Annotated in this window: 47 protein-coding genes; 30 read left to right on the forward strand and 17 right to left on the reverse strand. The window is 70.6% G+C overall.

What is annotated here, in order from left to right:
- Positions 1-200 precede the first annotated feature (200 nt).
- Positions 201-1,169, forward strand: a complete 969-nt coding sequence (speB, locus tag ACFWSK_RS20445; protein ID WP_383787995.1) for an agmatinase — start codon at positions 201-203, stop codon at positions 1,167-1,169.
- A complete protein-coding gene (locus ACFWSK_RS20450) occupies positions 1,166-2,848 on the forward strand; it encodes a thiamine pyrophosphate-binding protein (protein WP_383787998.1) in 1,683 nt (560 codons plus the stop codon). The genes speB and ACFWSK_RS20450 overlap by 4 nt, the downstream gene beginning before the upstream one ends.
- Before the next feature lie 4 nt (positions 2,849-2,852).
- On the opposite strand, the gene ACFWSK_RS20455 is transcribed toward ACFWSK_RS20450, so the two are convergent.
- Positions 2,853-3,215 carry a hypothetical protein gene (locus tag ACFWSK_RS20455; protein ID WP_383788001.1) on the reverse strand — a complete coding sequence of 121 codons (363 nt, stop codon included), beginning with the start codon at positions 3,213-3,215 and terminating at the stop codon, positions 2,853-2,855.
- Between the two features lie 170 nt (positions 3,216-3,385).
- Here ACFWSK_RS20455 and ACFWSK_RS20460 point away from each other — a divergent pair, with 170 nt between their 5' ends.
- The 3 genes from ACFWSK_RS20460 to ACFWSK_RS20470 all read left to right on the forward strand — a co-directional run bounded on the left by ACFWSK_RS20460 (position 3,386) and on the right by ACFWSK_RS20470 (position 9,368).
- On the forward strand, positions 3,386-7,150 hold the full coding sequence (locus ACFWSK_RS20460) for an ABC transporter ATP-binding protein (RefSeq protein WP_383788004.1): 3,765 nt from the start codon (positions 3,386-3,388) through the stop codon (positions 7,148-7,150).
- 247 nt (positions 7,151-7,397) lie between these two features.
- The gene (locus ACFWSK_RS20465; protein WP_383788222.1) at positions 7,398-7,796 is read left to right on the forward strand and encodes a hypothetical protein; all 399 of its coding nucleotides are present in this window, start codon (positions 7,398-7,400) and stop codon (positions 7,794-7,796) included.
- A gap of 93 nt (positions 7,797-7,889) precedes the next feature.
- Positions 7,890-9,368, forward strand: a complete 1,479-nt coding sequence (locus ACFWSK_RS20470; protein WP_383788007.1) for a S28 family serine protease — start codon at positions 7,890-7,892, stop codon at positions 9,366-9,368.
- A gap of 90 nt (positions 9,369-9,458) precedes the next feature.
- Here the strand turns inward: ACFWSK_RS20470 and ACFWSK_RS20475 are convergent, their stop codons facing one another.
- Both ACFWSK_RS20475 and ACFWSK_RS20480 read right to left on the reverse strand, forming a co-directional pair.
- Entirely contained in the window at positions 9,459-11,288 is a 1,830-nt protein-coding gene (locus ACFWSK_RS20475; protein WP_383788010.1) for a glycoside hydrolase family 3 protein, read from the reverse strand.
- Between the two features lie 159 nt (positions 11,289-11,447).
- Entirely contained in the window at positions 11,448-12,356 is a 909-nt protein-coding gene (locus tag ACFWSK_RS20480) for a LysR family transcriptional regulator (RefSeq protein WP_383788013.1), read from the reverse strand.
- A 121-nt stretch (positions 12,357-12,477) separates the two neighbouring features.
- Between ACFWSK_RS20480 and ACFWSK_RS20485 the strand changes: the two genes are divergently transcribed.
- Positions 12,478-13,383 carry an EamA family transporter gene (locus ACFWSK_RS20485; RefSeq protein ID WP_383788015.1) on the forward strand — a complete coding sequence of 302 codons (906 nt, stop codon included), beginning with the start codon at positions 12,478-12,480 and terminating at the stop codon, positions 13,381-13,383.
- 21 nt (positions 13,384-13,404) lie between these two features.
- Here the strand turns inward: ACFWSK_RS20485 and ACFWSK_RS20490 are convergent, their stop codons facing one another.
- Both ACFWSK_RS20490 and ACFWSK_RS20495 read right to left on the reverse strand, forming a co-directional pair.
- Positions 13,405-14,193 carry a sugar phosphate isomerase/epimerase family protein gene (locus ACFWSK_RS20490; RefSeq protein ID WP_383788018.1) on the reverse strand — a complete coding sequence of 263 codons (789 nt, stop codon included), beginning with the start codon at positions 14,191-14,193 and terminating at the stop codon, positions 13,405-13,407.
- Positions 14,194-14,250: 57 nt separating this feature from the next.
- Complete coding sequence (locus ACFWSK_RS20495) at positions 14,251-15,345, reverse strand: LacI family DNA-binding transcriptional regulator (protein WP_383788021.1); 1,095 nt, start codon at positions 15,343-15,345, stop codon at positions 14,251-14,253.
- A 111-nt stretch (positions 15,346-15,456) separates the two neighbouring features.
- Here ACFWSK_RS20495 and ACFWSK_RS20500 point away from each other — a divergent pair, with 111 nt between their 5' ends.
- The 3 genes from ACFWSK_RS20500 to ACFWSK_RS20510 are packed head-to-tail and all read left to right on the forward strand — an operon-like array spanning position 15,457 to position 18,613.
- Positions 15,457-16,608, forward strand: a complete 1,152-nt coding sequence (locus ACFWSK_RS20500) for a Gfo/Idh/MocA family protein (protein ID WP_383788024.1) — start codon at positions 15,457-15,459, stop codon at positions 16,606-16,608.
- Positions 16,605-17,786, forward strand: a complete 1,182-nt coding sequence (locus ACFWSK_RS20505) for a dihydrodipicolinate synthase family protein (RefSeq protein ID WP_383788027.1) — start codon at positions 16,605-16,607, stop codon at positions 17,784-17,786. Before ACFWSK_RS20500 ends, ACFWSK_RS20505 begins: the two co-directional genes overlap by 4 nt.
- Positions 17,783-18,613 (forward strand): sugar phosphate isomerase/epimerase family protein, encoded by an 831-nt coding sequence (locus tag ACFWSK_RS20510; protein ID WP_383788030.1) that lies wholly within the window; start codon positions 17,783-17,785, stop codon positions 18,611-18,613. The genes ACFWSK_RS20505 and ACFWSK_RS20510 overlap by 4 nt, the downstream gene beginning before the upstream one ends.
- A gap of 263 nt (positions 18,614-18,876) precedes the next feature.
- Here the strand turns inward: ACFWSK_RS20510 and ACFWSK_RS20515 are convergent, their stop codons facing one another.
- Complete coding sequence (locus ACFWSK_RS20515) at positions 18,877-19,383, reverse strand: DUF6584 family protein (protein WP_383788033.1); 507 nt, start codon at positions 19,381-19,383, stop codon at positions 18,877-18,879.
- A gap of 145 nt (positions 19,384-19,528) precedes the next feature.
- Here ACFWSK_RS20515 and ACFWSK_RS20520 point away from each other — a divergent pair, with 145 nt between their 5' ends.
- Together ACFWSK_RS20520 and ACFWSK_RS20525 are read left to right on the forward strand one after the other, a co-directional pair.
- The gene (locus tag ACFWSK_RS20520) at positions 19,529-21,760 is read left to right on the forward strand and encodes an ATP-dependent RecD-like DNA helicase (protein WP_383788035.1); all 2,232 of its coding nucleotides are present in this window, start codon (positions 19,529-19,531) and stop codon (positions 21,758-21,760) included.
- A 198-nt stretch (positions 21,761-21,958) separates the two neighbouring features.
- The gene (locus ACFWSK_RS20525) at positions 21,959-23,257 is read left to right on the forward strand and encodes a citrate synthase (protein ID WP_383788038.1); all 1,299 of its coding nucleotides are present in this window, start codon (positions 21,959-21,961) and stop codon (positions 23,255-23,257) included.
- Between the two features lie 527 nt (positions 23,258-23,784).
- Here ACFWSK_RS20525 and ACFWSK_RS20530 read toward each other — a convergent pair.
- From ACFWSK_RS20530 to ACFWSK_RS20540, 3 genes are all read right to left on the reverse strand, one after another.
- Positions 23,785-26,202, reverse strand: a complete 2,418-nt coding sequence (locus ACFWSK_RS20530) for a heavy metal translocating P-type ATPase (protein WP_383788041.1) — start codon at positions 26,200-26,202, stop codon at positions 23,785-23,787.
- Positions 26,203-26,329: 127 nt separating this feature from the next.
- Entirely contained in the window at positions 26,330-26,638 is a 309-nt protein-coding gene (locus ACFWSK_RS20535) for a heavy-metal-associated domain-containing protein (protein ID WP_383788044.1), read from the reverse strand.
- Positions 26,639-26,788: 150 nt separating this feature from the next.
- Positions 26,789-27,604: a TetR/AcrR family transcriptional regulator gene (locus tag ACFWSK_RS20540; RefSeq protein WP_383788047.1), complete on the reverse strand. Its 816-nt coding sequence runs from the start codon at positions 27,602-27,604 to the stop codon at positions 26,789-26,791.
- Positions 27,605-27,762: 158 nt separating this feature from the next.
- Between ACFWSK_RS20540 and ACFWSK_RS20545 the strand changes: the two genes are divergently transcribed.
- Complete coding sequence (locus ACFWSK_RS20545) at positions 27,763-30,138, forward strand: MMPL family transporter (protein WP_383788050.1); 2,376 nt, start codon at positions 27,763-27,765, stop codon at positions 30,136-30,138.
- A 43-nt stretch (positions 30,139-30,181) separates the two neighbouring features.
- Complete coding sequence (locus ACFWSK_RS20550; protein ID WP_383788053.1) at positions 30,182-31,240, forward strand: zinc-dependent alcohol dehydrogenase family protein; 1,059 nt, start codon at positions 30,182-30,184, stop codon at positions 31,238-31,240.
- Positions 31,241-31,313: 73 nt separating this feature from the next.
- Here ACFWSK_RS20550 and ACFWSK_RS20555 read toward each other — a convergent pair whose 3' ends face one another.
- Both ACFWSK_RS20555 and ACFWSK_RS20560 read right to left on the reverse strand, forming a co-directional pair.
- Entirely contained in the window at positions 31,314-31,511 is a 198-nt protein-coding gene (locus tag ACFWSK_RS20555) for a helix-turn-helix transcriptional regulator (RefSeq protein ID WP_383788056.1), read from the reverse strand.
- A gap of 199 nt (positions 31,512-31,710) precedes the next feature.
- Positions 31,711-32,664, reverse strand: coding sequence for a sugar phosphate isomerase/epimerase family protein (locus ACFWSK_RS20560; protein WP_383788059.1), 954 nt, complete (start codon positions 32,662-32,664; stop codon positions 31,711-31,713).
- 142 nt (positions 32,665-32,806) lie between these two features.
- Between ACFWSK_RS20560 and iolC the strand changes: the two genes are divergently transcribed.
- The 8 genes from iolC to ACFWSK_RS20600 all read left to right on the forward strand — a co-directional run bounded on the left by iolC (position 32,807) and on the right by ACFWSK_RS20600 (position 41,389).
- Positions 32,807-33,862: a 5-dehydro-2-deoxygluconokinase gene (iolC, locus tag ACFWSK_RS20565; protein WP_383788061.1), complete on the forward strand. Its 1,056-nt coding sequence runs from the start codon at positions 32,807-32,809 to the stop codon at positions 33,860-33,862.
- Positions 33,859-34,746, forward strand: a complete 888-nt coding sequence (locus ACFWSK_RS20570) for a deoxyribose-phosphate aldolase (RefSeq protein WP_383788064.1) — start codon at positions 33,859-33,861, stop codon at positions 34,744-34,746. The genes iolC and ACFWSK_RS20570 overlap by 4 nt, the downstream gene beginning before the upstream one ends.
- 35 nt (positions 34,747-34,781) lie before the next feature.
- Positions 34,782-35,672: a 5-deoxy-glucuronate isomerase gene (gene iolB, locus ACFWSK_RS20575; RefSeq protein ID WP_383788225.1), complete on the forward strand. Its 891-nt coding sequence runs from the start codon at positions 34,782-34,784 to the stop codon at positions 35,670-35,672.
- Entirely contained in the window at positions 35,669-37,570 is a 1,902-nt protein-coding gene (gene iolD, locus ACFWSK_RS20580) for a 3D-(3,5/4)-trihydroxycyclohexane-1,2-dione acylhydrolase (decyclizing) (protein WP_383788066.1), read from the forward strand. The genes iolB and iolD overlap by 4 nt, the downstream gene beginning before the upstream one ends.
- Positions 37,571-37,584: 14 nt before the next feature.
- Positions 37,585-39,087 (forward strand): CoA-acylating methylmalonate-semialdehyde dehydrogenase, encoded by a 1,503-nt coding sequence (mmsA, locus tag ACFWSK_RS20585; RefSeq protein WP_383788069.1) that lies wholly within the window; start codon positions 37,585-37,587, stop codon positions 39,085-39,087.
- A gap of 116 nt (positions 39,088-39,203) precedes the next feature.
- Positions 39,204-40,235 carry an aminoglycoside phosphotransferase family protein gene (locus ACFWSK_RS20590; protein WP_383788228.1) on the forward strand — a complete coding sequence of 344 codons (1,032 nt, stop codon included), beginning with the start codon at positions 39,204-39,206 and terminating at the stop codon, positions 40,233-40,235.
- A 46-nt stretch (positions 40,236-40,281) separates the two neighbouring features.
- Positions 40,282-40,905, forward strand: coding sequence for a DUF4291 domain-containing protein (locus ACFWSK_RS20595; RefSeq protein WP_383788072.1), 624 nt, complete (start codon positions 40,282-40,284; stop codon positions 40,903-40,905).
- 49 nt (positions 40,906-40,954) lie between these two features.
- Entirely contained in the window at positions 40,955-41,389 is a 435-nt protein-coding gene (locus ACFWSK_RS20600; RefSeq protein WP_383788074.1) for a DUF6892 domain-containing protein, read from the forward strand.
- Between the two features lie 30 nt (positions 41,390-41,419).
- On the opposite strand, the gene hemC is transcribed toward ACFWSK_RS20600, so the two are convergent.
- Positions 41,420-42,352, reverse strand: a complete 933-nt coding sequence (gene hemC / locus ACFWSK_RS20605) for a hydroxymethylbilane synthase (protein ID WP_383788077.1) — start codon at positions 42,350-42,352, stop codon at positions 41,420-41,422.
- 551 nt (positions 42,353-42,903) lie between these two features.
- Between hemC and ACFWSK_RS20610 the strand changes: the two genes are divergently transcribed.
- The 4 genes from ACFWSK_RS20610 (at position 42,904) to ACFWSK_RS20625 (ending at position 48,702) form a co-directional block, all read left to right on the forward strand.
- Complete coding sequence (locus ACFWSK_RS20610; protein ID WP_383788080.1) at positions 42,904-45,567, forward strand: alpha/beta fold hydrolase; 2,664 nt, start codon at positions 42,904-42,906, stop codon at positions 45,565-45,567.
- Positions 45,564-46,442, forward strand: a complete 879-nt coding sequence (locus tag ACFWSK_RS20615) for an ABC transporter permease (protein ID WP_383788082.1) — start codon at positions 45,564-45,566, stop codon at positions 46,440-46,442. Before ACFWSK_RS20610 ends, ACFWSK_RS20615 begins: the two co-directional genes overlap by 4 nt.
- A 126-nt stretch (positions 46,443-46,568) precedes the next feature.
- Positions 46,569-48,158 carry a von Willebrand factor type A domain-containing protein gene (locus tag ACFWSK_RS20620; RefSeq protein WP_383788084.1) on the forward strand — a complete coding sequence of 530 codons (1,590 nt, stop codon included), beginning with the start codon at positions 46,569-46,571 and terminating at the stop codon, positions 48,156-48,158.
- Positions 48,159-48,246: 88 nt separating this feature from the next.
- The gene (locus ACFWSK_RS20625) at positions 48,247-48,702 is read left to right on the forward strand and encodes a DUF1772 domain-containing protein (protein WP_383788087.1); all 456 of its coding nucleotides are present in this window, start codon (positions 48,247-48,249) and stop codon (positions 48,700-48,702) included.
- Positions 48,703-48,756: 54 nt separating this feature from the next.
- On the opposite strand, the gene ACFWSK_RS20630 is transcribed toward ACFWSK_RS20625, so the two are convergent.
- Positions 48,757-49,680, reverse strand: a complete 924-nt coding sequence (locus ACFWSK_RS20630; protein WP_383788089.1) for a LysR family transcriptional regulator — start codon at positions 49,678-49,680, stop codon at positions 48,757-48,759.
- A 141-nt stretch (positions 49,681-49,821) separates the two neighbouring features.
- On the opposite strand from ACFWSK_RS20630, the gene ACFWSK_RS20635 reads away from it, so the two are divergent.
- Both ACFWSK_RS20635 and ACFWSK_RS20640 read left to right on the forward strand, forming a co-directional pair.
- The gene (locus ACFWSK_RS20635) at positions 49,822-51,273 is read left to right on the forward strand and encodes an MFS transporter (protein WP_383788092.1); all 1,452 of its coding nucleotides are present in this window, start codon (positions 49,822-49,824) and stop codon (positions 51,271-51,273) included.
- A gap of 19 nt (positions 51,274-51,292) precedes the next feature.
- Positions 51,293-51,799: a pyridoxamine 5'-phosphate oxidase family protein gene (locus ACFWSK_RS20640; protein WP_383788094.1), complete on the forward strand. Its 507-nt coding sequence runs from the start codon at positions 51,293-51,295 to the stop codon at positions 51,797-51,799.
- 63 nt (positions 51,800-51,862) lie between these two features.
- Here the strand turns inward: ACFWSK_RS20640 and ACFWSK_RS20645 are convergent, their stop codons facing one another.
- Positions 51,863-52,051, reverse strand: coding sequence for a hypothetical protein (locus ACFWSK_RS20645; protein WP_383788096.1), 189 nt, complete (start codon positions 52,049-52,051; stop codon positions 51,863-51,865).
- On the opposite strand from ACFWSK_RS20645, the gene ACFWSK_RS20650 reads away from it, so the two are divergent.
- The gene (locus ACFWSK_RS20650) at positions 52,050-52,358 is read left to right on the forward strand and encodes an FG-GAP repeat protein (protein WP_383788099.1); all 309 of its coding nucleotides are present in this window, start codon (positions 52,050-52,052) and stop codon (positions 52,356-52,358) included. The genes ACFWSK_RS20645 and ACFWSK_RS20650 overlap by 2 nt on opposite strands.
- 116 nt (positions 52,359-52,474) lie before the next feature.
- Here ACFWSK_RS20650 and ACFWSK_RS20655 read toward each other — a convergent pair whose 3' ends face one another.
- The gene (locus ACFWSK_RS20655) at positions 52,475-52,888 is read right to left on the reverse strand and encodes an arsenate reductase ArsC (RefSeq protein ID WP_383788102.1); all 414 of its coding nucleotides are present in this window, start codon (positions 52,886-52,888) and stop codon (positions 52,475-52,477) included.
- Positions 52,889-53,022: 134 nt separating this feature from the next.
- On the opposite strand from ACFWSK_RS20655, the gene ACFWSK_RS20660 reads away from it, so the two are divergent.
- On the forward strand, positions 53,023-53,331 hold the full coding sequence (locus ACFWSK_RS20660) for an ArsR/SmtB family transcription factor (protein WP_383788105.1): 309 nt from the start codon (positions 53,023-53,025) through the stop codon (positions 53,329-53,331).
- Complete coding sequence (gene arsB / locus ACFWSK_RS20665; RefSeq protein WP_383788108.1) at positions 53,328-54,410, forward strand: ACR3 family arsenite efflux transporter; 1,083 nt, start codon at positions 53,328-53,330, stop codon at positions 54,408-54,410. Before ACFWSK_RS20660 ends, arsB begins: the two co-directional genes overlap by 4 nt.
- A 79-nt stretch (positions 54,411-54,489) precedes the next feature.
- Here the strand turns inward: arsB and ACFWSK_RS20670 are convergent, their stop codons facing one another.
- Complete coding sequence (locus ACFWSK_RS20670) at positions 54,490-55,185, reverse strand: ester cyclase (protein WP_383788111.1); 696 nt, start codon at positions 55,183-55,185, stop codon at positions 54,490-54,492.
- Between the two features lie 116 nt (positions 55,186-55,301).
- Positions 55,302-56,420, reverse strand: a complete 1,119-nt coding sequence (gene pstS / locus ACFWSK_RS20675; RefSeq protein WP_383788114.1) for a phosphate ABC transporter substrate-binding protein PstS — start codon at positions 56,418-56,420, stop codon at positions 55,302-55,304.
- Positions 56,421-57,275 lie beyond the last annotated feature (855 nt).

Raw genomic sequence — 57,275 nt, forward strand, 5'->3', positions numbered from 1 at the left:
GGGGGGGGGGGGGGGGGGGGGCGGCACCGGTTTATGGTGGGGCCAACCACCGGCCGGTGCGTGGGGGGGGGCGGGGGGGGGTGTCCGGCCCCGCCGGGCGACCGAGGACGCAACCTTTTCGAGGCGGGGACCCCGCTCCGCCGCCGGACCCCGCACACTCGAAGTACCGTACGAAAACCGAAGGAAAGGCACTCCGTCCCATGAGCAGCAACGAAACGCCGCGCGGTCCCGTCGACTCGTCCCGTGTGCCGCGGTACGCGGGGCCCGCGACCTTCGCCCGGCTGCCCCGGCTCGACGAGGTCGGCGCCGCCGATGTCGCCGTCGTCGGCGTGCCCTTCGACAGCGGTGTCTCCTACCGGCCGGGCGCCCGCTTCGGCGGCAACGCGATCCGTGAGGCCTCGCGTCTCCTGCGTCCGTACAACCCCGCCCAGGACGCCTCCCCGTTCGCCCTCGCCCAGGTCGCCGACGCAGGGGACATCGCCGCGAACCCGTTCAACATCAACGAGGCCGTCGACACGATCGAGGCCGCGGCCGACGACCTGCTCGGCACCGGCGCCCGCCTGATGACGCTCGGCGGCGACCACACCATCGCGCTGCCCCTGCTGCGCTCCGTCGCCAAGAAGCACGGCCCCGTCGCCCTGCTCCACTTCGACGCGCACCTGGACACCTGGGACACCTACTTCGGCGCCGAGTACACCCACGGCACCCCGTTCCGCCGGGCCGTCGAGGAGGGCATCCTCGACACCGAGGCGCTCTCCCACGTCGGCACGCGCGGCCCGCTGTACGGCAAGCAGGACCTCACCGACGACGCCAAGATGGGCTTCGGCATCGTCACCTCCGCCGACGTCATGCGCCGGGGCGTCGACGAGATCGCCGACCAGTTGCGCCAGCGGATCGGCGACCGCCCGCTCTACATCTCCATCGACATCGACGTCCTGGACCCGGCCCACGCGCCCGGCACCGGCACCCCCGAGGCCGGTGGCCTCACCTCCCGCGAGCTGCTGGAGATCCTGCGCGGGCTCTCCTCCTGCAACCTGGTCTCCGCCGACCTGGTCGAGGTCGCCCCCGCGTACGACCACGCGGAGATCACCTCCGTCGCCGCCTCCCACACGGCGTACGAACTGACCACGATCATGTCCCGCCAGATCGCAGAGGCGCGTACGAAGTGAGCCACGACCACGACGACCGCCCGCAGCTCACCCCCGCGCAGGCCGAGGCGGCCCTCAACCCGCCGCCCGGCCGCAACGGCGGCGACCTCGTCATCGAGACGCTCCAGGGCCTCGGCGCCACGACCGTCTTCGGGCTGCCGGGCCAGCACGCGCTCGGCATGTTCGACGCGCTGCGCCGCTCCTCCCTCACGTACATCGGTCTGCGCGTCGAGAACAACGCGGGCTTCGCCGCCGACGCCTACGGCCGCATCACCGGAGAGGTCGCCCCGCTGCTGCTCTCCACGGGTCCCGGCGCCCTGACCTCGCTCGCCGCGCTCCAGGAGGCGGCGGCCGCATCCGCCCCGGTGCTCGCGATCTCCAGCCAGATCCCGACCGCGGGTCTCGGCGGCGGCCGCCACGGCTACCTGCACGAGCTCCGCGACCAGAAGGCGTCGTTCCGCGACATCGTGAAGTCGGTGCACACCGTGCGTACCGCTTCCCAGATCCCGTCCGCGATCGCGGCCGCCTGGGAGTCCGCCCTCACCGCTCCGCACGGCCCGGTCTGGGTGGAGATCCCGCAGGACGTGCTCCTCGCCGAGACCGTCCTGCCGGTCGTCACTGCGATGGACGCCACCCCGCGCGACCTGTACCCGCGCCCCGAGCTGACCGTCGCCGCGGCCCACCTGCTGTCGAAGGCCGAGCGGCCTGCGATCATCGCGGGCGGTGGAGTCGTACGGTCCGACGCGGCGGGCAAGCTGCGCGCCCTCGCGGAGAAGATCGACGCTCCGGTCGTCACCACCTTCGGCGGCAAGGGCGCCTTCCCCTGGGAGCACCCGCTGTCGCTGCGCTCCTGGCTGGAGGACCGGCACACGACGGACTTCCTGGAGTCCGCGGACGTCCTGCTGGTCGTCGGCTCGGGCCTGGGCGAGCTCTCATCGAACTACCACACGTTCAGCCCGCGCGGCCGGGTCATCCAGATCGAGGCCGACGCCGGGAAGCTGGAGTCCAACCACCCCGCCCTCGGTATCCACTCCGACGCCCGCGAGGCGCTCGCCGACCTCCTCGACGCGGTCGGGGCGCGCGAGGACGGGACCGCGGCCGAGCGGGTCCGTACGGTGCTGGAGAAGGTACGGGCCCGGATCGACGCCCAGGACCTCACCCTGGAACAGCAGGTCCTCGCCTCGGTGCGCGAGGCGCTGCCCGACACCGCGCCCAGCTTCTGGGACATGACGATCCTCGCGTACTGGGCCTGGTCCGCGTTCGACGCCCGCCACCCGAACACGATGCACTCGGCCCAGGGCGCGGGCGGCCTCGGCTACGGCTTCCCGGCGGCCATCGGCGCCGCGGCGGCCGACCCCTCGCAGCCGGTCCTCGCGGTGTCCGGCGACGGCGGCGCGATGTACTCGATCGCCGAACTGGCCACGGCCAGGCAGTACGGCCTCCCCGTCACCTGGCTGATCGTCGACGACGGCGGCTACGGCATCCTGCGCGAGTACATGACGGGCGCCTTCGGCGAGGCCACCGGGACGGAACTCGCCCGCCCCGACTTCGTGGCCCTGGCCGAGTCCTTCGGTGTCCCGGCGGTCCGTACGACGCCGGACTCCCTCACCGAGGACCTCGCGAAGGCCCTGGCGGCGCCCGGCCCCTCCGTGGTGGTGCTCCCGGCCCTGCTGAGGATGTTCGAGCCGACGCACCTGTAGGCGCTCAGCGGAACCCGGTCTCCTCGGCGATGGCGTCCTCCTGCGCCTGTCGGCCGAGGAGGAACTCCTTCTGCTCCTCGGGGCCGAGGCTGCCCGGCAGCTCCTTCCCCGAGGGCATCAGGTCCGGGATCGACCGGAACACGGAGCCGGCGGCGGCGGCCCGCCCCCGCCGCCGGGCCGCGTCGTAGGACCTGCCGACCATCCACAGGGGATCGCGGAGATGGGTGAGCGGCTTCGCCGCCGCCCTGGCCCGTGACTCCGGGCGTCCCAGCGCGCGGAAACCGACGTCACCGAGCTTCTGAAGTGCCTCGAGCGCCGCGTAGAGCTGCCCGCTGCGATAGGCGTCCGACGGCTGTTCGACCGGCATGTTCCCTCCGTGGTCCTGGGGTGCTGAGCATGACTACCCCGCGGCCGACGCAGGGACGCCCGCACGGCCGGAGAACCGCCGTTCGTGTTGCGGCGGGATGAAATCCGCTGCTGACCGCGTTGGTGACTTCCGGTAGATCAGGTGGACAGCGGGTCGAACGGGAGGCATCGGTGGAGGGCGCGGAGCAACAGGGGTGGGGCCGGCGGCTGACCGGATACGCATGGCGCTACCGGCGCAATGTGATGCTGGCGCTGGGTTCCTCGCTCGCCGGCATGGCCGTGATGGCACTCGTCCCGCTGATCACCAAGGTGATCATCGACGACGTGGTCGTCGGGCACACCCGTTCCCTGGCCGTCTGGACCGGACTGCTCATAGGCGCGGCCGTGCTCGTCTACATCGCCACCTACATCAGGCGGTACTACGGCGGCAGGCTCGCCCTCGACGTCCAGCACGACCTGCGTACCGAGATGTACACGACGATCACCCGGCTCGACGGGAAGCGGCAGGACGAGCTGTCCACGGGGCAGGTCGTGGGGCGCGCCACCAGCGACCTCCAGCTGATCCAGGGGCTTCTCTTCATGCTCCCGATGACCATCGGGAACGTCCTGCTCTTCGTCATCTCCCTGGTGATCATGGCGTGGCTCTCGCCGCTCCTGACCCTCGTCGCCGTGGCCGTGGCCCCCGCGCTCTGGTTCATCGCCCGCCGCTCCCGCACCCGCCTCTTCCCCGCCACCTGGTACGCCCAGAGCCAGGCCGCCGCCGTCGCCGGAGTCGTGGACGGCGCCGTCTCCGGGGTCCGGGTCGTCAAGGGATTCGGGCAGGAGGACCAGGAGACCGGCAAGCTGCGCGAGGTCGGACGCAAGCTCTTCGCCGGCCGGCTGCGCACCATCAAGCTGAACTCCCGCTACACCCCCGCCCTCCAGGCCGTGCCCGCGCTCGGCCAGGTCGCGATGCTCGCACTCGGCGGCTGGCTGGCCACCCGGGGGGAGATCACCCTCGGCACGTTCGTCGCCTTCTCCACCTACCTCGCCCAGCTCGTCGGCCCGGTCCGGATGCTCGCCATGGTCCTCACCGTCGGCCAGCAGGCCAGGGCCGGTGTGGAGCGCGTCCTGGAGCTCATCGACACCGAGCCGACCATGACGGACGGCACGAAGGAGCTCCCGGCCGACGCCCCGGCGCGCGTCGAGTTCGACGACGTCCGCTTCGGTTACGCTCCGCCTCGCTCCGCCTCCGATGGAGACAGTGACCCTGGAAGCGGAGCCTCCGAGCGCCTCGTCCTCGACGGCTTCTCGCTCACCATCGAGCCCGGCGAGACCGTCGCCGTGGTCGGCTCGTCCGGCAGCGGCAAGTCCACCGTCTCGCTCCTGCTGCCCCGCTTCTACGACGTGACGCACGGCGCCGTCCTCGTCGGCGGTCACGACGTCCGTGAACTCACCCAGGAATCGCTCCGCGCCGCCATCGGGCTCGTACCGGAGGACAGCTTCCTGTTCTCCGACACCGTCCGGGCCAACATCGCGTACGGATTCCCGGACGCCACCCAGGAACAGATCGAGGAGGCCGCCCGCTCCGCGCAGGCCCACGGCTTCATCACGGACCTGCCGAAGGGCTACGACACCACGGTCGGCGAGCACGGGCTCACCCTCTCCGGCGGTCAGCGCCAGCGCGTCGCGCTCGCGCGCGCCATCCTCACCGACCCCCGTCTGCTGCTCCTGGACGACGCCACGTCCGCCGTCGACGCCCGCGTCGAGCACGAGATCCACGAAGCCCTCAAGCAGGTGATGGCGGGCCGCACCACCCTCCTGATCGCCCACCGCCGCTCCACGCTCGGCCTCGCCGACCGGATCGCCGTCCTCGACAAGGGCCGGCTCGCCGACATCGGTACGCACGAGGAGCTGGAGCGGCGCTCCGCGCTCTACCGCCGTCTCCTCACCGATCCGGACGAGCTGGGTGCCACCTCACCCGGTCACCGGCCGGTCAGGGCGGACGTGCGCGAGGACGACCGGACGGTCCAGGAGGAGCTGGAGGCCGAGTTCGACGCCGAGCACGGCATCACCCCCGAGCTGTGGATCCGCAAGGAGGAGCCGCGCGGCCCGGTGGCTGACGGCATGCCCGCCACCCCCGAACTGCTGGCCCAGGTCGACGCGCTGCCGCCGGCCACCGACGTCCCGGACATCGACGAGGCGAACGCCGTACGGGCCGAGGAGTCCTACGGCCTGCGCCGGCTGCTGCGCGGCTTCGGGCTGCCGCTGCTGGTGAGCCTGGGGCTCGTCGCCGTCGACGCGGGCATGGGCCTGCTCCTGCCCGTGCTGATCAGGCACGGCATCGACGAGGGCGTCACCCAGCTGGCGCTCGGCGCGGTCTGGGCCGCCTCCGGGCTGGGCCTGTTCGTCGTACTCGTGCAGTGGCTCGCCCAGATCGGTGAGACCCGGATGACGGGCCGCACCGGTGAGCGGGTCCTGTACTCGCTCCGCCTCAAGATCTTCGCCCAGCTCCAGCGGCTCGGCCTCGACTACTACGAGCGCGAGCTGACCGGCCGGATCATGACCCGGATGACGACGGACGTGGACGCGCTGTCCACCTTCCTCCAGACCGGTCTGGTCACGGCCTTCGTCTCCGTCGTGACCTTCTTCGGTATCATGGTCGCCCTGCTCGTCCTCGACGTCGAACTGGCGCTGGTCGTCTTCGCGACCCTGCCCGTCCTGGTCATCGGGACGTTCTTCTTCCGCCGCAGGAGCGTCGCGGCGTACGAGCTGGCCCGCGAGCGGATCAGCGCAGTCAACGCCGACCTCCAGGAGTCCGTCTCCGGACTGCGCATCGTGCAGGCGTTCCGCCGCGAGCGGGACGGCGCCGAGCGGTACGCCGCGAGCAGCGACCACTACCGCGAGGCCCGGGTGCGCGGCCAGTGGCTGATCTCGGTCTACTTCCCCTTCGTCCAGCTGCTGTCCTCCGTCGCCGCTGCCGCCGTGCTGATCGTCGGTGCGGGCCGTGTCGACAACGGGACGCTGACCACCGGTGCGCTGGTCGCGTACCTCCTCTACATCGAGCTGTTCTTCGCCCCCGTGCAGCAGCTCTCCCAGGTCTTCGACGGCTACCAGCAGGCCACGGTCTCCCTCGGCCGCATCCAGGAACTCCTCCAGGAGCGGACGTCCACGGCCGACCCCGACGAGCCGCTGGACGTGCTGTCGCTGCGCGGCGAGATCGCCTTCGAGGACGTCTCCTTCGCGTACAACGACGAGGAAGAGGCCCTCACCGGGATCGACCTGCGTATCCCGGCGGGGCAGACGGTCGCCTTCGTCGGCGAGACGGGCGCGGGCAAGTCCACGCTCGTCAAGCTCGTCGCCCGGTTCTACGACCCGACGGCGGGCCGGGTCACTGCGGACGGCACCGATCTGCGCAGGCTCGACATGACCGCGTACCGGCACCGGCTCGGGGTCGTGCCGCAGGAGGCGTACCTCTTCGCCGGTACGGTCCGTGACGCCATCGCCTACGGTCTGCCGGACGCCACCGACGCGCAGGTGGAGGCGGCGGCGCGGGCGGTCGGCGCGCACGAGATGATCGCCACGCTGGACGGCGGCTATCTGCACGAGGTCTCCGAGCGGGGCCGCAACCTCTCGGCCGGCCAGCGCCAGCTGATCGCGCTGGCCCGCGCCGAACTGGTCGACCCGGACATCCTGTTGCTCGACGAGGCCACGGCCGCCCTGGACCTCGCCACCGAGGGCCTGGTCAACCAGGCCACCGACCGGCTCACCGGCCGCCGGACCACGCTGGTCGTGGCGCACCGGCTGACCACTGCGGCCCGTGCGGACCGGGTCGTCGTGATGGACCACGGCCGGGTCGTCGAGGACGGCACCCATGACGAACTGCTGGCCAGTGGCGGGACGTACGCCCGCCTGTGGCGCACGTTCATCGGCGAGGACGAACCGGCGGCGGTGTGACGCGGTGTTCTCGATCCCCGGACGGGCCCGAAAAATCAAGCCCGTCCGGGCCTGTCCGCGTGCAACCTTCGGGCGGCCGCTCGCGTCGTACGCATGTACGCGCACGTCTCAGGTAGGGCCAATGTGTTCGATGGGGATGGTGAGACCGCTGAGGTCATCAAGACCGTCGGGAGCAGAGGGAGCAGAAAGAGCCCCGCATTCGGTGAGCTCTCCGGACTCCGTGGGCTCCGTGGGCTCCGTGGGCTCCGTGCGCTCTGCCGGCCTGGCGCACCCCAGGGGCAGGCGTGCCCTGGCGTATCTGCTCGTCCTGCCGCTGCTGGCGTCCCTCGCCCTCGCCCTCGGCGCACCCGCCCAGGCCGCCGCTCCCTGCTCCGGACGGCCGGCGAAGACGGTGTCCTTCGCCAAGGGTGAGCTGCGCGTCTACAAGAGCCGTGCCTACGTCTGCGCGGTCACGGTCGCCAAGAAGCCCGGAGCCCGTCGCGCGATGAGCGTCTCGCTCCAGGCGCGCGGCGGCCGGCCCGTCGTCGACAAGGGCCGTTTCACGACGAGGGCGGGCCCGGTCACGGTCTACGCGCTCAACCGCTGTGTCCGCGCGACGGGTGCCGTTTCGGGCAGTTCGGGTTCCACCGGATGGATTCTCTGCTGACGCCCTGTTGAAAGATCGGACCACCGGGTCTGGCGTGGCACGTGTTGCCCCCGCTAGGTTCACGGCGAATGTCGTGAATCAAGGGGAGGGTGCATGCGCAAGGCGCTCACAGGGGTTCTGTCGCTCGCGGTGCTCATAGGCACTGTCAGTGCGACAGGGGCCTCGGCCGGTGCGGCCACCGCCGCGGAACCGACCGCGACGCAGAGCAGCACGATCAGCAGCGAAGCAAGCAGCGAGGACATCAAGGACCGCATCCTGGCCATCCCGGGGATGAGTCTGATCCAGGAGAAGCCGTATCCGGGATACCGCTACTTCGTCCTCAACTACACCCAGCCGGTGGACCACCGGAACCCGTCCAAGGGCACGTTCCAGCAGCGCGTCACCCTGCTGCACAAGGACACGAGCCGCCCGACGGTCTTCTTCACCAGTGGCTACAACGTCTCCACCAACCCCAGCCGCAGTGAGCCGACGCAGATCATCGACGGCAACCAGGTCTCGCTGGAGTACCGCTTCTTCACCCCGTCCCGCCCGGCGCCGGCCGACTGGTCCAAGCTGGACATCTGGCAGGCCGCCAGCGACCAGCACCGGGTCTTCAAGTCGCTGAAGAAGATCTACACCAAGAACTGGCTGACCACGGGCGGTTCCAAGGGCGGCATGACCGCCACGTACTTCGAGCGCTTCTACCCCAAGGACATGGACGGCGTCGTCGCCTACGTGGCGCCCAACGACGTGGTGAACAAGGAGGACTCGGCGTACGACCGGTTCTTCGAGAACGTCGGCACCAAGGACTGCCGCGACCGGCTGGCCGGGGTGCAGCGCGAGGCGCTCGTGCGCCGCGAGTCCATGGAGAAGAGGTACGAGGCGCTCGCCGCCGAGAACGGCTACACCTTCGACACCGTCGGCTCGCTCGACAAGGCGTACGAGGCCGTGGTCATGGACTACGTCTGGGCGTACTGGCAGTACGGCCTCGTCTCCGACTGCGAGGCCATCCCGGCCGACGCCGTGAACGCCACCGATGACGCGATCTGGGACTCGGTCGACGGCATCTCCGGCTTCTCCTTCTACACCGACCAGGGGCTGGCGCCGTACACGCCGTACTACTACCAGGCGGGCACCCAGCTCGGATCGCCGGACATCAAGCAGCCGTGGCTCGGCGACCTGAGCCGGTACGGCTACCAGCCGCCGCGCAACTTCGTGCCCCGGGACATCCCGATGAGGTTCCAGCCGTCGAAGATGCGGGACGTGGACAGCTGGGTCCGGCACAACGCCAACCGGATGATGTACGTCTACGGCGAGAACGACCCGTGGGGCGCGGAGCCCTTCCGCCTCGGCGCGGGCGCCCGTGACAGCTACGTCTACACCGTGCCGGGCGGCAACCACGGCGCCAAGGTGTCCGGTCTCGTCGCCGACGAGAAGGCCGAGGCCGTCGCTGCCATCCTGCGCTGGGCCGGGGTCGCCCCGGCGGCCGTCCAGGCCGACCCGTCGAAGGCGAAGCCGCTCGCCCGTTACGACGCGCGCCTGGACAAGCGGGACGCGAAGACCGAGCGGGACCAGGGCACACTGCGTCCGTGACGCCCTGACACCGAAGGGGGCTGCGCCCGCCGGGTTCCGTACAGCGAACCCGGCGGGCACAGCCCCTCGGCATGTCCTGGCGTGTCCCTGCTAGTACGAGAGTCCGTAACCGACCGGGTGGAGCACCTGCGTGGGATCGTCCGCGCGCTGGACGGGCACCGGCAGCCTGCCCTGCGGACGGGCGACGCCCGCGATGACCCTTACGGCCGCCCGCAGTTCGACATCGGTCCAGGAGTACGTGGCGAGGCTCGCCGCGTACCCGGTCCCGTCGAGCCGGGCGATGTCGTACGGATTGCGGATGGCGACGGCGATCACCGGGACGCCGGTCGCGGCGAGCGACCTGACCAGCGTGCGCTGCGAGCTGGTCATCGACACGTTGTACGTCCCCACCACCACCGCGTCCTTGCCCTGCGCCGCCGCCACCGCCTCGGCGATCTTCGCCTGGGTGGGGGCCGTGCCGGTGGACAGGGCGGTCGCCGTGTACCCGAGCTCGTTGAAGGCCGCGGCGAGCGTGCCGGTGGGCGGGCCCGTCGTGCCGGACGGCGAGGCCGGATCGGCGCCGACCACCAGGAGGTTCCTGTGGGAGAGGCGCGAAAGGGGCAGCAGTCCACCGGAGTTGGCGAGCAGCGTGGTGGTGTGTTCGGCGATCCGGTCGGCTGCGGCGAGGTGCGGCCGGATGCCGACGACCGTGTCCACGCCCCGGCGGCTGACGAACGGGTCGCGGAACAGTCCGAGCTTCGCCTTCAGCCGCAGGATGCGCAGGATCGATTCCTCGATCCGTGCCTCGCTGATCTCACCGCTCTTCACGGCCGCCAGGACGGCGTTCCAGGCGACGGAGAGGTCCGGCGGGTTCAGCAACTGGTCGACGCCCGCCTTGAGCGCGAGCACGGGCACCCGGTCGTCGCCGTACTTCGTCCGTACCCCCTCCATGTTCAGCGCGTCGGTGACCACGACACCGTCGTAGCCCAGCTCCTCGCGCAGCACCCCGGTGAGGATCGGGTGCGAGAGCGTCGCCGGGTCCTCCGAGGCGTCGAGCGCGGGGACCACGATGTGCGCGGTCATGATCGAGTCGATGCCCGCGGCGATCGCCGCCCGGAACGGCGGGGCGTCCAGCTCGGCCCACTGCTCCCGGGTGTGGTGGATGTACGGGATGCCGGTGTGGCTGTCGGTGTTGGTGTCGCCGTGGCCGGGGAAGTGCTTGGCCGTGGCGGCGATCCCGGCGCTCTGATACCCCTTCACCTGCGCGGCGACGAGGCCGGCCACCGACTGCGGGTCCGAGCCGAAGGAGCGTACGCCGATGACGGGGTTGGCCGGGTTGACGTTGACGTCGGCGTCCGGCGCGTAGTTCTGCCGGATGCCGATCGCGGCCAGCTCGGCGCCCGCGATCCGGCCCGCGAGGCGGGCGTCGGAGAGCGATCCGCCCGCCCCCAGGGCCATCGCGCCGGGCATCAGCGTGGCGGGTTCGCCGACCCGGCAGACGATGCCGTGCTCCTGGTCGGTGGAGATCAGCAGCGGCAGGGGGGTGCGCCCGGCGAGCCCGGCGCGCTGGATGCCGTTGGAGAGCTCGGCGATCTGGTGCGGGTCGCGGGTGTTGTGCGCCCAGGCGAAGTAGATGATCCCGCCGACGTGGTACGTGGAGATCAGCTCGGCCGCCGTGCGCACCCCGATCTCGGTGAGGTTGGCGTCGATGTCGGCCTGGTCGGGATCGGTGGCGGAGTGCCCGTACACCCGCATCACGAAGAGCTGGCCGACTTTCTCCTCCAGACTCATCCCGGAGACGAGCCGTCTGAGGCGGTCGTGCGTGGCGGCGCTGACGGACTCCTCGGCGGCCGCGCCGGGGGCGACTGCGCCTGTCGCGGCTGCTGCGGCGGAGACCGCGGCGGCGGTGAGGAGGGCGCGTCGGGAGGTGCGGTGGTGCACGTGAGCTCCTTCCGGTACTGAAAGAAACTTCCAAGACTGTACGGATATATGGAAAGTAACTACCAGTCAAGGGTATGGCCCAGAAAAGGGGCACGGCAGCATTTCGAGGCCGTCCGGCGATCGAGGACGAAACGGCGCCCACGGTGCCGTTCACCCGCGTCACGCCAGCCCCGCCTCCGCCCCGTACACCCGCAACGCGTCCACCGCCGCCGTGATCGCGGGACGCCGCGCGGCCTCCGTGCGCCAGAGCGCGTACAGCCGCCGCACCGGTACGGGATCGAGCCGCACCGCCACCACGCCCGCCGGCAGCGGCCCCCGCCCCAGCCGGGGGATCATCGCGACCCCGAGCCCGGCGGCGACCAGGGCCAGCTGAGTGTGGTTCTCCTCGGCCTGGTGCCTGATGTCCGGCTCGTACCCCGCCGCCCGCAAGGTCCGTACGAGCCAGTCGTGGCAGACCGTCCCCGGCGGCTGGCAGATCCACCGCTCCTTGGCCAGCTCCGCGCGCCGCACCGCCTCTCGTCCGGCCAGCGGATGGCCCTCCGGTACGAGCAGATCGCACCGGTCGTCGCCGATCACGGCCTGGGCGACGCCTTCCGGGGCGGGCAGCGGGGCGATGTCCCAGTCGTGTGCGACCGCCAGATCGATCACACCCTTGGCAACCAGATCGACCGACAGATGCGGGTCGACCTCGGTCAGCCGGGCCTCCAGCGCCGGATGCTCGCGATCCAGTTCCGCCAGCACGCCGGGCAGCAGGCCGCGCGCCGCCGAGGCGAACGCCCCGATCGACAGCCGCCCCGTGGGCAGCCCCCTGCGCTCCTCCAGTGTCGTCTCGGCCTGCTCCACGATCGCCAGCAACTGCTGCGCGGTGGCGGCCAGATGGAGCGCCTCCTCGGTCAGTGCGACGCCCCGCCCGCGCCGTTCGAGCAGCGTCGTACGGGTCTCCCGCTCCAGCTTGGTGATCTGCTGCGAGACGGCCGACGGGGTGTAGCCGAGCGCGGCGGCTGCGCCCGCGACGGAACCATGGACGGAGATCGCGTGCAACGCGCGCAGCCGGGAGAGATCGAGCACCGGAACCTCGCAGACCGAAGGGAAGCGTGAGCGGAGAGCAGGAAAGCATTAGCGATGCTCAATTGCACCATGTAGAAATCCGCGCTGGTGCTACATGGTCCGTGGGCCCGATGCTCGGTGCATGCGTCCCCTCCACATCGCCCTGGCCGCGCTGGTCGCCGCCGTCTGGGGTGTGAACTTCGTCGTCATCGAGATCGGTCTCGACCACTTCCCGCCGCTGCTCTTCTCGGCCCTGCGCTTCCTCGTCGCCGCCCTGCCCGCGGTGTTCCTCGTCGGGCGGCCCACGGTCGCCTGGAAGTGGATCATCGGCGTCGGCCTGGTCCTCGGGGTGGCGAAGTTCGGACTGCTCTTCATCGGCATGGACCAGGGGATGCCCGCCGGGCTCTCCTCCCTCGTCCTCCAGGTCCAGGCGGTCTTCACGGCGCTCTTCGCCGCCCTGGCGCTGGGTGAGCGGCCGGGCGGGGTACGGGTGCTGGGCATGGCCGTCGCACTCGCGGGCATCGGGGTGGCCGCGGTCGACGAAGGGGCCGGCGGACCCGTGCTCGCGTTCGTCCTGGTGGTCGCGGCGGCTGCCTGCTGGGGCGTGTCGAACGTGCTGACCCGCAGGGCCGCGCCGTCCGACTCCCTCAACTTCATGGTCTGGGTCTCGACCGTGCCCGTACTGCCGCTGCTGGGACTCTCCCTGCTCTTCGAGGGCTGGGACCGCGACGCCGAGGCGCTGGCCGCCCTCGACTGGAGCGGCGTGGGCATCATCGTCTACGTCGCCTGGATCACGACGATCTTCGGCTTCGGGGCCTGGGGCTTCCTCCTGCGCCACCACCCGGCCTCCTCCGTCGCCCCGTTCACCCTGCTCGTGCCGGTCTTCGGCATGACCTCGGCCGCGCTGCTGCTCGACGAGTCGGTGAGCCCGCTGCGGTGGTGCGCGGCGGCGCTGCTGGTCGGCGGTGTGGCGCTGACCTCCCTGGCGGGAGTGCGCCGCCCCCGTGCCGTGCCCGAGGCGCCCGCCGTACAGCCGGAGCGGGTCTGAGCTGCCGCTCCGGCGTCCGGGCTACTGCTTCGGCGCACCCAGCCGCAGCAGGTGCTCGCGCCCCGCTGTCAGCAGCCCCGGCAGCTCCGCCGCCTCCGGGTGCCAGCGCTTCTCGTACTCCCAGCAGACCCAGCTGTCCGGGTCCAGCGTGTCCAGGCAGGCGCCCAGGGGCAGCACGCCCGCGCCCAGCGGCAGGGGTTCGACGCGGTCCGCCGACGCGATGTCCTTCACCTGGACGTAACCGAGGTGCGGGGCCAGGACGGCGTGGCTGGCGACCGGTTCCTCGCCCGCCAGCCAGGTGTGCATGATGTCCCACAGCGCGCCGATGTGCTTGTGCCCGACGGCCCCCACCACCCGGGCGGCGTCCACGCCCGCCCGGTGCGAGTCGTGGGTCTCCAGCAGGATGCGTACGTCGTGGTCCGCGGCGTGCGGAGCGGCGGCGCCGAGCCGGCGGGCGGCCGCCGCGTCGGCCGCCTCCGGGTCCTGGTCGCCGCCGCCGGGGAACACCCGGACGTTGCGCGCGCCCAGATCCCGGGCCAGCTCGACCAGCTGGGCGAGCTCCGCGATCACGGGCTCGTCGGCGCCCTCGGCCGCCACGCGCACGTAGCCGGCGAGGGCCAGGATCTCCACCCCGCCCCGCCTGAACTCCTCGACCACCTCGGCCCGTTCGGCGGGTGAGAGCCCGAGGTGGACCGGCTCCTCCGGGTGGGTGCGCAGCTCCACCCCCTGGTAGCCGTGGTCGACGGCGAGCCGGACGACGTCGGCGATGGGCGTCCCCGGTACTCCGAGGGTCGAGAAAGCGAGCTTCACGTGCGTGTTCCTTCCGTCGGTCCGTGTACGGGTATCCGGGGTCCGGAGGCGGAAACCTCAGCCCACCCGCGGCGGGGCCGTCGAGCCCCGCACCATCAGCTCCGCCGCGATCGTCGCGATGCCGCCGGGCGGCGGGGTCTCCTTGCCCATCGCGAGCCGGCCAGCCCGCGCCCCCGCCTCGAACAGCGGCAGCCGTACGGTCGTCAGCGCGGGGACCGCGTCCACCGAGAACGGCAGATCGTCGAAACCGGCCACCGACACGTCCTGCGGAATGCGCAGCCCCTGGTCGCGGACCGCGGCCCCGGCCCCCAGTGCCACCGTGTCGTTGGCGGCGACGATCGCCGTCACGCCCGGTTCGCGGCGCAGGAGTTCGAGCGTGGCCTCGTAGCCGGAGCGGCGGTCGTACGGGCCGTGGACGGTGAGGCGTTCCACGTCGGGGTGTTTCCTGCCGTCGCTCTCGTCCCCGTACAGCCCGGCCGCCCGCATCGCCTCGCGGTGGCCCTCCAGGCGGTGGCGGGTGGTCGTGCGCTCACGGGGTCCGGCGACGTAGCCGATCCGCCGGTGGCCGAGCGAGATGAGGTGCTCGGTCAGGCGCCGGGCGCCGCCCCGGTTGTCGAAGGCCAGGGAGGCGGCGACCGCGTCGCTGCCCGGGAGCGGGGGCCGCCCGCAGAACACGATCCGGGTGCCCGCGTCCGCGAGCTTGGTCAGCTTCGCGGACATCGCGGCCTGGTGGACGGGGTCCTCCAGCGCTCCGCCGGTCAGGACCACGGCCGCCGCGCGCTGGCGCTGGAGCAGGGTGAGATAGGTCAGCTCGCGTGCGGGGGAGCCACCCGTGTTGCAGACGACGGCGAGCTTCTCGCCGCCCGCCCGGCCCGAACCGTCACCCGGGCCGCCGATCTCGGTCTGGGCCGCCCCCGCCATGATCCCGAAGAAGGGGTCGGCGATGTCGTTGACCAGGATGCCCACCAGGTCCGAGGTGGCCGCGGCGAGGGAACTGGCCGGCCCGTTGAGCACGTAGTCCAGGTCGTCCACCGCGCGCAGGACCCGTTCGCGCGTCGAGGCGGCCACCGGGTAGTTGCCGTTCAGGACACGGGAGACGGTGGCCGGGGACACCCGGGCGCGAGCCGCCACGTCCGCCAGGGTGACTGTCATCGCTTTCCTCCGAGGAGTAATCAGAGCGCCCCCTCTTGTCCGGGTCGCTGTCGGCAGGCTAGCGTCATACCGCATAGAAAGCGCTTGCTACGGCTGTATGGAGGGAACTTCGTGACACGCAGGACAGTGCGCATCGCCATGAACGGCGTCACGGGTCGCATGGGATACCGGCAGCACCTGGTGCGCTCGATCCTCGCGATCCGCGAGCAGGGCGGCCTCGACCTCGGCGGCGGCGAGGTGCTGTGGCCCGAACCTGTACTCGTCGGCCGCAGAGCCCACGCCCTGGAGGAGATGGCCGCACAGCACGGCCTCACCGAGTGGTCGACCGACCTGGACGCCGTGCTCGCCGACGACACCATCGACATCTACTTCGACGCGCAGGTCACCTCGGCCCGGGTCGAAGCGATCAAGAAGGCCATCGCGGCCGGCAAGCACATCTACACCGAGAAGCCCACCGCCACGGACGTCGAAGGCGCCCTGGACCTGGCCCGGCTGGCGCGTGACGCCGGCATCAAGCACGGCGTGGTCCAGGACAAGATCTTCCTGCCGGGCCTCGTGAAGCTCAAGCGCCTCATCGACGGCGGCTTCTTCGGCGAGATCCTGTCCGTGCGCGGCGAGTTCGGCTACTGGGTCTTCGAGGGCGACTGGCAGGACGCCCAGCGCCCCTCGTGGAACTACCGTGCCGAGGACGGCGGCGGCATCGTCGTCGACATGTTCCCGCACTGGGAGTACGTGCTGCACGAGCTGTTCGGCAAGGTCACGACCGTCCAGGCGCAGGTCCGGACGCACATACCGCAGCGCTGGGACGAGCAGGGCAAGCCGTACGCCGCCACCGCCGACGACGCGGCCTACGGCATCTTCCAGCTGGCGAGCGGGGCGGTCGCCCAGATCAACTCCTCCTGGACCGTGCGCGTCAACCGCGACGAGCTCGTCGAGTTCCAGGTGGACGGCACCCACGGCTCCGCCGTCGCCGGACTGCGCAACTGCCGCGTCCAGCACCGCTCGGCCACCCCCAAGCCGGTCTGGAACCCGGACCTCCCCGCCACCGAGTCGTTCCGCGACCAGTGGCAGGAGGTCCCCGACAACGCCGTCTTCGACAACGGCTTCAAGGCCCAGTGGGAGCTGTTCCTGCGCCACATCGCGCTCGACGAGCCCTACACCTGGGACCTGATGGCCGGGGCGCGCGGCGTCCAGCTCGCCGAGCTCGGCCTGAAGTCCTCCGCCGAGGGCCGGCGCTTCGACGTCCCGGAGCTGACGCTGTGACGATCCACCTTCCGCAGGGCCCGTACGAGCCCCGGGCCACCCCGCTCGACCTCGCGCCGGGCAAAACCCCGCTCACCTCCCGTACGGTCTTCTCCGCCGCCCACGTCGTCGCCGACCCGTACGCCGACGTCAGCCCGGACGCTTCCCCGAGCTCTCAACTGCGTTCGAGCAGGGGAGGCCCCATCGCCGCCGTCGACTGGGACGCCACCCTCGCCTTCCGCCGCCACCTCTGGTCGCACGGCCTTGGGGTCGCCGAGGCCATGGACACCGCGCAGCGCGGCATGGGTCTGGACTGGGCGGCAGCGGCGGAGCTGATCCGCCGCTCGGCGGCCGAGGCGAAGGCCGTCGGCGGCCGGATCGCCTGCGGCGTGGGCACCGACCAGCTCACCGGACCCGCGAGCCTCTCCGAGGTGCGCGCGGCGTACGAGGAGCAGCTCGCGCTCGTCGAGGAGAGTGGAGCCCAGGCCATCCTGATGGCCTCCCGCGCCCTCGCCGCGGCGGCGAAGGGGCCCGAGGACTACCTGGAGACGTACGCACATCTCCTGCGCCAGGCCACGGAACCGGTCGTCCTGCACTGGCTCGGCCCGATGTTCGATCCCGCGCTGGACGGCTACTGGGGCAGCACGGACCTCGACGCCGCCACCGACACCTTCCTGAAGGTCATCGCGGAACACCCCGACAAGGTCGACGGCATCAAGATCTCGCTCCTGGACGCCGAGCGCGAGATCGATGTCCGTCGCCGGCTTCCCGGCGGAGTGCGCTGCTACACCGGCGACGACTTCAACTACCCGGAACTGATCGCGGGCGACGAGCGCGGCTTCAGCCACGCGCTGCTCGGCATCTTCGACCCCCTGGGCCCGCTGGCCGCGCACGCGGTACGGGTCCTGGACACGGGTGACACGAAGGGCTTCCGCGAACTCCTGGACCCCACGGTCGAGTTGTCCCGGCACCTCTTCCAGACCCCGACCCGCTACTACAAGACGGGCGTCGTCTTCCTGGCCTGGCTGGCCGGACACCAGGAGCACTTCACGATGGTGGGCGGCCTGCAGTCCGCGCGCTCGCTGCCGCACCTGGCGAAGGCGTACGAACTCGCGGACCGACTGGGTCTGTTCCCCGATCCGGAGCTGGCCGAGTCCCGGATGCGCGCGCTGCTGACGGTCCACGGAGGAGCACGATGAGCGATCTCGGCCGGCTGAGCATCAACCAGGAGACCATCAAGCAGTGGTCCCTGCCCGAGCTGGCGGAGGGCTGCGTCAAGGCGGGTATCGACAAGGCCGGCCTGTGGCGGGCCCCCGTCCAGGAGTACGGGGTCGAGCGCACCGCCCGCCTGTTGGCCGACGCGGGCCTCTCCGTCACCAGCCTCTGCCGGGGCGGCTTCCTCACCGCACTCGACCCGGCCGAACGGGCCCGCGCCCTGGACGACAACCGGGCGGCGGTGGACGAGGCGGCCGGCCTGTCCACCGACACCCTGGTCCTGGTCTCCGGCGGTCTCCCGGCCGGCAGCCGCGACCTGTACGGCGCCCGCGAACGGATCGCGGACGCGCTCGCCGAACTGGCCCCGTACGCGGCCGAGCGCGGCGTACGCCTGGCCATCGAACCGCTGCACCCGATGTTCGCGTCGGACCGCTGCGTCGTCTCCACGCTGTCCCAGGCCCTGGACATCGCGGAGCGCTTCCCCGCCGAGCAGGTCGGGGTGGTCGTCGACGCGTACCACGTCTGGTGGGACGACCAGGCGCCCGCCCAGATCGCCCGCGCGGGCGCGGGCGGACGCATCCATTCCTTCCAGCTCGCGGACTGGATCACTCCCCTTCCGGCGGGGGTCCTGCTGGGCCGCGGCCAACTCGGCGAGGGAAGCGTGGACTTCCGCGCTCTGAGGCACCTGGTCGAGGAGGCGGGCTTCACGGGACCGATCGAGGTGGAGATCTTCAACGAGTCCCTGTGGGCCCGCGACGGCGCCGAAGTCCTCGCCGAAGTGGCCGCCCGGTACCTGGAACACGCCTGCTGAGAGCCCTGGGAGAGCCCTGGGAACGATCAAAGGTAAAGAGATCGTAAAGGGATGCAACCTTTACGTACCTTGCCCGGTCGTACTCAGCGTCGGGACTTCCGGGGAGGGGTCCGGGGGGACGGGAATTCCCGACGGGAGGGGAAAGCGAGGGGGGTCCGGCCGAGAGGCCGGGCCCCATTCCGCTTTCCGGGCCCACGGCGTGTCGCACACCTCTCGGGGGGCATCGGCCCGGCCCGGCAGGCACTCCGCCGGGCCGCGGCGCGTCAGTCGAAGAGGTCGACGAGCCCGTTCACCCAGACCGCGAGGAACGCGAGTACCAGGAGCGCGCACCCCACGGCCCCCAGGGACTGACGGAACGAGCCCTCTTCCGCCGCGTCGCCCAGGGTCTCCGCGAGGGTGTCCCAGTCGGCCTGCCGACCGAGACTCACACCCGCCGCGATGCGCACGGAAGCCAACTCCCGTTCGGCGAAGGGAGAACCCGCCGACGCCTCCGGGCCACGCCAGGCCAGCGCCTTCATCCTGCGTACGGGGTCGGTGTACCGCTTCTCGAAGGCGGCCGTCTCCTGCGGGGAGCGGTCCTCCTCCAGGTACATCCAGCGGCCGGCCTCGGCGGGATCCCCGTACAGCCGGTAGACCTCTGCCAGCCGGCGGCGCAGTGCGCGGTCCCGGGGGAAGGACGAGACAAGCCCCCGCAGTCGCTGCCGTGCCAGCGGTATCCGCCCGGCGGCGAGGTCCGCGTCGACGCGCGTCAAGGTCTCGGTCAGTGCCATGCGCGCATCATCGGTGGTCGACGGTGGCCCGGTCGAACGGGTTTCGGACGAATCCGGGCAGGCCGCACGCACGCGGCCCGGCGCGCCCGTGGACAGCGGGTACCGGCCCGGCCGGACTGTCAGTACGAACCGGTAGCGTCGGCGCATGTCCAACATGGCCGTCCTCGAAGGCGTACTTGAGCGGATCACCTACGCCAACGAGGAGAACGGGTACACCGTCGCCCGCGTCGACACCGGGCGCGGCGCCAACGACCTCCTCACGGTGGTCGGCTCGCTGCTCGGGGCGCAGCCCGGAGAGTCGCTGCGGATGGAGGGCCGTTGGGGCTCACATCCGCAGTTCGGCAAGCAGTTCACCGTCGAGAACTACACGACGATCCTCCCCGCCACCATCCAGGGCATCCGCCGCTATCTCGGCTCCGGCCTGATCAAGGGCATCGGCCCCGTCATGGCGGACCGGATCACCACGCACTTCGGCGTCGACACCCTCGACATCATCGAGCAGGAGCCGAAGCGGCTGGTCGAGGTCCCCGGCCTCGGCCCGAAGCGGACGAAGATGATCGCCGTGGCCTGGGAGGAGCAGAAGGCGATCAAGGAGGTCATGGTCTTCCTGCAGAGCGTCGGCGTCTCGACGTCCATCGCCGTCCGCATCTACAAGAAGTACGAGGACGCCTCGATCTCCGTCGTGAGGAACCAGCCCTACCGGCTGGCCGCCGACGTCTGGGGCATCGGCTTCCTCACCGCCGACAAGATCGCCCAGGCCGTCGGCATCCCCCACGACAGCCCGGAGCGGGTCAAGGCCGGCCTGCAGTACGCCCTGTCGCAGTCCACCGACCAGGGGCACTGCTTCCTCCCCGAGGAGCGGCTCATCGCCGACGCCGTGAAGCTGCTCCAGGTCGACACGGGACTGGTCATCGACTGCCTCGCCGAGCTCGCCGAGGACCCCGAGGGTGTCGTACGGGAGAAGGTGCCGGGGCCGGAGGACGGGCAGCCGGTCACCGCCGTGTACCTGGTGCCCTTCCACCGTGCCGAGATCGCCCTCGCCGCCCAGGTGCAGCGGCTGCTGCGGACGCCCGAGGACCGGATGCCGTCCTTCCAGGACGTAAACTGGGACAAGGCGCTCGCCTGGCTGGCGCAGCGGACGGGGGCCACTCTGGCGCCCGAGCAGGAAGCGGCGGTCCGGCTCGCGCTCAGCCGCAAGGTGTCCGTCCTCACCGGTGGCCCCGGCTGCGGCAAATCGTTCACCGTCCGGTCCGTGGTCGAGCTGGCCCGGGCGAGGAAGGCCAAGGTGGTGCTGGCTGCCCCCACCGGGCGCGCGGCGAAGCGGCTCTCGGAGCTGACCGGCGCCGAGGCGTCCACCGTGCACCGGCTGCTCGAACTGAAGCCGGGCGGGGACGCGGCGTACGACAGGGAGCGTCCGCTCGACGCCGATCTGGTCGTCGTCGACGAGGCGTCGATGCTCGATCTGCTGCTCGCCAACAAGCTGGTGAAGGCGGTGGCACCCGGTGCCCACCTCCTGCTGGTGGGTGACGTCGACCAGCTTCCCTCCGTCGGCGCGGGGGAGGTGCTGCGCGATCTGCTCTCCGAGGGAAGCCCGGTGCCCGCCGTCCGGCTGACCACGATCTTCCGCCAGGCCCAGCAGTCCGGAGTCGTCACCAACGCCCACCGGATCAACTCCGGGCTGCCGCCCCTGACGCAGGGGCTGTCCGACTTCTTCCTCTTCGTGGAGGACGAGACCGAGGACGCCGGCGTGCTCGCGGTCGATGTGGCGGCCCGGCGCATCCCCGCCAAGTTCGGCCTGAACCCCCGCCGTGACGTGCAGGTCCTGGCCCCGATGCACCGCGGTCCCGCGGGCGCGGGCCACCTCAACGGCCTGCTCCAGCAGGCCATCACCCCGGGCCGCCCCGACCTGCCCGAGAAGCGGTTCGGCGGCCGGGTCTTCCGGGTCGGCGACAAGGTCACGCAGATCCGCAACAACTACGAGAAGGGGGAGAACGGCGTCTTCAACGGCACGGTCGGCGTCGTCACCTCTCTCGACGTGGATGAGCAGAAGCTGACGGTCCTCACGGACGAGGACGAGGAGATTCCATACGATTTCGACGAGCTCGACGAACTGGCCCACGCCTACGCCATGACGATCCACCGCTCCCAGGGCAGCGAGTACCCGGCGGTCGTCATCCCCGTCACCACCAGCGCATGGATGATGCTCCAGCGGAATTTGCTGTACACGGCCGTGACCAGGGCAAAAAAGCTGGTCGTGCTGGTCGGATCGCGCAAGGCCATCGGGCAGGCGGTCCGCACGGTTTCCGCTGGCAGACGCTGCACGGGGCTGGATTTCCGGCTGCGGGGCGGGTCCGTCGAAGACTTCGCACAAAAATGATCGATCAAATCGGTGGGAAACATCACGGAGGGCTTCCGGAACCGGATTCAAGGGGGCAGGATGAGTAAGTTGGCGGCACTGAGTGCCGCCAGTAGGTCCAATGGACGACCCCGAGTGCACTCTCCTGAGCCAAATGGGGGAGGGTGGAAGACAGTCAGGGCACCTCGAAGAAGAGGCACTACGTCGGTGAGGGATGACGTGAGCGAGCACACCAACAATGCTGTAGTACTGCGGTACGGCGATGACGAGTACACCTACCCGGTGATCGACAGCACCGTCGGCGACAAGGGCTTCGACATCGGGAAGCTCCGGGCCAATACCGGCCTGGTGACGCTGGACAGCGGATACGGCAACACCGCCGCGTATAAATCCGCCATCACCTATCTCGACGGTGAGCAGGGCATCCTGCGGTACCGCGGCTACCCGATCGAGCAGCTGGCCGAGGAGTCGACCTTCCTTGAGGTCGCCTACACGCTGATCAACGGTGAGCTTCCCAAGGCCGACGAGCTGTCGGACTTCAAGAACGAGATCACCCAGCACACGCTGCTGCACGAGGACGTCAAGCGGTTCTTCGACGGCTTCCCGCGCGACGCGCACCCGATGGCCATGCTGTCCTCGGTCGTCAGCGCGCTGTCCACGTTCTACCAGGACAGCCACAACCCGTTCGACGAGGAGCAGCGCCACCTCTCGACGATCCGGTTGCTGGCCAAGCTCCCGACGATCGCGGCGTACGCGTACAAGAAGTCGATCGGTCACCCGTTCGTCTACCCGCGCAACGACCTCGGCTACGTCGAGAACTTCCTGCGGATGACGTTCTCGGTCCCGGCCCAGGAGTACGTGCCGGACCCGGTCGTCGTCTCGGCGCTGGAGAAGCTGCTCATCCTGCACGCGGACCACGAGCAGAACTGTTCGACCTCCACCGTGCGTCTGGTCGGCTCCTCGCAGGCGAACATGTTCGCCTCGATCTCCGCCGGCATCTCGGCGCTGTGGGGCCCCCTGCACGGTGGCGCCAACCAGTCGGTGCTGGAGATGCTGGAAGGCATCCAGGCCAACGGCGGCGACGTCGACTCCTTCATCAGCAAGGTGAAGAACAAGGAGGACGGCGTCCGCCTGATGGGCTTCGGCCACCGGGTGTACAAGTCCTTCGACCCGCGCGCCAAGATCATCAAGGCCGCGGCCCACGACGTGCTGTCCTCGCTCGGCAAGTCCGACGAGCTGCTGGACATCGCGCTCAAGCTGGAGGAGCACGCGCTCTCCGACGAGTACTTCGTCTCGCGCAACCTCTACCCGAACGTGGACTTCTACACCGGCCTGATCTACCGGGCCATGGGCTTCCCGAGCGAGATGTTCACCGTGCTCTTCGCGATCGGACGGCTGCCGGGCTGGATCGCCCAGTGGCACGAGATGATCAAGGAGCCGGGATCGCGCATCGGCCGCCCGCGCCAGATCTACACCGGCGAGGTCCTGCGCGACTTCGTCCCGGTCGAGGGTCGCTGACCCCGATCCTCCGCAGAGCCTTCCGGTACGACTGACTCTGCCGCACCTGGCCCTCCCTCGGGCCGTCTGCCTTCGCCCCGCGTACCGCGCTTTCGCACAGAGCGCGGTGTCCGGGGCGATTCGGCGTTCCGGGGGAGTCGTGGTGCCGCCCCGCTTCCTCCGGCGGGGGAAAGCGAGAAGCGCCCCGCCGCCGATCCCCCCACGGGTCGACGTACAGGGCGCTTCCCTTGTCCCGGGACGGATTCCCCCCACGGGATCCGGCCGGGCGTCTGTGCGGAGCCGAAGCTCCGGGTGCCGCGCTGGTCGTACGTATTCAGTTGGATGCCGCCGGCGTTCCGCCGGGGTACGTACGGGAGGGCCGCTCAAAGCTCCCCGGTGCACGTGCCCCGGCCAACGCTAGCCAGGAGCGTCCCCCAAGACACTCCATCGGACGTCCCCCAAGACATCCTTGGCATCGCACTCTAAGACCCGCGAACCCTTCAGATGGTTACCCCAAAAGTAGTGTGATCTAGATCTCTTTGTGGAAATTACGTGAAGGAGCGCAAGCGGAGGCTGTTCGTCACCACGAAGACGGACGAAAAAGCCATGGCCGCGCCCGCGATCATGGGGTTGAGCAGGCCGAATGCGGCGAGCGGCAGGGCGGCCACGTTGTAGCCGAACGCCCAGAAGAGGTTGCCCCTGATGGTGGCCAGTGTGCTGCGGGAGAGCCGGATGGCATCGGCGGCGACCTTGAGATCTCCACGAACGAGCGTCAGGTCACTCGCCTCGATCGCGGCGTCGGTACCCGTCCCCATCGCCAGGCCGAGGTCGGCGGTGGCGAGTGCCGCCGCGTCGTTGACGCCGTCGCCGACCATGGCGACCGTCCGGCCCTCGGCCTGGAGCCGCTGGATCAGCTCCACCTTCTCCTCGGGGAGCACCTCCGCGTACACCTCGTCGATCCCGGTCGTACGGGCGACGGCGTCCGCCACGGCCCGGTTGTCCCCGGTCAGGAGGACGGGCCGCAGGCCCAGGGCGCGCAGTTCGGCGACGGCCGCCGCACTGCTGTCCTTGATCGCGTCGGCGACTTCGATGACCGCCCGCGCCTCGCCGTCCCAGGCCACCGCGATCGCCGTACGGCCCTTTGCCGCCGCGTCCGTCATGGCGTCGGTCAGTGCCTGCGGCAGGGCGACACCGGCCTCGCTGAGCAGCTTGGGGCGGCCGACCAGCACCTGATGTCCCTCGACGGTGCCGCGGACGCCGAGACCGGGGACGCCGGCGAAGCTCTCGGGGGTGGGGAGTGCGGTGCCGGTGCGTTCGGCGGCGCCTACGGCGACGGCCTGGGCGATGGGGTGTTCGGAGGAGTGTTCCAGGGCTCCGGCGATGCGCAGGACGTCGGTTTCGGTGGTGCCGTGGGTGGTGTGGACGTTGAGGAGGGTCATGCGGCCGGTGGTGACGGTGCCGGTCTTGTCGAGGACGATCGTGTCGACGCGTCGGGTGGTCTCCAGGACCTCGGGTCCCTTGATGAGGATGCCGAGCTGGGCGCCGCGTCCCGTGCCGACCATGAGGGCGGTCGGTGTGGCGAGGCCGAGGGCGCAGGGGCAGGCGATGATCAGTACGGCGACGGCGGCGGTGAACGCGGCCGTGGCGTCGTCCGTGATCAGGAGCCACGCGACGAGGGTGCCGAGGGCGATCAGGAGCACCACCGGGACGAAGACCGCCGAGATCCGGTCGGCCAGCCGCTGTGCGGCAGCCTTGCCGTTCTGTGCGTCCTCGACGAGCTTGGCCATCCTGGCCAGTTGGGTGTCGGCGCCGACCCGGGTGGCTTCGACGACGAGCCGGCCGGAGGCGTTGACGGTGGCTCCGGTGACCGGTTCTCCCACGGTCACGTCGACGGGGACGGACTCGCCGGTGAGCATCGAGGCGTCGACCGCGGACGAGCCCTCGACGACCGTGCCGTCGGTGGCGATCTTCTCGCCGGGGCGGACCACGAAACGGTCCCCGACGGCGAGCCGGCCGACCGGGACGCGCACCTCCCTGCCGCCCCTGATCACCGCGACGTCCTTGGCGCCGAGATGCATCAGTGCGCGCAGCGCCGATCCGGCCTTCCGCTTCGACCGGGCCTCCAGATAGCGGCCCAGCAGGATGAAGGTGATGACGCCCGACGCGACCTCCAGATAGATCGTCGAGGCGGCGTCGGCGCGCGAGACGGTGAGATCGAAGCCGTGTCGCATGCCGGGCATGCCCGCGTCCCCGAAGAACAGGGCCCACAGCGACCAGCCGAACGCCGCGAGGGTGCCGATCGAGACGAGGGTGTCCATGGTCGCCGCGCCGTGCCGGAGGTTGGTCCAGGAGGCGCGGTGGAAGGGCAGCCCGCCCCAGACGACGACGGGGGCGGCGAGGGTGAGGGAGAGCCACGGCCAGTTGTCGAACTGGAGGGCCGGGATCATGGCGAGCAGGACGACGGGGAGGGAGAGCACGGCCGAGACGAGGAGACGCAGCCGGAGGGCGGCCAGGGAGTCGGGAGTTCCGTTCTCCGCGCTCTCCGCGGTCGCTGCGGCTTCTCCGGGCTCTTGGGGCTCTCCGGCAGCGTCGGTCTCGTCGGTCTCTCCGGGCCGTTCCGTTGCGTCGGACTGTCCCGTCGCGTCGGACTGCCTTGACGCGTCGGCCTCCGGTGCGCCCGACGGCGAAGGCGACGGGGGCGCGGGCGCGGGTGCGGGGCGGGGTACGGGGCGGGCCGTGTAGCCGGTCTTCTCGACCACGGCGACGAGGTCCGCCACCTCCGTTCCCTCGCCGAAGGACACGCGCGCCCTCTCGGTCGCGTAGTTGACGGTGGCGGTGACGCCGTCCATCCGGTTGAGCTTCTTCTCGACACGGGCCGCGCACGAGGCGCAGGTCATCCCACCGATCGTGAGCTCGGTCTCGGAGAACTCCGCGGCCGGGGCCTCGGCTGTCGTGGTGCTGGCCATGTCCGAACTCCTGGGTCACGCAGATCGGGCCGTACCCCACCAGTATCTGCTGGCAGGTCCGGCCCGACGGCATGGAGCGAGGGTGGTGCTGCGGCGCTGCGGCGCTGCGGTGGGACTCGGCGGAGTCTCAGGCGCGGCCGACGAGCTCGTAGCCCGCCTCGTCGACGGCGGCGCGCACCGCGTCCTCGTCCAGGGGGGCCTGGGAGGCCACGGTCACCAGCCCGGTGGAGGCGACCGCCTGCACGGAGGTGACTCCGGCGATTGCGGAGATCTCCTCGGAGACGGCACCTTCGCAGTGGCCGCAGGTCATGCCCTTGACCTCGTACACCGTGGTGACGGCGCCCACCTGGACGTCGGTCGTGCTGTCGTGGCAGGAGCCGGTGGGCGAGCAGCAGGAGCCGGTGCTGGCCTGGGGGGTCTCGGTCTCGGCGGTCATGGCGTTCTCCTCTTCGGCAAACACAGGTGGGTGCGACGCGAGGGAGCCCAGGTAGAGCCGGCACGCCCCCACATGCGGGAGACTATACCCCTAGGGGGTATGAATGCGAGTTCGTTGTTCCTGTTGCAAGGCTCCCGAGGTGCCCAAATCCTATGCTTCGTGGCCCTTTGGGTCATGCGGAGTCGGAGGGATTACCGAGTCGCCGACCAGCGGGTCCAGATAGCGGAACAGGATCGTCTTCAACTCCTGGCTGTACGCCTCCCGTTCGGCACCCTCGTGACCCATGATCAGGTCGATCCCGGCCGTGAAGAGGGCGAAGGTCATGTTCGCGATGCGGCTGACCTGGGCGGCGGGGAGTTCGGTGAGGTAGCCGGCGAGGATCGACTCGACCCGGGTGAGCATCGTGGTGTGAACGGTGTCGTGTTCCTTGGTGATCGCCCCAGGGATCTCCGAGCCGTGCATCAGGACGCTGAATGCCGGGTTCTCGCAGTTGAAGGTGATCAGCGGGTCGAGGATGGCGTCGAGCATCCGGTCGAGCGGGAGCTCGATGTGCCGGGGTACGAAGGCGGCGCCGTAGGTGTCCCGCCAGCGGTTGAGGAGCTGGTCGCCTAGCTCGATGGCGATGGCCTCCTTGTTCGGGAAGAACTGGTAGAGCGTCCCCGGCGAGACGCCGGCCTCGCGGGCGATGGCGTTGGTGCTGGCGGCGGTGTAGCCGGTGCTGGAGAAGACGCTGGCGGCGGCGTCGAGGAGTTGGGCGATACGGGCTTCGCCGCGGGCCTGGCGGCGGCGCGGGCGGGCGGCCCCGGAGCCTCCGCTCCCCTTGGAGGGGGTGGTCCCGCCCGTCTTGGGGCCACCCTCCTTCGCGCTGCGGCGCGCGGCCTCATCGACGGGTACGGCTCCCTCGGCGGGTGCGGCCTCGTCGGCGGGCGTGGGCTCGATGCCTTGTCCGGCTCCGGCATCCGACACGGTCTATCCCCAGCTCTCATGGTGCGGTTGACAAAAACGAGCGATCACTCGCATTCTAATGAAACGCGAGCGATGACTCGTGTTTGCCAGTGTAAGTGGCAACGACTGACCCACGCTGCCCTGAGCTGCCCGGGTCTCGGTGAAGGGGACACCGCACCATGTCCGAAGTCAACAGCCCGACGCGTGTCGGAGGCTGGACCCGATTCGTCACCGCGCGGCCGCGATTCGCGCTGCTCGCCGCCCTTGTGATCACGGCTCTCGCCGTGTTCGCGGGCAGTGAGGTGGCCGAGCGGATGGGCAGCGGCGGCTGGGAGGCTCCCGATGCCGAGTCGGCCTATACGACCGAGGTGCTGGAGCGCGAGTTCCCCGCTTCCCAGCCCAATCTGCTGCTGCTGATCGACAGTGGCAGCGCTTCCGTCGACGATCCGGTGGTGGCCGCGGAGGCCGCCCGGCTCACCGAGCGACTGGCCGGCGAGGACGGGATCACGGGCGTCGGTTCGTACTGGCAGACCAAGACGCCCGCGCTGCGCTCCAAGGACGGGCACGAAGCGATCATCGCGGCCCGGATCGAGGGTGACGAAACGGCTGCGGGCAAGATCCTCGACCGGATAGCTCCCGCGTTCCAGGGGGAGCGCGGTCCGGTGGAGGTCTCCGTGGGCGGGCCCGTCGCCGTGGCCCACGAGATGCAGACGATCATCGAGGAGGATCTGCTGCGGGCCGAGCTCATCGCCCTGCCGGTGACGCTGGTGCTCCTGGTCATGGTCTTCGGCAGCGCGATCGCCGCCCTGCTGCCCCTCGGCGTCGGGATCGTGGCGATCCTGGGCACCAACGCCGTCCTGCGCGGCATCACCGAGTTCACCGACGTCTCGGTCTTCGCGCAGAACCTCACGACGGCTCTGGGGCTCGGCCTCGCCATCGACTACGCCCTGTTCATCGTGCGCCGGTTCCGTGAGGAGCTGGCCACGGGGGCCGACCCCCGGACCGCGGTGGGCGCCACCCTGCGTACGGCGGGGCGCACGGTGCTCTTCTCCGCGCTGACGGTGGCGGTGTCGCTGGCGGCGATGCTGGTCTTCCCGCAGTACTTCCTGCGCTCCTTCGCCTATGCGGGGATCGCCGTCGTGCTGCTGGCCGCTGCCGCCGCGCTGATCCTGCTGCCGGCCGCCCTGATGCTGCTCGGCCCGCGGGTCAACTCGCTGGACCTGCGCAGGCTGCTGCGCCGCCGCACCCGGAAGGCTCAGCTGACCGACGCACCTCGTGGTTCGCACGGTGTGGCGGGCCGGCCTGGCTCAGCGGGTTCGGAGGGTTCGGAAGGGTCGGAAGGGTCGGGCAGGGGATGGGGGCGGCTTGCGGCACTGGTGATGCGCAGGGCTCCCCTGTTCGCCGGAGTCACCACGGCCGGGCTCGTCCTGCTCGGGCTGCCGTTCCTCGGCGTGAAGTTCGGCACGGCGGACGACCGCCAACTGCCCGCGACAGCCGAGTCCCGGGTCGTGCAGGAGCACATACGGGAGGGCTTCCCGGGCAGCCCCGGCGGCGGCCTCGAACTGCTCGCCTCGGGGGATGCGACCCCCGCCCAGTACGCCGCACTGCGCGGCGACATCGCCCGACTCCCCGGTGTCCTGCGGGTCGACGGCCCGGTCACCTCCGGTACGTACGCGTACTTCAGCGTGCTGCCGGAAGGGGAGATGGTGGGAGAGGAGGCTCAGCGGCTCGTCGAGGAACTGCGAGCGGTGCCCGCGCCCTTCGACACGTCGGTGACCGGCGCGGCGGCCGTCCTCGTCGACTCGAAGGACGCCATAGCGGACCGGCTGCCGTGGGCGGTGGGCATCATCGTGGTGGTGACCCTGCTGCTCGTCTTCCTGCTCACAGGCAGCGTGCTGATTCCGCTCCAGGCCGTCGTACTGAACGCCCTGAGCCTGACCGCGATGTTCGGTGCGGTGGTCTGGGTCTTCCAGGACGGCAATCTGTCCGGGCTGCTCGACTTCACCAGCACCGGTGACATCGAAACGACCCTGCCCGTGCTGATGTTCTGCGTGGCCTTCGGGCTCTCCATGGACTACGGCGTATTCCTGATCTCCCGCATCAAGGAGGAGTACGACCGCAGCGGCGACCACGAGCACGCGGTGACGTTCGGGCTGCGGCACACCGGCGGGCTGATCACCGCAGCCGCGGTGATCCTGGCGGTGGTGATGGTCGCCATCGGCACCTCGCGGGTGACCAACACCAAGATGCTGGGGCTGGGAATCGCGCTGGCGGTGCTGATGGACGCCATGGTGGTCCGCAGCCTGCTGGTGCCCTCGGTGATGAAGCTGATGGGCGGCGCCACCTGGTGGGCTCCGGCACCGCTGCGGGCGTTCCACCGGCGATTCGGGGTGAGCGAGGGCGAATCGGTGCCGATGCCCCTGCGGTCCGGTGCCCCGGCCCCGGACGGCGGGGAGAGCGGGAGCGTCTCCGCCCCGGAGGCGGCGGCGGAAGCGGTTGCGGGCGGGATATCCGGGTCCGGAGAGAAGCGGGACAAGATCGGCAGCGGGGCGTAGATTCGGCGGCTCCGAGCGGCGGGCGAGGCGAAGGGCGGAACCGATGCGGGCAGTTGTGTTCGAGGAGTTCGGGCAGGAGGCCCGGGTGCGTGACGTGGCCGATCCGGCTCCCTCCGCCCAGGGAGTGGTGGTCCGGGTCGAGGCCACCGGCCTGTGCCGCAGCGACTGGCACGGCTGGATGGGCCACGACCCGGACATCACGCTCCCACACGTCCCCGGCCATGAGCTGGCCGGAGTGATCGAGGCGGCGGGAGCCGACGTCGTCAACTGGCGTCCCGGTGACCGGGTGACGGTGCCCTTCGTCTGTGCCTGCGGCCGCTGCGAGGCATGCGCCGCCGGTGCTCAGCAGGTCTGCGAACGGCAGACGCAGCCCGGGTTCACACACTGGGGGTCCTTCGCCGAGTACGTGGCTCTGGAGCAGGCGGACGTGAATCTGGTCTCCGTGCCCGAGGGGCTGTCGTTCGCCACGGCGGCGGGACTGGGCTGCCGGTTCGCCACGGCGTTCCGTGCCGTCGTCGGCCAGGGCCGGGTGGCGCCGGGGGAGTGGGTCGCCGTGCACGGCTGCGGCGGGGTCGGCCTGTCGGCCGTGATGATCGCGGTGGCCTGCGGCGCGCGAGTCGTCGCCGTCGACGTCTCGCCCCGCGCCCTGGAGCTGGCACGGGCCTTCGGCGCGGCCGGGTGCGTGGACGCCACCGCCCATCCGGAGGGCGCGGACGAAGCGGTCCGTGAACTCACCGGCGGAGGCGCGCATCTGTCGATCGATGCGCTCGGCTCACCGGTCACCTGCGCCGCCTCGGTGCGGAGCCTGCGTCGGCAGGGCCGTCATATACAGGTCGGCCTGCTGCCGTCCGCGACCGGCGACCCGGTCGTGCCCATGGCGCGGGTGATCGGTCTTGAGCTGGAAATACTCGGCAGCCACGGCATGGCCGCGCACGACTACCGGCCGATGATGGACATGGTGCGGGCCGGCACCCTGCGTCCGGACCTGCTGGTGACCGCCACCATTCCGCTGGACGCGGCACCGGCCGCGCTCGCCGCGATGGGGGCGGCGCCCGGTGCGGGCGTGACGATCATCGAACCGTCCGGGAAGCGGCGTGGCTGAGGCCCTGCGCGGAACCGGAAGGATACCGATCGCCGTGCAGGGCCCGGGAGATGGAAGCTCTGGGGGGGTCCGGTCAGTCGCGTCGGCCGCGGTTTCCGGGCCGGGAGGCGACCCAGGCGCGGACCGTGTCCGCGTACCAGAAGGGCTTGCCGTTCTCCACATGGTCGGGAGCCGGCAGCAGCCCGTGCTTGCGATAGGAGCGGATGGTGTCGGGCTGCACTCGGATGTGTGTGGCAATGTCCTTGTAGGACCAGAGACTTCTGTCCGTCATGGGTGACACCTCTCTGTACCGCAGCGGCGGCCGGGGCCGTCGGGGGGGGATGTGCGGCATGGACGCTGACGATCACTCAGCCTGCGCCTGGTCAACGACGCGGAGTGACGAGCGGGGAGGGGTGTGGGGCGCCTGTGACGGAAGACCCGCGTAACAGGGACAAGTGTGACAAGGGGGTGACAGCTGTGACAGAGCGAGGTCAGTGGGGACTTCGGGTGATACGAGGGTTCCGAGAGCTCTGTGGTGTGCCGCAGGAGCGGAGGAACTCCCGGGTGCGGCGGGCGATCGGGAGCGGTCTGTCGGGCGCGCAGGGGTACATGTCCTGCTCGACGATCGCGAACATGTCGACGCCCAGGGCGCGGGCGGCCTCCAGGACCGGCTCCAGTGCCGGGACCCCGCGCGGCGGTTCGCACATCACTCCGCGGGCCACGGCCGGTCCGAACGGCACCTCGTCGGCGACGACCTCCGCCAGGATCTCGGGGTCGACCTGTTTGAGGTGCAGATAGCCGATGCGCTCGCCGTAGGTCTCGATGAGCTTGACGCTGTCCCCGCCGCAGTACGCGTAGTGGCCGGTGTCCAGGCAGAGCGAGACCAGGGCGGGGTCGGTGGCGTCGAGGAACCGGCTGACGTTCTCCTCGGTGTCGATGTGCGTATCGGCGTGCGGGTGCACGACGATGCGCAGCCCGTACCGGTCCTGGACCTCGCGGCCGAGCCGCTCCGTCTGCGCCGTCAGATCGCGCCATTGCGTCGCGGTGAGTGTGCGGTCCTCCAGCACCTCGCCCGTCTTGTCGTCGCGCCAGAACGAGGGGATGACGACCAGGTGGTCCGCGCCCATGGCCCGGGTGAGCGCCGCGATGTCCGCGACATGCGCCCAGGTCCGTTCCCAGACGGCGGGGCCGTGGTGCAATCCGGTGAAGACGGTGCCCGCCGAGACCTGGAGTCCACGGCGTTGGGTCTCCTCCGTCAGCCGGGCCGGGTCGACGGGGAGATAGCCGTACGGCCCGAGCTCGATCCAGTCGTAACCGGCCTCGGAGACCTCGTCGAGGAAGCGCTGCCAGGGCACTTGCCGCTCATCGTCGGGGAACCACACTCCCCACGAATCAGGTGCCGAGCCGATACGGATGCGGGCCGGAGAGGGTACGGAGGAGGTCATATCGCCCACCCTCCGGTTCTCGCCGAGGAGTGTCAAGACTTCGTCCGAATGTCCGGACAAAATGTTGACAGGGTTCCGGGGGAGGGCTAGACCTGGGACCAGCCGTCCGGCCGCGGTCGAACCGCGGCGCGAAGGGATGCGTATGCCTGAGCCGTACGACGTGATCACCATGGGGCGGATCGGGGTGGACATCTACCCCCTGCAGACCGGTGTGCCGCTCGCCCGCGTGGAGACCTTCGGGAAGTTCCTCGGCGGTTCGCCGACCAATGTCGCGGTGGCGGCCGCCCGCCTCGGCCGGCGCGCGGCCGTGATTACCCGGACGGGCCGGGACGCCTTCGGCGACTATCTCCGGGGACAGCTGAGGGAGTTCGGGGTGGACGACCGGTGGGTGACGGCCGTCGAGGAGTACCCGACCCCGGTCACCTTCTGCGAGATCTTCCCGCCGGACGACTTCCCCCTCTACTTCTACCGGCAGCCCAAGGCGCCCGACCTGGAGATCCGCGGAGCGGACCTGGACCTGGACGCGGTCCGCGCCGCCCGGGTGTTCTGGATGACGGGCACCGGGCTGTGCGCCGAACCGAGCCGCACCGCCACCCTCGCCGCACTCCGAGCCCGGAGCGAGTCCCGGAGCGCGTTCCTGAACGAGGCCCGCACCGAAGCCCCGACTGCTGGCGGCGCGGCCGCGGACCGGGTGGCCGGGGTCACCGTATTCGATCTGGACTGGCGGCCCATGTTCTGGGAGGGCGGCGACCACAGCACCGTGGCACCCGCGCGCTACCGGGAAGCGCTCGCCCACGCCACCGTGGCCGTCGGCAACCTCGACGAGTGCGAGATCGCCACCGGGGAACGCGAGCCGTACGCGGCGGCCCGCGCCCTGCTCGCGGCCGGGGTCGAACTGGCCGTCGTCAAGCAGGGGCCCAAGGGAGTCCTGGCCGTGCACCGCGACGGCACCACGGCCGACGTGCCGCCCCTGCCCGTGGAGGTCGTCAACGGACTCGGCGCGGGGGACGCGTTCGGCGGGGCGCTGTGCCACGGGCTGCTCGCCGGATGGACGACCGAGCGCATCATGCGGTACGCGAACGCGGCCGGTGCAATCGTCGCCTCCCGCCTGGCCTGCTCCTCCGCGATGCCGTATCCGGCCGAGGTCGAACAGGCCCTGGCCGACGGCGCCGTCATCACGACCGGAGCGACCCCATGACGCCCGCCGCCTCCTCCGCCTCCGAGCTCGTCCGGCTGCGGGTGCACCACCCGGAAGCCGTCGCCGAGGCCGCCGCCCGGCGCCGCCGACGCCCTCTCGTCCCTCCCGGCGGCCGGCTGATGATCATTGCCGCGGACCACCCGGCCCGCGGCTCGCTCGCCGTCGGCGAGCGCGGCCTGGCCATGGCCAACCGCTTCGAGCTCCTCGAACGGCTCTGTCTCGCCCTGTCCCGGCCCGGTGTCGACGGGGTTCTCGCCACCGCCGACATCCTCGACGACCTGCTGCTGCTCGGAGCCCTGGAGGGCAAGGTCGTCATCGGCTCCATGAACCGCGGCGGACTCGCGGGCGCCTCCTTCGAGCTGGACGACCGGTTCACCGGTCACCGCCCCACCGATCTGGCCAGGCTCGGCTTCGACGCGGGCAAGCTGCTGCTCCGCATCGACTACGACGACCCGGGCTCCCTCGACACCCTGCACACCACCGCCCGCGCCATCGACGACATGGCGGCCCACCGACTGCCCGTCTTCGTCGAGCCCTTTCTCTGCCGCCGCGTCGACGGCCGGCTCCGCAACGATCTCGGCGCGGCCGCCGTCACCCTGTCCATCGCCATCGCCTCGGGGCTGGCGGGCACCTCCGCGTACACCTGGCTCAAGGTCCCCGTCACGGAGAATCCCGACGACATGGCCCAGGTGATGGAGACCTCCACCCTGCCCGCCGTGCTGCTCGGCGGTGAGGTCGGCGGCGACCTCGACGGGGCGTACGAGAAGTGGCGCGGCGCGCTGCGGCTGCCGTCCGTGCAAGGACTGGTGGTGGGCCGTTCACTGCTCTATCCGGCCGACGGCGATGTGGCCGGGGCGGTCGACACGGCCGTGGCACTGCTCTAGGAGGGTGTGGGAAGGGCATGGGAAGAGGCATGGAGATGACGACGTACGAGGGCCAGCGGCAGAACCGCCACCACCTCCCGGCCGGCAGTGCGGGAAGCGACGCCTACACCCTCGACATCGACCCGGAACGGGCCGGATGGGACCGGTCGAGTCTGCGCGTGCTCGAACTGGAGCCGGGTGGTGTTCACACCCTGGTAACCGGGGAGAGTGAATGGATCATTCTGCCGTTGACGGGCGGCTGTACGGTGCACACGGCAGGTGAGATCTTTGAACTGCTGGGCAGGGAAAGTGTGTTCAGCGGGGTGAGCGATTTTGCGTACCTACCGCGTGACGCCCACGCACAGATCGCCTCCGGCGCAGGTGGCCGCTTCGCCCTGGCAGGAGCGAAGTGCGAGCGACGACTCCCCGCTCGCTACGGCCCCGCGCCGGAGGTACCCGTCGAGCTGCGCGGCACCGGGAACTGCTCCCGGCAGGTCAACAACTTCGCCGCCGCCGACACCTTCGACTGCGACCGCCTCATCGCGGTGGAGGTCCTCACCCCCGGGGGCAACTGGTCCTCGTACCCGCCGCACAAGCACGACGAGCACGTGCCCGGAGCCGAGTCCGTGCTCGAGGAGATCTACTACTTCGAGGTGGAGGAGGACGGCCTCGCCTACCACCGGGTGTCACCGTCCCGGACCGGCGGTACGGATGTCCTCGCCGAAGTCCGTACCGGCGACACGGTCCTCATCCCCGACGGCTGGCACGGCCCGTCCGTCGCCCCGCCCGGCCGCACCCTGTACTACCTGAACGTGATGGCGGGTCCGGGGAAACAGCGCGAGTGGCTGATCAGCGATCACCCCGACCACAGCTGGATCCGCGAGACCTGGCCGGCCCAGCCCGTCGATCCCCGGCTCCCCCTCTACGGTCCGGAGGCCGGCCGATGACCCCCTCACCCGCCCGACCGGTGACCCGTCGGCTGACCACGGCCCAGGCCCTCGTCGCCTTCCTCGCCCGTCAGTACACCGAGCGCGACGGCCACCGCAGGCGCCTGATCGCCGCCACATGGGGCATCTTCGGCCATGGAAACGTCGCCGGGATCGGGCAGGCGCTCATCGAGTCCGGACCGACGGACATGCCCTTCCTCCAGGGCCGCAACGAACAGGCCATGGTGCACGCGGCCGTGGGCTACGCACGCCAGTCCGGCCGGCTCTCCACGCAGGCCGTCACCACCTCCATCGGCCCCGGCGCCACCAACCTCGTCACCGGCGCCGCCCTCGCCACGGTGAACCACCTGCCCGTCCTCCTCCTCCCCGGCGACACCTTCGCGACCCGGCCCGCCGACCCCGTACTCCAGCAGCTCGAAGTGCCGTACGCGGGCGACGTCTCGGTCAACGACTGTCTGCGGCCGGTGTCCAGATACTTCGACCGGGTCGGCCGCCCCGAGGCGCTGATCCCCGCCGTCCTCGCCGCGATGCGCGTCCTCACCGACCCGGCGGCCACCGGCGCCGTCACACTGGCGCTGCCGCAGGACGTCCAGACGGAGGCGTTCGACTGGCCGGAGGAGTTCTTCCGGGAGCGGGTCTGGCACATCCGCAGACCCCGTCCCGAGGACCGCGAACTGGCCGCGGCAGCCCAGGCGATCAGCGAGAGCGCACGCCCGCTCATCGTCGCGGGCGGCGGCGTACGCCACAGCGGCGCCCAGGCGGCTCTGCGCGCCTACGCGGAGGCGACCGGCATCCCCGTCGCCTCCACCCAGGCGGGCAAGGGCTCCCTTCCCCACGACCACCCCTGCGACGTCGGCGGCATCGGGCACACCGGCACGGCCACCGCCGACGAACTCGCCCGCGCGGCCGATCTGGTGATCGGAGTGGGCACGCGCTACAGCGACTTCACCACCGCCTCGTCGACGCTCTTCGCCCCGTCGGCCCGTTTCGTCAACGTCAACATCAACTCCTTCGACGCGCACAAACTCTCCGCGCTGACCGTGCTCGCCGACGCCCGCGAGGCGCTCGAAGTCCTGCGCGGCGGCCTGGACACCGCCCCGTACCGGGTCGACGCGGCGTACGAAGCCGGGTACGGCACGGCCAAGGCCCGGTGGGAGGACCGGGTCACCGCCGCCTACACCCCGGCGGGCCCCACGGCGCGCCCCACGCAGCCCCAGGTCCTCGGCGTACTCGACACCCTGGTCACCGAGGACGACATCCTGATCAACGCAGCCGGTTCGCTCCCGGGCGACCTGCACAAGCTCTGGCGGACCCGATCCGCCGACCAGTACCACGTCGAGTACGGCTACTCCTGCATGGGATACGAGATCCCCGCCGCGATCGGAGTCCAGCTGGCGGCCCCGGGCAGGCCCGTCTGGGCACTCGTCGGCGATGGTACATATCTTATGAACCCCACCGAAATCGTCACCGCTGTGCAGGAGGGGCTGCCCATCAAGGTCGTCATCCTCCAGAACCACGGCTACGCCTCGATCGGCGGTCTGTCCGAGTCCGTCGGCGGCGAGCGCTTCGGTACGGCCTACCGCCACCGGGCGGCGGACGGCAGCTTCACCGGGCTGCCCCTCCCCGTCGATCTCGCGGCCAACGCGGCCTCACTCGGCATGCGCGTCCTACGCGCCGAGACCGTGACTGACCTGCGCGAAGCCCTCGCCGAGGCCCGTGCGGCGGACCGTCCTACTTGTGTCTACGTCGAGACCGAAACGGCAGACACTGTGTCGGGCCCCCCTCCGGCGCAGGCGTGGTGGGATGTTCCGGTAGCCGAAACCGCGACCCGCCCGTCGGCGGTCAAGGCCAGAGAAGAGTACGAACGCCACGTCGCAGCCCGACGCCGCCACCTCTGAAGGAGCACGTAGTCATGACGAAGACCGTCAACCACTGGATCGGCGGCAAGAGCGTCGAGGGCACGTCGGGCAATCACGGTCCGGTGACCGACCCCGCCACCGGCGCCGTTACCACCATGGTCGCGCTCGCCTCGCTCGACGAGGTGGACGCCGCGGTCGCCGCCGCGAAGGCCGCGTACCAGACGTGGGGCACGTCCTCCCTCTCCGCCCGCACCGCGGTCCTCTTCCGCTACCGCGCGCTGCTCGACGCTCACCGCGACGACATCGCCGCTCTGATCACGGCCGAGCACGGCAAGGTGCACTCGGACGCGCTCGGTGAGGTCGCCCGCGGTCTGGAGATCGTGGAGCTGGCCTGTGGCATCACCACCCAGCTCAAGGGCGAGCTGTCCACCCAGGTCTCCAGCCGGGTCGACGTCTCCTCGATCCGCCAGTCCATCGGTGTCGTCGCCGGCATCACGCCGTTCAACTTCCCGGCCATGGTGCCGATGTGGATGTTCCCGCTCGCCATCGCCTGCGGCAACACCTTCGTCCTGAAGCCCAGCGAGAAGGACCCCTCGGCCGCCAACCTGCTGGCCGAACTGGCCGCCGAGGCCGGTCTGCCGGACGGTGTCCTCAACGTCCTGCACGGTGACAAGGTCGCCGTCGACGGGCTGCTGAACCACCCTGACGTCGCCGCGGTCTCCTTCGTGGGCTCCACCCCGATCGCCCGCTACATCCACACCACCGCCTCGGCAAACGGCAAGCGCGTCCAGGCACTCGGCGGGGCCAAGAACCACATGCTGGTCCTGCCCGACGCCGACCTGGACGCGGCGGCCGACGCCGCGGTCTCGGCGGCGTACGGCTCCGCCGGTGAGCGCTGCATGGCGATCTCCGCCGTGGTCGCCGTCAGCTCCATCGCCGACGAGCTCGTCGCCAAGATCAAGGAGCGGGCCGAGAAGATCAAGATCGGCCCCGGCAACGACCCCACCTCCGAGATGGGCCCGCTGATCACCGCCGCCCACCGCGACAAGGTCGCCTCCTACGTCACGGGCGCGGCCGCCCAGGGCGCGGACGTCGTCCTCGACGGCACCGGTCACACGGTCGAGGGCTTCGAGGACGGCCACTGGATCGGCCTGTCCCTCCTCGATAACGTGTCGACAGACTCCGACGCCTACAAGGACGAGATCTTCGGCCCGGTCCTGTGCGTGCTGCGCGTCGACACGTACGACGAGGGCGTCGCCCTCATGAACGCCTCGCCGTTCGGCAACGGCACCGCGATCTTCACCCGCGACGGCGGCGCCGCCCGCCGCTTCCAGCTGGAGATCGAGTGCGGCATGGTCGGCGTCAACGTGCCGATCCCGGTGCCGGTCGGCTACCACTCCTTCGGTGGCTGGAAGGACTCGCTCTTCGGCGACCACCACATCTACGGCAACGACGGCGTGCACTTCTACACCCGCGGCAAGGTCGTCACGACCCGCTGGCCCGACCCGGCGGACGCCCCCTCCGGCGTGGACCTGGGCTTCCCCCGCAACCACTGATCCCCGCAACCACTGATCCCCGCACCGGATCCACCGAGCCCCCGCCCGCACACAGCGGGCGGGGGCTCCGCCATACCCGCTCGCGCGCAGCCGACAGATGAAATGCTGGCCGGATGATGGGGTCACCACTGCCGTTCGGGGAAACGCTGCGCGCGGAACTGGGAGCACCCCAGCACGCCCGCGGCCTGGAGAGCAGCCCGCGTTCCCGGGTCTGGCGCATCGAGCTGGACGGGCGGGCGGCGGTGCTGAAACAGCTCGTCGAAGGGCCCGGCGCCGAGGAACGGTACGGGCGCGAGGTCGCCGCGCTGAGGATCGCCGCCCGCGCCGCGAGCCCCGTGGTGCCCGCGCTGCTGGGCACCGACCCCGAGGAACGGGTGCTGGTCCTGGAGCATGTGGACGAAGGACGTCCGGCCGCAGACTGGATCGTCGGCTACGCGGCCGCCCTGGCCCGGCTGCACGCCACCGCGGAACCCGGCGACACCGGGGCGCTTCCCCGCTGGCAGGGCCCGACGGAGGCCGACGTCACCTCCTTCCTCACCCTGGCCGCCACGCTCGGCGCCCCGGTGCCACCGGGCGTGCGGGGCGAGCTGGAGGCTGTCGTCCACCGGCTCGCCCACGCTCCGGTGAATGCCCTGCTCCACGGGGACCCGTGCCCCGGCAACGATCTGCACACCACCGACGGCATCAGGTTCATCGACTTCGAACAGGCATCGCTGGGCAACGGCCTGATGGAACTCGCCTACCTGCGCATCGGCTTCCCGACCTGCTGGTGCGTCACCGCCGCGGCCGAACCGCTGCTGGACCGGGCCACCGCCGCCTACCGCACGGCCTGGCACACCGCGACCGGCACCGAACTCGACGCCACGGGCCTCACCGACGCGTGCGCGGGCTGGCTGATCCGGGGCGACGCCCTGATCCAGCGGGCCCACCGCGGTTCCACCGACCATCTGGCCCGTATCCCGGAACAGGACTGGACGTGGGGCACCACGACCGCCCGGGGCCGCCTCGTCCACCGTCTGCGGGTCGTCGCCGAACTGACCACGGACCACCCGGAGCTCGGCGCTCTGAGCACTCTCGCCGCTGACCTGCGCCACCGGATGCTGACACGCTGGCCCAGGCTGTCGCCCGTTCCCTCGCAACGCCCGTAGAAAACCCGGTGGCAGGCTCCGGCCGGTCCGCGCCATCGTGTACGCCATGACCGCACAGCCCCTGACCGCACCGTCCCACGAGATCCGCGCCCAGCACACCGCGTCGACCGTCACCGTCTACCAGGCGTACCCGCCGTCCATCGGACTCCCGGCCGCGCGCGACGGCCGTTTCCCCGCCGCCTGGAAGCGTGACCGCATGACGTGGATCAAGCCGAGCTTCCTGTGGATGATGTATCGCTGCGGCTGGGCGACGAAGGAGGGCCAGGAGACCGTCCTCGCCGTCGAGATCACCCGCGAGGGCCTCTCCTGGGCGCTGGAGAACGCCGAACTCTCCCATTACGTACGGGGCGTGCACCCGGACCAGGCCACCTGGCAGCGCGACCTGCGCCGGGCGCCCACCCGCGTCCAGTGGGACCCCGAGCGCGACCTCCACCTGAACCCGCTCCCGCACCGCTCCCTGCAACTCGGCCTCGCGGGTGAGGCGGCCCGGCGGTACGCGGACGAGTGGACGGTCTGCATCCGTGACGTCACCCCACTCGCCCAGGAGATCCACGCCCTGGTCCGGGCAGGCGAATCCGAGGCCGCCACCGCGCTGCTGCCCCGGGAAACCCCCTGGCCCGCCACCGGAAGAGTGCCCCGGCCTACATCACCCGAGGCGCACGGGGGCTGACGCCGGCAACGGCCACCGTGATGTCGGACCCTGTTGATATACGTGTCCCATGACCGTCTTCCGTGACTTCAACTTCAAGCTCCTCGTCGTCGAGAAGCTCATGTACTGGGACGAGACGCTGGCGCCCGCGTTCAGCCTGAGGGAGCACATGCGGACACACGGCGTCGACGACCTCGACGCCTACGTCGAGGACAACGATCTTGCGTACACCGTCCTCGACGAGCCCCGCGCGTACTTCCAGGAGCTGGAGATCCCTGCGGAGCTGCTCGCTACCGTGGAGGAACTGACGTCCGACGGCGGGCACCAGGTCTTCATGGAGTGCGCCCCGGTCTGGGACGGCGAGGACGACCTGTTCGACGTCCGCTCCCTCGACGACCTGGACCTGCTGCCGAACCTCAAGCTCTTCACCGGTGCGCGCGAACTGGAGCACATGCTCCCCGGCTCCCTGGAGATCCTGGCCGCCAGGGGTATCGAGGCACGCTAGTCACAAAGCGTGCTCGGCGACCGCGCTCTGTCAGTGCGCGATGCCGTCGATCAGCTCTCGCGCGCCCTGGCGTAGCAGGGCGACGGCGACGGATGTGCCGAGGGTTGCGGGGTCGAGGCGGCCGGCCCACTCGTGGGCGTTCAGAACCGTCTTCCCGTCGGGGGTGAAGACCTTCGCTCGCAGCGAGAGTTCACCGTTTCCCTCGACCTGGGCGTACCCGGCGATGGGCGAGTTGCAGTGTCCTTGCAGGACGTGGAGGAACATGCGCTCGGCCGTCGTCTCGCGGTGCGTGTCGGGGTCGCCGAGCGCACTCACGAGGTCGATGAGCTCGGTGTCGTCTTCTCGGCACTGAAGGGCGAGTACGCCGGCTCCGATCGGCGGGCACATGACCTCGGGCGACAGGATCTCGGTGATCACGTCGGTGCGGCCGATGCGCTCCAGGCCGGAGGCGGCCAGGAGCAGCGCGTCGGCCTCACCGGCGGCGAGTTTTTCCAGGCGGCGGTTGGCATTGCCGCGCATCGGTACGCATTCGAGGTGCGGGTGGGAGGCGGCGAGCTGGGCGATGCGCCGTACGGACGAGGTGCCGATCCGGGTCCCGGACGGGAGCTGGTCGAGGTGCAGGCCGTCCGGGTGGATGAGGGCGTCCCGGATGTCGTCGCGTTCGAGGAACGCGGCGAAGGTCGTGCCGGCGGGCAGGGGCCGGTCGGCGGGGATGTCCTTTACGCAGTGCACCGCGAGGTCCGCCTCCCCGGCGAGCAGCGCCTGGTCGACCTCTTTGGTGAACGCGCCCTTGCCTTCGACCAGGGCCAGGTCGCCCATCCACTTGTCGCCGGTCGTCTTCACGGCGACGACCTCGGTGCGGATGTCGGGGTGGAGCGCGGCCAGTTCGGCGCGGACACGCTCCACCTGGGCGAGCGCCATGGGCGAGTCGCGGGACACGATGCGAATGAGATCTGCGGCCATGACGTCCACGATAGACCGTCAGATACCGGATCCGGCGACCCGCTCTGATGCCCATGTCGTGGCGGTTCAAGGCAAGTTGACGTGACCAGGCAACTGTTCGAGGAAAGCGTCGACGCGGGGCTGGTGGCCGGGAGCCACCTGGGTCGCGGCAGGTTCTCATCCACGGGTGTCCGCCAGGTGGGTGGCTACCCGCTCGGCGGCGAACGTGAGGATGCTGTCCGCGCCGGCCCGCTTTTCCGCGCCGGCCCGCTTGAGCATCGCGGTGTACTCCGTCATGCCTCGGTTCCCGGTGCGCGCGGGGCGGGCCATTCCCCTGCTGTGGAGTACGCGACTTCCAGCAGTGACGGTGGCGGGCCTGGCTGGGATTCGGTTGGCGAACCGGCCGCTTCGCCACGGCGCGGCCCGGCGCCCAACGCCACGGGAGCCGATGTCGCGGGAGGCGGTGTACCGCGTACGGAGTACGGCGGGGGAGCCGCGTACCTCTGAGGGAGGCCGGGTACTTCCCCCTGGCGGCCTCTTTCGGAGTGCTGCCTCCCGCTTAGGGTCGGGGTATGGACTCCCCAACTTCCCGGTGGCGGCCCCGGCTGCCACGCAAGCGCGGCCGATGGGCCGCGGGCCTCGCCGCGCTCGTCGTGCTCGCGGGTGGCGGCACGTGGACCGCGGTTGCCGACGACAGCGGTCCCGCCGTGCAGCGCGAGGACCGGATGCTGCGGCTGGACGGGGTGCCGATCGACACCTCGTACTTCACGGCCGGGGGTTCGGAGCGCCGGCCCGCCGTGCTCATCGGGCACGGCTTCGGCGGCAGCAAGGCCGATGCGCGGGCCCAGGCCCAGAAGCTGGCGGCCGACGGATACGCCGTCATGACCTGGTCGGCCCGCGGGTTCGGGAAGACCGGCGGGGAGATCTCGCTCAACGCACCCGACGCCGAGGTCAAGGACGTGTCCGGGCTCATCGACTGGCTGGCCGGCCGGCCCGAGGTGGAGCTCGACGGCAAGGGCGACCCCCGGGTCGGCCTCACCGGGGTCTCCTACGGAGGCGCCGTCTCGCTACTCGCCGCCGGGCACGACAAGCGGGTCGACGCCGTCGCACCGGTGATCACCTACTGGAATCTGGCCGATGCGCTGTTCCCGGACGGCGTCTTCAAGAAGCTCTGGGCCGGGATCTTCGTCACCACAGGCGGCGGCTGCCGGCAGCTGGAGAAGCAGCTCTGCGAGATGTACGAGCGGGTCGCCGTCAGCGGGAAGCCCGACGCCGCCGCGCGTGAGCTGCTGACCGAGCGCTCCCCGGTCGCCGTCGCCGACCGCATCAAGGTGCCCGCACTGATCGTCCAGGGCCAGTCGGACTCCCTCTTCCCGCTCGACCACGCCGACGCCATGGCGAAGGCCATCAGCGGCAACGGCGCGCCCGTCTCCGTCGACTGGATCGCGGGCGGGCACGACGGCGGCGACGCGGAGGGGGACCGGATCACGAGCCGGGTCGGCTCGTGGTTCGACCGGTACCTGAAGGAGGACAAGGGCGCCGACACGGGCCCCGCCTTCCGCGTCACCCGTACCGGCGGCATCGACTCCACCGACGGGGCCGCCCAGCAGCGGGGCGCGAGCAGTGACGGCTATCCGGGGCTGAGGAGTGAGGGCGAGAAGATCGCGCTCACCGGGGGCGAACAGACCTTCCACAACCCCGCCGGGGCCAGTCCGCCCGCGATCTCGGCCGTGCCGGGACTCGGCGGCGGACTCTCACAGCTGTCCTCCTTCGGCGTCGGGCTCTCGCTCGACTTCCCCGGGCAGTACGCCCGGTTCGACTCCAGGCCGCTCGCCGAATCCGTACGCGTCACCGGGGCACCCACCGTCCGCGTGAACGTCACGGCCGACAGCGGAAGCGGCGGCGGCGACGCCGTGCTGTTCGGCAAGGTCTACGACGTATCGCCCGACGGGAAGCAGCAGGTGCTGCCCTCCCAGCTCGTCACCGCCCACCGGATCACGCCCGCGCAGCAGGGCAGGCCCATCGAGCTGACCCTCCCGGCCGTCGACCACGAGCTCGACTCCGGACACCGGCTCCGCCTCGTCCTGTCCGCCACCGACCTCGGCTACGCCTCCCCGGCCGCCCCCGCCACGTACACCGCCTCGCTCGAAGGCCCGCTGAACCTCCCCACCGCACCGGAGGTCAGGACCGCGTCGACGGCGCTGCCCTGGTGGACCTGGGGACTTCCGGCCGCGGCCGTCGTGATCGCCGCGGCGCTCCTGCTCTCCGCACGCCGCCGCACCGCGACCCCGGCACCCGACCCGGCGCTCGCCGACGTACCGCTCCAGATCACCGGCCTGTCGAAGAAGTACGCCAAGTCCGCCGACAGGTACGCCGTCCGGGAGCTGTCCTTCCGGGTGGAGAAGGGGCAGGTGCTGGGACTCCTCGGGCCGAACGGCGCCGGGAAGACCACCACCCTGCGCATGCTCATGGGGCTCATCACGCCCGACGACGGCGACATCCGCGTCTTCGGGCATGCCATCCGGCCGGGCGCGCCCGTGCTCTCCCGGGTCGGCTCGTTCGTCGAAGGGGCCGGCTTCCTGCCGCACCTGTCGGGGCGCGCCAACCTGGAGCTGTACTGGCAGGCCACCGGGCGGCCCGCCGAGGACTCGCACATCGAGGAAGCCCTGGAGATCGCCGGGCTCGGTGACGCCCTCGCCCGCGCCGTACGGACGTACTCGCAGGGCATGCGGCAGCGGCTCGCCATCGCCCAGGCCATGCTCGGAATGCCGGACCTCCTCATCCTCGACGAGCCGACCAACGGCCTCGACCCGCCCCAGATCCGCGAGATGCGCGACGTGATGATCCGGTACGCGGCCGGGGGACGGACCGTCATCGTCTCCAGCCACCTCCTCTCCGAGGTCGAACAGTCCTGCACCCATCTCGTCGTCATGGACCGGGGCCGGCTCGTGCAGGCCGGACCCGTCGCCGAGATCACCGGTTCCGGCGACATGCTGCTCGTCACCACCGCGCGGGAGGTCACCGAACCGCTCGTCGAGAAGATCGCCGCACTCCCGGGGATCGGATCGGCGGTGCGTACGGGCGACGGGCTCGGCCTGCTCGTCCGGCTCGACGGTGCCACCTCCTCCGAGCTGATCACCGAACTGGTTCGACTGGACCTGCCGCTGACGGGCGTCGGCCCGCACCGCCGCCTGGAGGACGCGTTCCTCACCCTGATCTCCGGAGGCTCCGCATGAGTGCCGCAGTCGATGTGACACACGCCCCCGAGGCACCCGGCTACCGGGCCCGCCGCACGCTCCCGCTGCGTGTCGAGGCGATGCGGCAGCTGCGCAGGCGCCGCACCCTGCTCATGGGCGGGGTGCTGGCCGCCCTGCCGTTCATCCTGATCATCGCCTTCGCGATCGGCGGCACCCCGGACGGCGGACCGGGCGGCGGTGAACGGCTCACCCTGATGGACACCGCGACGGCCTCCGCCGCGAACTTCGCCGCGACCTGCCTGTTCGTCTCGGCCGGTTTCCTGCTGGTGGTGCCGGTGGCCCTGTTCTGCGGGGACACCGTCGCCTCCGAGGCCAGCTGGTCCTCCCTGCGCTACCTGCTCGCGGCGCCCGTGCCACGGACCCGGCTGCTGTGGAGCAAGCTCGTCGTCGCGCTCGGCTTCAGCCTGGCCGCCATGGTGCTGCTGCCGGTGGTCGCCCTCGCGGCGGGAGCCGCGGCGTACGGCTGGGGGCCGCTGGAACTCCCCACCGGCGGGGCACTCGCCACCGGGGACACGGTGCCGCGTCTCGCACTCGTGGTGGCGTTCGTCTTCGTCTCCCAACTGGTCACCGCCGCACTGGCGTTCTGGCTGTCGACGAAGACCGACGCACCCCTGGGCGCGGTCGGCGGAGCCGTCGGCCTCACCATCGTCGGCAATGTCCTGGACGCCGTCACCGCACTCGGCACCTGGCGTGAGTTCCTGCCCGCGCACTGGCAGTTCGCCTGGGCGGACGCGCTTCAGCCGGATCTGGAGTGGGGCGGCATGGCCAAGGGCGCCGCGGTGTCCGTCACCTATGCCCTGATCCTGTTCGCCCTCGCCTTCCGTGGCTTCAGTCGTAAGGACATCGTGTCCTGACGTCGACATTCCGTGCCGATTCCGCCCGCCGTTGCCGCATCGAGACTGATCCGCAACTCGTTCGTCTGCTTTTTCGCCCCTGCCGGTACGTCACATTCACAGATGTCGACGACGTGGGGGGTACCGATGCAACGCGGGACAGCGAAGTACAGCGGGGCGCTCGCGCTGCTGCTGGCGGGCGGAATGCTGCTCACCGGCTGCGGCGCGGGGTCGGACGGGGCGGCCTCCGCGGACCGTAGGACCGGTGCCGGCGGTTCGTACGGCGGGGCGCCGGCCCCTGCCGCGACCGCGCCCGGCGGGGCGGCGGACGAGGTCCGTCCGGAACAGCGGGAGGAAGCGGGCCGCGAGGTGGCGACGCCGGACTACCTGTCGACGTTCGCCCTGGACGTGGACACGGCCAGCTACGGCTATGCGCGCCGCACCCTGGGCGAGGGGCGGCTGCCCGGACCGGAGACCGTGCGGCCCGAGGAGTTCGTCAACAGCTTCCGCCAGGGCTACCAGAGGCCCGAGGACAACGGTTTCTCGGTGACCGTCGACGGTGCACGGGCCGGGGGCGAGGCCGGCGACTGGTCGCTCGTCCGGGTCGGGCTGGCCACCAAGGCCGCCACCGGCCAGAGCGGACGCCCTCCCGCCGCACTCACCTTCGTCGTCGACATCTCCGGGTCGATGGCCGAGCCGGGCCGCCTGGACCTGGCGAAGAAATCCCTGGGCATCCTCACCGACGAACTGCGCGACGACGACTCCGTCTCCCTGGTCACCTTCAGCGACCAGGCCGAGACCCGCCTCCCGATGACCCGCCTCCAGGGCAACCGCACCAAGGTCCGGGACATCGTCGAGGCCATGGAACCGCAGGACTCCACCAATGTGGACGCCGGCATCAGGCGCGGTTACGACGAGGCCGTCGAGGGACACCGCAAGGGCGCCAGCAACCGGGTCGTGCTGCTGTCCGACGCGCTCGCCAACACCGGGGAGACGGAGGCCGACGCGATCCTCGAACGCATCGACTCCTCCCGCCGCGAGTACGGCATCACCCTCTTCGGCGTGGGCGTCGGCAGCGACTACGGCGACGAGCTGATGGAGCGCCTCACCAACAAGGGCGACGGCCACACCACCTACATCTCCGACGAGACGCAGGCCCGCAAGGTCTTCGTCGACCAGTTGCCCGCCCATGTCCAACTGCGGGCCCGCGATGCCAAGGCACAGGTGGCCTTCGACCGCGAGACCGTCCAGCAGTTCCGGCTCATCGGCTACGAGAACCGCAAGGTCGCCGACGAGGACTTCCGCGACGACAGCGTGGACGGCGGCGAGATCGGCCCCGGCCACACGGTGACGGCGCTCTATGCCGTACGCCTCCGCGACGGCGCGTCCGGACACGTGGCGACCGCGACCGTGCGCTGGCAGGACCCGAAGACCCGGAAGGCCCACGAGGAGACCGGATCGGTGGAGACCGGTGAGATCGACGGTCCGCTGTGGGGCGGCGACAACAGCCGGCTCCAGGTGACGGCCGTGGCCGCCTACTTCGCCGACGTGCTGCGCGGCGGAAGCGTGCCCGGCACCCCGGAGCTCGGTGAACTCTCCGCCAGGGCAAAGAAACTGGCGGCTGCCACCGAGGACAGCTCCGTGTCGAAGCTGGCCACGGCGATCGAACAGGCCGACGCGATCACGGGCGGTGATGACGCACCGTACGAGGGCCAGGGGGAGGGCGAGGTCGGCTGAGAAGCCGTCACGAAGCGGCGGGCGGCGTTCCGTAGCGCCCTGCGGAAAGGCCGCGCGCCGCACGCACTTGCACGTCATGATGGGCGCCATGTTCTCCTCCTTCATGATGGCCGCCGTGCTCACCACAGGCCTCTACGCCGGCTTCATGCTGACCTTCCTGTTCGCGATCATGCCCGGGCTCGGCGCGCTGCCGGACGGCATGTTCACGGCCGCGATGCGCCGGTTCAACGAGAAGGTGCCGGGACCGGGCTTCCTGGTCGTCTTCCTGGGCGTGATCGTCTTCCCGGCCGCCGCGCTCCTCACGTCCGGCGAGCGCGGGGACGGCGAGCGGCTGCTCGCCGCGGGTGCGCTGGCCTGCTCGGTCATCAGCCACGCGATCACGATCATCGGGAACATTCCGTTGAACAACGCGCTGGCCGCCTCCGAGGGTGGTGACGACAAGGCGGCCAGGGCGGCGTTCGAGCCCCGCTGGAACCGCCTCCACCGGGTCCGCACCGTATTCTCCTTCGCCTCGTTCGCCCTGCTGGCCGCGGTGGCTCTGTAGCCCGACGCCGGTCCGCGAGCGGCCCGGGCCCGTGCGGGACAAGGGGCAGGGTGATCAGCCGGGTATCGCTCTCCTGGGATCGGCCGGAGCCATGTCCCGTGCGATCTCGCGGGCGATGCGACCGAAGAGTTCGATCGCCCGGCTGCCACCGCCGGACCGCCACATCAAGCTGTACCCAAGGGGGTTGTCTCCCTCCACCGGGACGTAGGAGATACCGGGCCTGCCGTGGTACAGCGCGATATGGGCCCCTGCCAGTAAGGCCCCCTTGCCGCCCGCGACGAGCGTCAGCGCCTCCTGGAAGTTGGTGACGGACGGGCCCCGCCCGATCGGCCTGCCGCTGGGTGTGCGCGTCGGCAGCTGATGCTCCAGCCAGTACTCCGGAATGTCTCCCGCGATCGTCAGCAACGGCACGCCGGCCAGGTCCTCGAGCGTCACCGTGTCCCGTACGGCCAGGGGATGCCCGGCGGCGACTGCCAGCACCCTGTCCTCCACGAGGAGCGTCGGTCCGCGGGTCAGGTCGTCCTCATGCACCGGGAAATCCGTCAGCTGGAGGTCGAAGTCGCCTTTGCGCAACATTCCGTACGGGTCGGAGAGCGGCACCTCGCACACCTCGACGTCGAGTTCGGGATGGGTGGTGCGCAGCTTCTCGGTCGCCTTCATCACCATCTCACCGGCCAGGGGTGTCGAGAATCCGACGTGCAGGACTCCCTCGATGCCACGTGCCGACGCGACGGCACGCGCAAGGGCGTCCTCGATGCCGCGGTAGTGGGGTTCGAGGTCGTCACGGAGACGGCTGCCCAGACCGGTGAGGGCCACACTGCGGCTCGTGCGCGTGAACAGAGGCGCACCTACGCGGCGTTCCAGTTTCTGGATGAGCTGACTCACCCGGGCGCGGGAGAGGCGCAGGCGGGCGGCTGTCCGGCCGAAGTGCAGCTCCTCGGCGAGTACGAGAAAGCAATCGAGTTCGTTCTGGTCCATGGGGTCTCCGGAATCGCGCGGGCCACGGATCGGTAAGCCTGGCTGTCCGAACGTTGCGATCATCGCTGTTGTTCCCGTCCGGGGCGTGGCGAAAGCTTGAGGCATCACCAACACCCACCACTCCGGAAGGGGTTCATCGTCATGAGTGCCTTGAGTACGTCGAGCGGGCTGGACACGCGCAAGTGGGGTGTCCTGCTCGTGCTGTGCGGCGCGATCTTCCTTGAAGGCATCGATGTCGCCATGCTCAATGTGGCGCTGCCGTCGATCCGCGCCGACCTCGGACTCTCCACCGGTGACCTGCAGTGGGTCATGAGCGCCTACGTACTCGGTTACGGCGGCTTCATGCTCCTCGGCGGGCGGGCGGCCGACCTGTTCGGACGCCGTCAGATGTTCGTCTTCTGGCTCACTGTCTTCCTGCTGTTCTCCGGGCTCGGCGGATTCGCCACCGAAGGGTGGATGCTGATCGTCGCCCGGTTCGTCACGGGCGTCGCCGCGGCCTTCATGACCCCGGCGGGTCTGTCCATCATCACCACGGGCTTCGCCGAAGGGCCGGAGCGGAACAAGGCGTTGCTCCTGTACTCGGGCACCGCCGCGGGAGGCTTCACGGTCGGGCTGGTCGCCGGTGGGCTGCTTACCGCCATCGGCTGGCGCTGGGTCTTCTTCGCCCCGGTCGTGCTCTCCTTCCTCATCCTCGTCGCCGCCCTCGCCTTCGTCCCCAAGTCGGAGCGCCCGGACAGAACAGGAAAGCGCGTCGACGCCGCAGGCGCGCTCACCGTCACCGCTGCCCTCGTGCTGATCGTGCTGGGCGTCGAGCGTGCGGCCCACGCCGGGATCACCTCGAGCGCCGGCACCCTGCTGGCCGGGCTGGCGTTCCTCGCGGCCTTCCTCGTCATCGAACGGCGCTCCGCCGAGCCCCTGGTGCGCCTGGGGATCTTCCGCAACCGCTCCCTGGTGCGGGCGAACCTTTCGGCGATGCTGTTCGCCGCCGGGTTCTTCGGCTTCCAGTTTCTGGTGGTGCTGTATCTCCAGGAACTGCGCGGCTGGTCGACGCTGCAGACGAGCTTCGCCATGCTGGTCATCGGGGTCGACGCGATTCTCTCGCCGACCCTCACCCCACGGCTGGTCAACCGCTTCGGCAACGCCAAGGTGATCTTCGGGGGGCTCCTGCTGGCGGTGCTCTCCTACGGACTGTTCCTCCCGTTGGGAGCGGACTGGAGCTACGCGGCGATGTTCCCGAGCCTGATCATCCTCGGCCTCGCGTTCTCCCTGGCGTACGGCCCGCTCACCATCGTGGCCACGGACGGGATCGCGGAGGAGGAGCAGGGGCTCGCGGGGGGTCTGCTCTACACCGCCTTCCAGTTCGGTGCCGCCCTCGGGCTCTCCGCGGTCACCGCGGTCAGCGTGGCCGCCACGCACGGGGAGACTCCTGCCGCGCTGCTGGACGGATACCGGACCGGTCTGCTCGTCCCGTTCGCGGCAGCCGTCCTCGCCGCCGCCATCAGCGCGTTCGGGTTGCGCTCCCGTCGGGGCGCCGCGCACTCCGCCTCGGTGGACGCCGTCGCCGGACGTACCGACATCCCCGTCTCCCACTGATTCCCGAAAGGACGGACTCATGGCCGACACCGTCAGCGAGTTCTCCGAGATCCAGGACTCCTTCCTCGACTACATCCGCGACATCAAGTACGCGACCATGGTCACGGTCGACCGTCAGCACCGCCCGCGCGCCCGCGTGCTGCTGCCCGTGTGGGAGATCGTCGACGGCGAGCCGGTCGGCTGGCTCGCCGCGTACCGGACCCCGGTCAAGAGCGCGCACCTCGCGGGCAACCCCCACACGACGTACTCGTACTGGAATCCCCGTCAGAACGCGGTCTTCGTGGACAGTGTCTCCACCTGGGCCGACGACGAGGAGGCCAAGCTTCACGCGTGGGACGTGTACCAGCGGGGCGGCCCGCCGGGTGTGGGCTACGACCCGATCCACTACTGGCGTGGAGGGCCCGACGATCCCGGCTACCACGTACTGCGGATCGATCCCTGGCGCATACAGCTCGTCCGCGGTTCCGATCTGCGCAGCACGCTGTGGCGGAAGCAGGACCAGGCTGCTGCTGAATTCGTCGCCTGAACCCCCGTGGGACGTAGGGACGGCCTCGCTCCGGCGGAGCCGTCCCCACGTCCCGAAGTCCCGTCAGGAGGCGTCCGGCCGAGAGACGTCGGGGCGCCCGGGATGCCGGGGCCCCAGCAGGACGGTGAGGCCCGCCCTGCCGGGCACCGGCGCGGGGACCTGGTGCCAGCCGGCCCGTCGGTAGAAGCGCAGGGCATCCTGCGCCCGCGAGGCCCTCGAAACGGTCCAGCGCGCGGGAGGGATCGTCGTCATGCCCGGTACCTCCACCGGACCCACGGGTACCGGGACCAAGGGCTTCAACCAGGACACGGCGGGCGTCGCCGGAGCCGCCGAGCCGAACGACAGGTTCGGTGGGGCCGCCGCCTTCGTCGACGGCGACAAGGACGGGCGCGCGGAGCTCGCGGTGGGTGCCCCGGGCGAGGACGAGGGCGCGGGCGCCCTCTGGTTCTTCCCGGCCACCACGGCCGGCACCACGGTCACGGGCTCGTCGGCCATCAACAACGCGACGCTCGGAACGGTCGCCGTGAAGGCGGCCCTGGGGGCGTCCTTCGGCCGCTGACGGCGGCGCGGTAGCGGAATCGAACCGTGGCGAGCGACCGGCTCCGTCGCTCCCCACGGTTCGTTTCGCGCGAGGTGCCGCGCGGCGCGCCGACCCCTTCGTCCCGGACCGGTCGCTCAGGCGGACTGCTCCGGGGCGATCTCCTCGATGAGGTTCTCGACGAGCTTCTTGATCTCGTCGCGGATCGGCCGTACGGACTCGACCCCCTGGCCCGCGGGGTCCTCCAGCGTCCAGTCGAGATACCGCTTGCCCGGGAAGACGGGGCAGGTGTCGCCGCAGCCCATGGTGATGCAGACGTCCGATGCCCTGACCGCGTCGACGGTCAGGATCTTCGGCGTCTCGGCGGTGATGTCGATGCCGACCTCACGCATGGCCTCGACGGCGGCGGGGTTGACCTGGCCGGCCGGAGCGGAACCGGCGGAGCGGACCTCGACCCGGTCACCGGCCAGGTGCGACAGCCAGGCTGCGGCCATCTGCGAGCGGCCGGCGTTGTGGACACAGACGAACAGCACGGACGGCTTCTCGGACATGGGAGGGCTCTCTCGTCTCACGGCGGGATCGGGCGCGCCCCATGGCGGGATCAGGCGCGCCCCATGGCGGATCAGGCCCAGGTGATATCAGCACCTGGTGGTGTCAGTCACCATTGATGTGACAGTATCAGTCCATGATGACGTCAGTCGACACTGAACTGATCCGGGTGCTGGCCGATCCGCTCAGGCTCAAGATCGTGAACCTGCTGGCCCGCGAAACGCTCTGCACCACGCACCTGGTCGAGGAGACCGGTGCCAAGCAGACCAACCTCTCCAACCATCTGAGAGTGCTGCGTGAGGCCGGTGTGGTGGAGACCGAGCCCTGCGGCCGCTTCACCTACTACAGGCTGCGCCCGGACGTCATCGCCCAGCTCGCCGGCCAGTTCGCCGACCTGGCCGATTCCGCTCGTTCCGCTGCCGAGAACAAGAGGGCCTGTCCGTGACCCCCACCCAAGCGACCGCGCCGCCCGAGCAGCCCTCGGTCGTCGCGAAGCTTTCGACCCTCGACCGCTTCCTCGCCGTATGGATTCTGCTCGCCATGGGCCTCGGCCTGGGGCTCGGCCGGCTGATCCCGGGGCTGAACGACGCCCTGGCGAAGGTCGAGATCGGCGGAATCTCCCTGCCCATCGCCGTCGGCCTGCTGATCATGATGTACCCGGTCCTCGCCAAGGTCCGCTACGACAAGCTCGACGCCGTCACCGGTGACCGCAGGCTGATGATCTCCTCGCTGGTCATCAACTGGATCCTCGGCCCGGCGCTCATGTTCGCGCTCGCGTGGATCTTCCTCCCGGACCTCCCCGAGTACCGCACCGGCCTGATCATCGTCGGCCTGGCCCGCTGCATCGCCATGGTCATCATCTGGAACGACCTCGCGTGCGGCGACCGCGAGGCGGCGGCCGTCCTCGTGGCACTCAACTCCGTCTTCCAGGTCATCGCGTTCGGCGTACTGGGCTGGTTCTACCTCGACCTGCTGCCCGGCTGGCTCGGCCTCGGCGAGGGCGAACACCTCGACATCTCCATGTGGAAGATCGCGCTCAACGTCGTCATCTTCCTGGGTGTCCCGCTGGTGGCGGGCTTCCTGACCCGCCGCTTCGGCGAGAAGAAGATGGGCCGCGAGTCCTACGAGGCCGCGTTCCTCCCGAAGATCGGCCCCTGGGCCCTCTACGGCCTGCTCTTCACGATCGTCATCCTCTTCGCGCTCCAGGGGAAGACCATCACGTCCCAGCCGGTGGACGTCGTACGGATCGCGCTTCCGCTGCTCGTCTACTTCGCCGTGATGTGGTTCGGCACGTTCCTGCTCGGCAAGGCCATCGGTCTGAACTACGACCGCACGGCGACGCTCGCCTTCACAGCGGCGGGAAACAACTTCGAGCTGGCCATCGCGGTGGCCATCGCCACCTTCGGCGTGACGTCCGGCCAGGCGCTCTCCGGCGTCGTCGGCCCGCTCATCGAGGTCCCGGTCCTGGTCGCGCTCGTCTACGTGTCCCTGGCCTGGCGCAAGAAGTTCACGACCCCGGCCTGATGAGCACGGCTCAAGGGTGATCGGCGGCGGCCAGGCGGGCCTGGCCGCCGCGGACGGGCGGACGGACGGCCGACGCGGATCAGCCCTCGATCGCACCGAGCTGTCGCATCAGCCCGAGGTCGTCGAAGTTCCACCAGCCTTCCGCGAGCCTGCCGCCTTCGCAGCGGAAGGTCGCGTGGCCGGTCCCCGAGACCTCCCGGCCGGTGGGCTCCATGCCCTGGTAGGCGCCCACGTGACGCCCCTTGAAGGACAGTCGTGCGCACACCAGGTCCCCCTCGGCGGTCAGGCTCTCGATCGTGGCCTCCGGTTCGAACGCCTCGAGGATCTTCCGGTTCTCGACCTTGGTCTGCGCGAGCCCCACGTCGTACGAAGACAGCGACGGGTCGTGCTCCCGGTAGCCGGCGGTGCACATCGCGTCCATCGCTTCGATGTTCCTCGCGTTGATCACGTCGTCGAAGAACCCGCGGACCACGATCTTGTTCAGCTGTTCGTCCCGCACGACGTCGAGGTCCGTGAACGACGGCTCGCCCTCGCACAGGGCCACCATCTCCCGGAATATCCGGTCGGTCTCCGGCAGGTGCGAGTTCTTCTGCGCCTCCTCGTACGAGGGGAACTCCACGATCTCCACCACGTGTGTGGCGTCGGCGCGGTCACGTCCCACGATCGAGTGTGTGGCTGTCCGCCTGCCCTGTGTCGCATCGACCCAGTCGTCCATCAACCTGTTCAACTCTTCGGCCCTGCTCGTTTTGCAGTCGATGACCTGCACGAATGTCATGACGCCTCCCATTGATCGGAGAGTTCTGATCGGAGAGCTTCGAGCCCTTTCAGGATATGTCCGGCCCGGGTTGCACGACGTGTTGGCAGACCGCTGGGCACGGGCCTGCGCGCGGGTCAGGAAAGGGAGCTGACGACCTCGCGCACCTCGGTCGCCACGGAGTCCGGCAGCGGCGCGTAGTGGATCGAGTGCAGCTGTTCCTGGCCCTCCTCGCTCGCGGTGTAGGTGAGGAAGGACTTGAGCGCCGGGAGGCTGTCGGCCCGATTGCCCGTGTCGCAGACGATCTCGTACGTCACCAGGACGATCGGGTACGCGCCTTCGGCGGACGTTTCGTAGTCGAACCGCAGCGTCAGGTCCTTCCCCGTACCGGCGATCTTCGCCTCCGCGATGCCCACCGAAGCGCTGGTCGTACTCGGCGCGACCGGTTCCGCGGCTCCCGTGGCGATGCGTACGGTGTCGATCTTCCGCTTGACGGCGAAGGACAGCTCGAAGTAGCCGATCGCGCCATCGGTCCGGATCACCGTCGAGGAGACCTCGTCCGATCCGCTGGCCGACTCGCCGCCCCGGGCCTGCCACTTCTTGCCCGCGGGATACGGCCACCTGGTGGGCGCGGCGCCCTTGAGATAGGCGTTCAGGTTCTGCGTGGTGCCCGAGTCGTCCGTACGGTGGAACGGGACCACGGCCAGGTCCGGCAGCTTCTTACCGGGGTTGAGGCGCTGGATCGAGGGGTCGTTCCACCGGGTGATCCGGGAATCGAATATCCGGGCGAGGGTCGGAGCGTCCAGGACCAGGCCGGTCACCCCGGGCACGTTGTATCCGATCGCGATGGGACCGCCGACCATGGGCAGATCGATGGCCTGCCCGCCGGAGCACACCTCCCTGGTGCCCTCCACGTCCTCCGGGCTCAGCGCCTCGTCCGTACCCCCGAACGCGCTCGCTCCCCGCTGGAACTGGGCGACACCCGCCCCCGACCCGAGCGGGTTGTAGACGAGCTGCACCTCGGGGCAGGCGAGTTGGTACTGCTGCATCCAGCGGCTCATCGCATTCTGCTGAGCCGTGGACCCCGACCCGCGCACCTGACCGCCCTCGGCGCACGCGATGTCCGGCACGGGCTCCTTCGGCGCCGCCGCGTCATCGGCCCCGTGGCTGCCGCAGCCCGCGAGGAGCAGCGCCCCCACGACCACGGAGGCCGCCGCCCGCCCCCGGCCCGCCCGTCCCACACGTCGGAACTGCACGCTGTTCCCCCTCGTGACACCCACGGACGAAGGGCCGCGCCTCGTACCACCGCCGACCCACTGCGTAGATGCTTGCCGGGTATGGAGAGGCCGTAGGTGGCACGGGGACGAACAACAGACGTCGCCCCGGCGATGTTTAGGTAAGTCGCCTCCTGCGTAAGCGAGTTGGCCGACCCCGCCGTGCCGCCGGGGTCGCTCGGCGCGGCTTTACGTCCTCTCTGCGCCGGACTCGCCAGCGTGCCCCTGGCTCACAAAAAGGCCCTCCCGGAGGAGGGCCTGGCATGGGCTGGACGGAAGAGTGCCCCCGGCAGGACTCGAACCTGCGGCCAAGCGCTTAGAAGGCGCCTGCCTCTCGGCCTCTGTCACATACTCCGCAGACTTGCCCCGATGTCCGTGGTCCGAGCGGCGACGGCCCGCTCGATACCGATGCGGCGTTCGATGTGGAGAGCTCCGGTCGTGCCGGAAGGGGCGAGCCATTCGCTCGCCCACGGATTTACTGATGAGCCCCGCAGGGTGCCCCTTTCCCTGACAGGCCAGTGATGCGTCTGCCCTCGAGGGCATTGAGTGACGGCCTGGGGTTGTCACCAGGGCGTGCCGCAGGCGAAAAGGCATCGCGTCAAGATCTCCTGGAGGCCATGCCACCGGGGCGTCGTTCCGCTGCGATATCCATGTCTTCGAACATCTCGGCAGCCGCATCGAGGTGGCGAACATCAACGCAACGCCGGTGGAAGCTCGGCTCGGGGCGGACCTGATCTACTACCACGAGGCCACCCAGAGTTTCATTGCCAAGCGGCTTCCCTCAGAGGCAGGCGCCCGGTGGATGTATGCGGATGAGCAACTCCTCGGGCAACCTGA

The sequence above is a fragment of the Streptomyces sp. NPDC058620 genome (genome assembly GCF_042717135.1).
Taxonomy (GTDB): Bacteria; Actinomycetota; Actinomycetes; order Streptomycetales; family Streptomycetaceae; genus Streptomyces.

What these genes read in the sequence shown, in the direction of transcription:
- ACFWSK_RS20630 (WP_383788089.1), bottom strand. Translation starts at nt 49,680, where the DNA reads ATGGACCAGAACGAACTCGATTGCTTTCTCGTACTCGCCGAGGAGCTG.
- ACFWSK_RS20550 (WP_383788053.1), top strand. Translation starts at nt 30,182, where the DNA reads ATGCGGGCAGTTGTGTTCGAGGAGTTCGGGCAGGAGGCCCGGGTGCGT.
- mmsA (WP_383788069.1), top strand. Translation starts at nt 37,585, where the DNA reads ATGACGAAGACCGTCAACCACTGGATCGGCGGCAAGAGCGTCGAGGGC.
- ACFWSK_RS20600 (WP_383788074.1), top strand. Translation starts at nt 40,955, where the DNA reads ATGACCGTCTTCCGTGACTTCAACTTCAAGCTCCTCGTCGTCGAGAAG.
- iolB (WP_383788225.1), top strand. Translation starts at nt 34,782, where the DNA reads ATGACGACGTACGAGGGCCAGCGGCAGAACCGCCACCACCTCCCGGCC.
- ACFWSK_RS20590 (WP_383788228.1), top strand. Translation starts at nt 39,204, where the DNA reads ATGGGGTCACCACTGCCGTTCGGGGAAACGCTGCGCGCGGAACTGGGA.
- ACFWSK_RS20660 (WP_383788105.1), top strand. Translation starts at nt 53,023, where the DNA reads ATGATGACGTCAGTCGACACTGAACTGATCCGGGTGCTGGCCGATCCG.
- ACFWSK_RS20595 (WP_383788072.1), top strand. Translation starts at nt 40,282, where the DNA reads ATGACCGCACAGCCCCTGACCGCACCGTCCCACGAGATCCGCGCCCAG.
- ACFWSK_RS20645 (WP_383788096.1), bottom strand. Translation starts at nt 52,051, where the DNA reads ATGACGACGATCCCTCCCGCGCGCTGGACCGTTTCGAGGGCCTCGCGG.
- ACFWSK_RS20620 (WP_383788084.1), top strand. Translation starts at nt 46,569, where the DNA reads ATGCAACGCGGGACAGCGAAGTACAGCGGGGCGCTCGCGCTGCTGCTG.
- ACFWSK_RS20520 (WP_383788035.1), top strand. Translation starts at nt 19,529, where the DNA reads ATGTCCAACATGGCCGTCCTCGAAGGCGTACTTGAGCGGATCACCTAC.
- ACFWSK_RS20625 (WP_383788087.1), top strand. Translation starts at nt 48,247, where the DNA reads ATGTTCTCCTCCTTCATGATGGCCGCCGTGCTCACCACAGGCCTCTAC.
- ACFWSK_RS20485 (WP_383788015.1), top strand. Translation starts at nt 12,478, where the DNA reads ATGCGTCCCCTCCACATCGCCCTGGCCGCGCTGGTCGCCGCCGTCTGG.
- ACFWSK_RS20655 (WP_383788102.1), bottom strand. Translation starts at nt 52,888, where the DNA reads ATGTCCGAGAAGCCGTCCGTGCTGTTCGTCTGTGTCCACAACGCCGGC.
- ACFWSK_RS20635 (WP_383788092.1), top strand. Translation starts at nt 49,822, where the DNA reads ATGAGTGCCTTGAGTACGTCGAGCGGGCTGGACACGCGCAAGTGGGGT.
- ACFWSK_RS20560 (WP_383788059.1), bottom strand. Translation starts at nt 32,664, where the DNA reads ATGACCTCCTCCGTACCCTCTCCGGCCCGCATCCGTATCGGCTCGGCA.
- ACFWSK_RS20495 (WP_383788021.1), bottom strand. Translation starts at nt 15,345, where the DNA reads ATGACAGTCACCCTGGCGGACGTGGCGGCTCGCGCCCGGGTGTCCCCG.
- ACFWSK_RS20545 (WP_383788050.1), top strand. Translation starts at nt 27,763, where the DNA reads ATGTCCGAAGTCAACAGCCCGACGCGTGTCGGAGGCTGGACCCGATTC.
- iolD (WP_383788066.1), top strand. Translation starts at nt 35,669, where the DNA reads ATGACCCCCTCACCCGCCCGACCGGTGACCCGTCGGCTGACCACGGCC.
- ACFWSK_RS20610 (WP_383788080.1), top strand. Translation starts at nt 42,904, where the DNA reads ATGGACTCCCCAACTTCCCGGTGGCGGCCCCGGCTGCCACGCAAGCGC.
- ACFWSK_RS20470 (WP_383788007.1), top strand. Translation starts at nt 7,890, where the DNA reads ATGCGCAAGGCGCTCACAGGGGTTCTGTCGCTCGCGGTGCTCATAGGC.
- ACFWSK_RS20670 (WP_383788111.1), bottom strand. Translation starts at nt 55,185, where the DNA reads ATGACATTCGTGCAGGTCATCGACTGCAAAACGAGCAGGGCCGAAGAG.
- ACFWSK_RS20570 (WP_383788064.1), top strand. Translation starts at nt 33,859, where the DNA reads ATGACGCCCGCCGCCTCCTCCGCCTCCGAGCTCGTCCGGCTGCGGGTG.
- ACFWSK_RS20615 (WP_383788082.1), top strand. Translation starts at nt 45,564, where the DNA reads ATGAGTGCCGCAGTCGATGTGACACACGCCCCCGAGGCACCCGGCTAC.
- ACFWSK_RS20640 (WP_383788094.1), top strand. Translation starts at nt 51,293, where the DNA reads ATGGCCGACACCGTCAGCGAGTTCTCCGAGATCCAGGACTCCTTCCTC.
- ACFWSK_RS20535 (WP_383788044.1), bottom strand. Translation starts at nt 26,638, where the DNA reads ATGACCGCCGAGACCGAGACCCCCCAGGCCAGCACCGGCTCCTGCTGC.
- hemC (WP_383788077.1), bottom strand. Translation starts at nt 42,352, where the DNA reads ATGGCCGCAGATCTCATTCGCATCGTGTCCCGCGACTCGCCCATGGCG.
- ACFWSK_RS20515 (WP_383788033.1), bottom strand. Translation starts at nt 19,383, where the DNA reads ATGGCACTGACCGAGACCTTGACGCGCGTCGACGCGGACCTCGCCGCC.
- ACFWSK_RS20530 (WP_383788041.1), bottom strand. Translation starts at nt 26,202, where the DNA reads ATGGCCAGCACCACGACAGCCGAGGCCCCGGCCGCGGAGTTCTCCGAG.
- speB (WP_383787995.1), top strand. Translation starts at nt 201, where the DNA reads ATGAGCAGCAACGAAACGCCGCGCGGTCCCGTCGACTCGTCCCGTGTG.
- iolC (WP_383788061.1), top strand. Translation starts at nt 32,807, where the DNA reads ATGCCTGAGCCGTACGACGTGATCACCATGGGGCGGATCGGGGTGGAC.
- ACFWSK_RS20555 (WP_383788056.1), bottom strand. Translation starts at nt 31,511, where the DNA reads ATGACGGACAGAAGTCTCTGGTCCTACAAGGACATTGCCACACACATC.
- ACFWSK_RS20455 (WP_383788001.1), bottom strand. Translation starts at nt 3,215, where the DNA reads ATGCCGGTCGAACAGCCGTCGGACGCCTATCGCAGCGGGCAGCTCTAC.
- ACFWSK_RS20650 (WP_383788099.1), top strand. Translation starts at nt 52,050, where the DNA reads ATGCCCGGTACCTCCACCGGACCCACGGGTACCGGGACCAAGGGCTTC.
- ACFWSK_RS20510 (WP_383788030.1), top strand. Translation starts at nt 17,783, where the DNA reads ATGAGCGATCTCGGCCGGCTGAGCATCAACCAGGAGACCATCAAGCAG.